The 57,671-nt window shown below is 44.0% G+C and carries 50 protein-coding genes and 3 tRNA genes (1 of these 53 running past the window's edge); 33 read left to right on the forward strand and 20 right to left on the reverse strand.

Annotation, left to right across the window (positions count from 1 at the left end; genetic code table 11):
• The first annotated feature begins 50 nt into the window (after positions 1-50).
• From HGG78_RS00005 to luxS, 12 genes are all read left to right on the forward strand, one after another.
• Positions 51-127 (forward strand) — tRNA-Arg (locus HGG78_RS00005).
• Positions 128-190: 63 nt separating this feature from the next.
• Positions 191-267 (forward strand) — tRNA-Arg (locus tag HGG78_RS00010).
• Between the two features lie 65 nt (positions 268-332).
• Positions 333-409: transfer RNA gene (locus tag HGG78_RS00015), tRNA-Arg, on the forward strand.
• A gap of 369 nt (positions 410-778) precedes the next feature.
• Positions 779-1,036 (forward strand): oxaloacetate decarboxylase subunit gamma, encoded by a 258-nt coding sequence (locus tag HGG78_RS00020; RefSeq protein WP_168523337.1) that lies wholly within the window; start codon positions 779-781, stop codon positions 1,034-1,036.
• A gap of 30 nt (positions 1,037-1,066) precedes the next feature.
• Positions 1,067-2,851 carry a sodium-extruding oxaloacetate decarboxylase subunit alpha gene (oadA, locus tag HGG78_RS00025; protein WP_053311354.1) on the forward strand — a complete coding sequence of 595 codons (1,785 nt, stop codon included), beginning with the start codon at positions 1,067-1,069 and terminating at the stop codon, positions 2,849-2,851.
• A gap of 9 nt (positions 2,852-2,860) precedes the next feature.
• Complete coding sequence (locus HGG78_RS00030; protein ID WP_053311353.1) at positions 2,861-3,991, forward strand: sodium ion-translocating decarboxylase subunit beta; 1,131 nt, start codon at positions 2,861-2,863, stop codon at positions 3,989-3,991.
• A 116-nt stretch (positions 3,992-4,107) separates the two neighbouring features.
• The gene (locus HGG78_RS00035; protein WP_172531747.1) at positions 4,108-5,058 is read left to right on the forward strand and encodes an NADP-dependent oxidoreductase; all 951 of its coding nucleotides are present in this window, start codon (positions 4,108-4,110) and stop codon (positions 5,056-5,058) included.
• On the forward strand, positions 5,052-5,513 hold the full coding sequence (locus HGG78_RS00040) for a YqaA family protein (protein ID WP_053311351.1): 462 nt from the start codon (positions 5,052-5,054) through the stop codon (positions 5,511-5,513). Before HGG78_RS00035 ends, HGG78_RS00040 begins: the two co-directional genes overlap by 7 nt.
• 9 nt (positions 5,514-5,522) lie before the next feature.
• The gene (locus HGG78_RS00045; protein ID WP_172531748.1) at positions 5,523-8,378 is read left to right on the forward strand and encodes a M16 family metallopeptidase; all 2,856 of its coding nucleotides are present in this window, start codon (positions 5,523-5,525) and stop codon (positions 8,376-8,378) included.
• Between the two features lie 106 nt (positions 8,379-8,484).
• Positions 8,485-10,050: a glutamate--cysteine ligase gene (gene gshA / locus HGG78_RS00050; protein WP_172531749.1), complete on the forward strand. Its 1,566-nt coding sequence runs from the start codon at positions 8,485-8,487 to the stop codon at positions 10,048-10,050.
• A gap of 1 nt (position 10,051) precedes the next feature.
• On the forward strand, positions 10,052-10,657 hold the full coding sequence (locus HGG78_RS00055) for a transglycosylase SLT domain-containing protein (protein WP_172531750.1): 606 nt from the start codon (positions 10,052-10,054) through the stop codon (positions 10,655-10,657).
• A 17-nt stretch (positions 10,658-10,674) separates the two neighbouring features.
• Positions 10,675-11,193 (forward strand): S-ribosylhomocysteine lyase, encoded by a 519-nt coding sequence (gene luxS, locus HGG78_RS00060; protein ID WP_053311347.1) that lies wholly within the window; start codon positions 10,675-10,677, stop codon positions 11,191-11,193.
• Between the two features lie 77 nt (positions 11,194-11,270).
• On the opposite strand, the gene HGG78_RS00065 is transcribed toward luxS, so the two are convergent.
• Positions 11,271-12,542, reverse strand: coding sequence for an HlyC/CorC family transporter (locus tag HGG78_RS00065; RefSeq protein WP_172531751.1), 1,272 nt, complete (start codon positions 12,540-12,542; stop codon positions 11,271-11,273).
• 91 nt (positions 12,543-12,633) lie between these two features.
• Positions 12,634-13,428, reverse strand: a complete 795-nt coding sequence (locus HGG78_RS00070; RefSeq protein WP_172531752.1) for a cytochrome C assembly family protein — start codon at positions 13,426-13,428, stop codon at positions 12,634-12,636.
• 300 nt (positions 13,429-13,728) lie between these two features.
• On the opposite strand from HGG78_RS00070, the gene ffh reads away from it, so the two are divergent.
• The 5 genes from ffh (at position 13,729) to rplS (ending at position 17,323) form a co-directional block, all read left to right on the forward strand.
• Positions 13,729-15,111 carry a signal recognition particle protein gene (gene ffh, locus HGG78_RS00075; RefSeq protein WP_053311344.1) on the forward strand — a complete coding sequence of 461 codons (1,383 nt, stop codon included), beginning with the start codon at positions 13,729-13,731 and terminating at the stop codon, positions 15,109-15,111.
• Positions 15,112-15,324: 213 nt separating this feature from the next.
• Positions 15,325-15,573, forward strand: a complete 249-nt coding sequence (rpsP, locus tag HGG78_RS00080) for a 30S ribosomal protein S16 (protein WP_053311343.1) — start codon at positions 15,325-15,327, stop codon at positions 15,571-15,573.
• 29 nt (positions 15,574-15,602) lie between these two features.
• The gene (rimM, locus tag HGG78_RS00085) at positions 15,603-16,157 is read left to right on the forward strand and encodes a ribosome maturation factor RimM (protein WP_053311342.1); all 555 of its coding nucleotides are present in this window, start codon (positions 15,603-15,605) and stop codon (positions 16,155-16,157) included.
• A gap of 27 nt (positions 16,158-16,184) precedes the next feature.
• A complete protein-coding gene (gene trmD, locus HGG78_RS00090) occupies positions 16,185-16,928 on the forward strand; it encodes a tRNA (guanosine(37)-N1)-methyltransferase TrmD (protein WP_053311341.1) in 744 nt (247 codons plus the stop codon).
• A 41-nt stretch (positions 16,929-16,969) separates the two neighbouring features.
• Entirely contained in the window at positions 16,970-17,323 is a 354-nt protein-coding gene (gene rplS / locus HGG78_RS00095) for a 50S ribosomal protein L19 (protein WP_053311340.1), read from the forward strand.
• Between the two features lie 98 nt (positions 17,324-17,421).
• Here rplS and yacG read toward each other — a convergent pair whose 3' ends face one another.
• The 8 genes from yacG to nadC all read right to left on the reverse strand — a co-directional run bounded on the left by yacG (position 17,422) and on the right by nadC (position 24,500).
• Positions 17,422-17,619: a DNA gyrase inhibitor YacG gene (gene yacG / locus HGG78_RS00100; protein ID WP_053311339.1), complete on the reverse strand. Its 198-nt coding sequence runs from the start codon at positions 17,617-17,619 to the stop codon at positions 17,422-17,424.
• A 91-nt stretch (positions 17,620-17,710) separates the two neighbouring features.
• Positions 17,711-18,451: a cell division protein ZapD gene (gene zapD / locus HGG78_RS00105; RefSeq protein ID WP_172531753.1), complete on the reverse strand. Its 741-nt coding sequence runs from the start codon at positions 18,449-18,451 to the stop codon at positions 17,711-17,713.
• 32 nt (positions 18,452-18,483) lie between these two features.
• Positions 18,484-19,092, reverse strand: coding sequence for a dephospho-CoA kinase (gene coaE / locus HGG78_RS00110; protein WP_171979594.1), 609 nt, complete (start codon positions 19,090-19,092; stop codon positions 18,484-18,486).
• On the reverse strand, positions 19,092-19,964 hold the full coding sequence (locus HGG78_RS00115; protein WP_053311336.1) for a prepilin peptidase: 873 nt from the start codon (positions 19,962-19,964) through the stop codon (positions 19,092-19,094). Before HGG78_RS00115 ends, coaE begins: the two co-directional genes overlap by 1 nt.
• Positions 19,965-20,003: 39 nt before the next feature.
• Positions 20,004-21,227 (reverse strand): type II secretion system F family protein, encoded by a 1,224-nt coding sequence (locus HGG78_RS00120; protein WP_172531754.1) that lies wholly within the window; start codon positions 21,225-21,227, stop codon positions 20,004-20,006.
• Positions 21,228-21,259: 32 nt separating this feature from the next.
• Positions 21,260-22,948 (reverse strand): type IV-A pilus assembly ATPase PilB, encoded by a 1,689-nt coding sequence (gene pilB, locus HGG78_RS00125; protein WP_172531755.1) that lies wholly within the window; start codon positions 22,946-22,948, stop codon positions 21,260-21,262.
• Positions 22,949-22,956: 8 nt separating this feature from the next.
• Positions 22,957-23,376, reverse strand: a complete 420-nt coding sequence (locus HGG78_RS00130) for a type IV pilin protein (RefSeq protein WP_172531756.1) — start codon at positions 23,374-23,376, stop codon at positions 22,957-22,959.
• Positions 23,377-23,612: 236 nt separating this feature from the next.
• Entirely contained in the window at positions 23,613-24,500 is an 888-nt protein-coding gene (gene nadC, locus HGG78_RS00135; protein WP_172531757.1) for a carboxylating nicotinate-nucleotide diphosphorylase, read from the reverse strand.
• Positions 24,501-24,631: 131 nt separating this feature from the next.
• Between nadC and ampD the strand changes: the two genes are divergently transcribed.
• Entirely contained in the window at positions 24,632-25,225 is a 594-nt protein-coding gene (ampD, locus tag HGG78_RS00140; protein WP_172531758.1) for a 1,6-anhydro-N-acetylmuramyl-L-alanine amidase AmpD, read from the forward strand.
• Here the strand turns inward: ampD and fldB are convergent.
• Positions 25,222-25,740, reverse strand: a complete 519-nt coding sequence (gene fldB / locus HGG78_RS00145) for a flavodoxin FldB (RefSeq protein ID WP_172531759.1) — start codon at positions 25,738-25,740, stop codon at positions 25,222-25,224. The two genes, ampD and fldB, sit on opposite strands and share 4 nt — an antisense overlap.
• Positions 25,741-25,891: 151 nt before the next feature.
• Between fldB and xerD the strand changes: the two genes are divergently transcribed.
• The 7 genes from xerD (at position 25,892) to lpdA (ending at position 36,836) form a co-directional block, all read left to right on the forward strand.
• Positions 25,892-26,800 carry a site-specific tyrosine recombinase XerD gene (xerD, locus tag HGG78_RS00150; RefSeq protein ID WP_172531760.1) on the forward strand — a complete coding sequence of 303 codons (909 nt, stop codon included), beginning with the start codon at positions 25,892-25,894 and terminating at the stop codon, positions 26,798-26,800.
• A gap of 16 nt (positions 26,801-26,816) precedes the next feature.
• Complete coding sequence (gene dsbC / locus HGG78_RS00155) at positions 26,817-27,593, forward strand: bifunctional protein-disulfide isomerase/oxidoreductase DsbC (RefSeq protein ID WP_171979588.1); 777 nt, start codon at positions 26,817-26,819, stop codon at positions 27,591-27,593.
• Between the two features lie 43 nt (positions 27,594-27,636).
• Positions 27,637-29,376, forward strand: coding sequence for a single-stranded-DNA-specific exonuclease RecJ (gene recJ, locus HGG78_RS00160; protein ID WP_172531761.1), 1,740 nt, complete (start codon positions 27,637-27,639; stop codon positions 29,374-29,376).
• Between the two features lie 383 nt (positions 29,377-29,759).
• A complete protein-coding gene (gene pdhR / locus HGG78_RS00165; RefSeq protein ID WP_053311326.1) occupies positions 29,760-30,527 on the forward strand; it encodes a pyruvate dehydrogenase complex transcriptional repressor PdhR in 768 nt (255 codons plus the stop codon).
• A 53-nt stretch (positions 30,528-30,580) separates the two neighbouring features.
• Positions 30,581-33,256, forward strand: coding sequence for a pyruvate dehydrogenase (acetyl-transferring), homodimeric type (gene aceE, locus HGG78_RS00170; protein WP_172531762.1), 2,676 nt, complete (start codon positions 30,581-30,583; stop codon positions 33,254-33,256).
• Positions 33,257-33,275: 19 nt separating this feature from the next.
• On the forward strand, positions 33,276-35,144 hold the full coding sequence (aceF, locus tag HGG78_RS00175) for a pyruvate dehydrogenase complex dihydrolipoyllysine-residue acetyltransferase (protein WP_172531763.1): 1,869 nt from the start codon (positions 33,276-33,278) through the stop codon (positions 35,142-35,144).
• A 264-nt stretch (positions 35,145-35,408) separates the two neighbouring features.
• Entirely contained in the window at positions 35,409-36,836 is a 1,428-nt protein-coding gene (lpdA, locus tag HGG78_RS00180; protein ID WP_168523296.1) for a dihydrolipoyl dehydrogenase, read from the forward strand.
• A gap of 69 nt (positions 36,837-36,905) precedes the next feature.
• On the opposite strand, the gene HGG78_RS00185 is transcribed toward lpdA, so the two are convergent.
• Positions 36,906-37,523 (reverse strand): LuxR/HapR/OpaR family quorum-sensing transcriptional regulator, encoded by a 618-nt coding sequence (locus HGG78_RS00185; RefSeq protein ID WP_172531764.1) that lies wholly within the window; start codon positions 37,521-37,523, stop codon positions 36,906-36,908.
• Between the two features lie 333 nt (positions 37,524-37,856).
• Here HGG78_RS00185 and hpt point away from each other — a divergent pair, with 333 nt between their 5' ends.
• Entirely contained in the window at positions 37,857-38,387 is a 531-nt protein-coding gene (gene hpt / locus HGG78_RS00190; protein ID WP_053311321.1) for a hypoxanthine phosphoribosyltransferase, read from the forward strand.
• Between the two features lie 213 nt (positions 38,388-38,600).
• On the opposite strand, the gene can is transcribed toward hpt, so the two are convergent.
• Positions 38,601-39,269 carry a carbonate dehydratase gene (gene can / locus HGG78_RS00195; RefSeq protein WP_053311320.1) on the reverse strand — a complete coding sequence of 223 codons (669 nt, stop codon included), beginning with the start codon at positions 39,267-39,269 and terminating at the stop codon, positions 38,601-38,603.
• Positions 39,270-39,534: 265 nt separating this feature from the next.
• Here can and HGG78_RS00200 point away from each other — a divergent pair, with 265 nt between their 5' ends.
• The 3 genes from HGG78_RS00200 (at position 39,535) to HGG78_RS00210 (ending at position 43,015) form a co-directional block, all read left to right on the forward strand.
• Entirely contained in the window at positions 39,535-41,187 is a 1,653-nt protein-coding gene (locus HGG78_RS00200; protein WP_172531765.1) for a SulP family inorganic anion transporter, read from the forward strand.
• Positions 41,188-41,321: 134 nt separating this feature from the next.
• Positions 41,322-42,242, forward strand: a complete 921-nt coding sequence (locus HGG78_RS00205) for an ABC transporter ATP-binding protein (RefSeq protein ID WP_053311318.1) — start codon at positions 41,322-41,324, stop codon at positions 42,240-42,242.
• 2 nt (positions 42,243-42,244) lie between these two features.
• On the forward strand, positions 42,245-43,015 hold the full coding sequence (locus HGG78_RS00210) for an ABC transporter permease (RefSeq protein WP_053311317.1): 771 nt from the start codon (positions 42,245-42,247) through the stop codon (positions 43,013-43,015).
• A 75-nt stretch (positions 43,016-43,090) separates the two neighbouring features.
• On the opposite strand, the gene panC is transcribed toward HGG78_RS00210, so the two are convergent.
• The 7 genes from panC to sfsA all read right to left on the reverse strand — a co-directional run bounded on the left by panC (position 43,091) and on the right by sfsA (position 49,015).
• Positions 43,091-43,972: a pantoate--beta-alanine ligase gene (gene panC / locus HGG78_RS00215; protein ID WP_172531766.1), complete on the reverse strand. Its 882-nt coding sequence runs from the start codon at positions 43,970-43,972 to the stop codon at positions 43,091-43,093.
• An 11-nt stretch (positions 43,973-43,983) separates the two neighbouring features.
• Entirely contained in the window at positions 43,984-44,778 is a 795-nt protein-coding gene (panB, locus tag HGG78_RS00220; protein WP_172531767.1) for a 3-methyl-2-oxobutanoate hydroxymethyltransferase, read from the reverse strand.
• A complete protein-coding gene (folK, locus tag HGG78_RS00225; RefSeq protein WP_172531768.1) occupies positions 44,775-45,284 on the reverse strand; it encodes a 2-amino-4-hydroxy-6-hydroxymethyldihydropteridine diphosphokinase in 510 nt (169 codons plus the stop codon). The genes panB and folK overlap by 4 nt, the downstream gene beginning before the upstream one ends.
• Positions 45,281-46,642: a polynucleotide adenylyltransferase PcnB gene (pcnB, locus tag HGG78_RS00230; RefSeq protein WP_171375412.1), complete on the reverse strand. Its 1,362-nt coding sequence runs from the start codon at positions 46,640-46,642 to the stop codon at positions 45,281-45,283. Before pcnB ends, folK begins: the two co-directional genes overlap by 4 nt.
• A 107-nt stretch (positions 46,643-46,749) precedes the next feature.
• Positions 46,750-47,619 (reverse strand): tRNA glutamyl-Q(34) synthetase GluQRS, encoded by an 870-nt coding sequence (gene gluQRS, locus HGG78_RS00235; protein ID WP_172531769.1) that lies wholly within the window; start codon positions 47,617-47,619, stop codon positions 46,750-46,752.
• Positions 47,620-47,691: 72 nt separating this feature from the next.
• Positions 47,692-48,135: an RNA polymerase-binding protein DksA gene (gene dksA, locus HGG78_RS00240; protein ID WP_053311311.1), complete on the reverse strand. Its 444-nt coding sequence runs from the start codon at positions 48,133-48,135 to the stop codon at positions 47,692-47,694.
• 136 nt (positions 48,136-48,271) lie between these two features.
• Positions 48,272-49,015, reverse strand: a complete 744-nt coding sequence (gene sfsA, locus HGG78_RS00245) for a DNA/RNA nuclease SfsA (RefSeq protein ID WP_168523285.1) — start codon at positions 49,013-49,015, stop codon at positions 48,272-48,274.
• Between the two features lie 55 nt (positions 49,016-49,070).
• On the opposite strand from sfsA, the gene hrpB reads away from it, so the two are divergent.
• The 4 genes from hrpB to acnB all read left to right on the forward strand — a co-directional run.
• On the forward strand, positions 49,071-51,539 hold the full coding sequence (gene hrpB / locus HGG78_RS00250; RefSeq protein WP_172531770.1) for an ATP-dependent helicase HrpB: 2,469 nt from the start codon (positions 49,071-49,073) through the stop codon (positions 51,537-51,539).
• Entirely contained in the window at positions 51,536-53,905 is a 2,370-nt protein-coding gene (gene mrcB / locus HGG78_RS00255; protein ID WP_172531771.1) for a penicillin-binding protein 1B, read from the forward strand. Before hrpB ends, mrcB begins: the two co-directional genes overlap by 4 nt.
• A gap of 88 nt (positions 53,906-53,993) precedes the next feature.
• Positions 53,994-56,252, forward strand: a complete 2,259-nt coding sequence (locus HGG78_RS00260) for a patatin-like phospholipase family protein (protein ID WP_422108872.1) — start codon at positions 53,994-53,996, stop codon at positions 56,250-56,252.
• 235 nt (positions 56,253-56,487) lie between these two features.
• On the forward strand, positions 56,488-57,671 hold the start of the coding sequence (gene acnB, locus HGG78_RS00265; protein WP_172531773.1) for a bifunctional aconitate hydratase 2/2-methylisocitrate dehydratase. 1,405 nt of this gene lie beyond the right edge of the window; only the first 1,184 of its 2,589 coding nucleotides appear in the window; it begins with the start codon at positions 56,488-56,490; its stop codon lies beyond the right edge, outside the window.

Here is a 57,671-nt window from a genome sequence, read left to right on the forward strand (position 1 = left end):
TGATCCTAACATTGAAGGTTATTTATAATTGTTCAGTGTTGAAACCTTGCGCGTCCTTAGCTCAGCTGGATAGAGTACCTGGCTACGAACCAGGCGGTCGGAGGTTCGAATCCTCCAGGACGCGCCACTTTAAGGGTCAATGATCCTAACATTGAAGGTTATTTATAATTATTCAGTGTTGAAACCTTGTGCGTCCTTAGCTCAGCTGGATAGAGTACCTGGCTACGAACCAGGCGGTCGGAGGTTCGAATCCTCCAGGACGCGCCACTTATTAAGGGTCAATGATCCTAACATTGAAGGTTATTTATAATTGTTCAGTGTTGAAACCTTGCGCGTCCTTAGCTCAGCTGGATAGAGTACCTGGCTACGAACCAGGCGGTCGGAGGTTCGAATCCTCCAGGACGCGCCATCAATTGAAAGCCTCGCATCATGCGGGGCTTTTTTGTTTAAAAAATGTTGCTATTTTGTTAATTTGGTTTTTACAACTGATTGTTTTTCCTGATTAATTGGCAATGTTTTAACTTCCTCCCAGTATTAGCCCCCTTTTTTGATTAACGTAGCCATATTGGTTAGTTAAATGCTTGCCAAAATGCGAATAATTTAGAGTTTTGTTGTTTGTGTGACGCTTTATTCACCGTTTTTGTGTGTTATCTACAAGAGTTCCTTAAACAAAATTGACAATTATTAACCAATCGAGATAATCCTAGTCCGCTTGTCAGGATCGTATTTGCTGAAATCCTCGACAATTGTTGTCAGGATGACACAGAAAGGAAGCAACATGACTAATATTGGAAGCCTGTTAGTTGACGCAGCAACCCTTATGGTGACGGGGATGGCTGTTGTCTTTATTTTCCTAACAATTCTCGTTTATCTCGTTCGGTTAATGTCCAAACTGGTACCAGAAGAAGTACCACAGCCGGTCGCAGCACCTACTCAGAACCGAAAGGTTCAATCAAACCCTTCAGCTGTTAGCCCTCAGGTAGTAGCGGTGATTTCTGCTGCGGTACATCAGTATCGTTCAGCTTCAGCCAAATAGTTTTTAAAGTATTAAAAGGAGTTAATGAGCATGTCTAAACCACTAGCGATTACCGATGTGGTCCTTCGTGATGCGCATCAGTCACTATTTGCCACTCGTATGCGTATCGAAGATATGCTGCCTATCGCGGCAGAGCTGGATAAAATTGGTTACTGGTCTTTAGAGACTTGGGGGGGCGCAACATTTGATGCTTGTATTCGTTATCTTGGGGAGGACCCATGGGAGCGTTTACGAGCACTGAAAAAAGCGATGCCAAATACACCCATGCAAATGCTATTGCGCGGACAAAACCTGCTAGGTTACCGCCACTATGCAGATGATGTTGTCGAGAAATTTGTTGAACGTGCCCATGCCAATGGTATGGACGTATTTCGTATTTTTGATGCGATGAATGATGTTCGTAACTTCGAGAAAGCGGTTAAGGCAACCATCGATGTTGGTGCTCATGCGCAAGGAACCTTATCCTACACGACGAGCCCTGTTCACAATGCTGATACTTGGGTTGATCTCGCTAAGCGTTTGGAAGACCTTGGTTGCCATTCTTTGTGTATCAAAGATATGTCTGGTTTGCTTAAGCCTTATGAAGCAGAAGAACTCATTACTCGAATTAAAGCCTCTTGTCATGTGCCATTAGCGTTGCACAGCCATGCGACAACTGGCCTGTCTGCGGCTACGGCTGTCAAAGCTGTTGAAGCGGGCATTGATATTCTCGACACCGCTATCTCTTCAATGAGCCAAACCTATGGTCATACCCCAACAGAAACCGTGATAGCGATGCTAGAGGGTACTGAGCGTGATACCGGCCTTAGCTTGACTCAACTTGAACCGATCGCAACTTATTTCCGCGAAGTACGTAAAAAATACGCAAAGTGGGAAGGTCAATTAAAGGGTGTCGACTCACGTATCCTTATCGCTCAGGTTCCTGGTGGTATGCTAACCAACATGGAAGGTCAACTTAAAGAGCAAGGAGCTGCTGATCGCCTTGATGAGGTGTTGGAAGAAATTCCACGCGTACGTAAAGATTTAGGATTTATCCCATTGGTTACACCGACTTCTCAAATTGTCGGTACTCAAGCGGTTATCAACGTGCTCACTGGCGAGCGTTATAAAAGTATCACTAAAGAAACAGCAGGTGTGCTAAAGGGTGAATATGGCGCAACGCCAGCAGAAGTAAATAAAGCGCTGCAAGAAAAAGTGCTTGGTAACCTTGCACCTATCACTTGTCGTCCTGCTGACTTACTTGATGCTGAAATGGATCTATTAACCACAGAACTTCTAGAAAAAGCGAAAGTGGAAGGTATCTCTTTAGCTGAAGATACAGTGGATGATGTGCTGACTTATGCCCTGTTTCCTCAAGTGGGCCTGAAGTTCCTGAAAAATCGTCATAACCCAGATGCTTTTGAACCTGCGCCAACATTAGAGTCTGCTCAACCAGCACCGGTTGCGGCTGTTACTGCTTGTGGTGGTATTGAATCCTACAGCGTGAAAGTGGATGGACAAGTCTACGATGTTGAAGTCGGTCCTCAAGGCCAGTTAACTTCAGTGACGCCTTCTCAAAACCAGCAGCCGCAAACAGCACCAGCTGCTGCACCTTCTAGTGATGCAGAAGCCGTACCTTCTCCATTAGCGGGTAATATTTTCAAGGTTAATGTGCAGGCGGGCTCTGAAGTGCTTGAAGGAGATGTATTGGTTATTCTTGAAGCGATGAAGATGGAAACTGAAATTCGCGCTGCTCGTGGTGGTGTGGTGCAGGATCTTCATGTTAAAGAAGGCGATGCAGTCACTGTTGGCGCACCACTACTAAGCTTAGCGTAAGGGAGTACCATGGAAGGACTACTGATCTTATGGTCTGAAACGGGCATTGCTAACTTTCAGTTAGGCCAGTTGTGCATGATTGCCGTCGGTTGCTTGCTGTTGTTTTTGGCTATCCGTAAGGGATTTGAGCCTTTGTTACTGTTGCCGATTGGTTTTGGTGCAATATTAGCGAATATTCCTAATGCAGGTTTTACCGAGCCAGGTGGGCTGCTTTATTACGTTTATCACGTAGGTATTGAGACCGGGGTCTTCCCGTTACTCATATTTATGGGAGTAGGCGCAATGACAGACTTCGGAGCATTAATTGCTAACCCGAAAACCTTATGGTTAGGGGCGGCGGCTCAGTTTGGTATCTTTGCTACCTTGTTTGGGGCGATCATGCTGAACTACATTCCGGGGATGGAATTTAGCATGGCAGACGCCTCCTCCATTGCTATTATCGGTGGGGCAGATGGCCCAACGGCTATCTTCTTGGCCAGTCGATTGTCTCCCGATCTATTAGGTGCAATTGCGGTTGCTGCGTATAGCTACATGGCGTTAGTGCCGATTATTCAGCCACCAATAATGAAAGCTTTGACGACGCCAGAAGAGCGTAAAATTAAGATGGCTCAGCTTCGTCATGTTGGAAAGGCAGAGAAAATTCTCTTTCCGATGGCCGTACTAATGATGACAGTTCTCTTTTTGCCTTCTGCGACACCTTTGGTGGGGATGTTCTGTTTGGGTAACTTGATGCGTGAGGCGGGCGTGGTTGATCGCCTTTCTAAAACCGCGCAAAACGAGTTGATCAACATTGTAACGATCTTCCTAGGGCTTGGTGTTGGATCCAAATTGCAAGCGGATAAATTTCTTAACCTAGAGACATTAGGAATTTTGGCACTCGGTGCGGCGGCATTCAGTATTGGTACTGCAGGCGGTGTATTGATGGCTAAACTATTGAATCGATACTCTAAAGAGGATATTAACCCATTAATTGGTGCTGCTGGGGTATCGGCTGTGCCAATGGCCGCTCGAGTCGTCAATAAAGTTGGTCTTGAAGCTAATCCTCAAAACTTCCTACTAATGCATGCAATGGGACCAAACGTAGCAGGAGTGCTTGGTTCGGCAGTCGCTGCGGGCGTTTTGCTTGCTCTTGTGGGGTAATTATTGAAAGTGTGGATGGTTATTTTGCGAGCTAAAAAGTAACCAGAAACAATAAAATGGTATATATTCAAAGGGATGCTGAGGCATCCCTTTTTTTATCAATAGGGAAGTTTGAAATGAAAAATAAACAGATCGCAATTACTGAGTTTGGTGGACCTGATGTTCTCGCTATTCAGACCAATGACCTGCCTCACCCCAAAGCCGGAGAAGTTCTGGTTAAAGTTGCCTTTTCAGGTGTCAATCCTATTGATGTTAAAACTCGGGCGGGCCTCGGTTGGGCTGCCGCACAAAATAAAGATAATCTGCCTTGGGTTCCTGGGTATGATATTGCTGGTTGCATAATCCAAGTAGGTGAGCAAAGCCAACGCTTTCAAGTTGGGGATAATGTTGCAGGCTTTGTTGGTTTTCCACTCTGTGGTGGTGGTTATAGCCAATATATTTGTGTAGCGGAAACAGAGCTGAGTTTAGTGCCTGACGCTGTTACTTTAGAGGCCGCAGCGGTGTTGCCGTTAGCTGGGCAGACTGCGGCGCAAGCCTTAAATAAAGCTCAAGTTAAAGAAGGCGATAGGGTGCTTATCTTAGCCGGTGCTGGTGGGGTTGGTCACCTCGCGGTACAGATTGCATTAGCTGCAAAAGCGGAAGTTTATACTACTTGCAGCGAGTCTAATCTTGATTATTTGGCGACATTAGGTGCCCATGCCATCAATTATAATTTTGCACCAGTTTCTCAGCGTTTAGAGGAAGTGGATGTATTGATTGATTTAGTCGGCGGTGATGCCGCTTTGGATGCACTGAAGTGCTTAAAAGATGAAGCACGTGTGGTTACGGTGCCGACTTTAAGCGCCGAGTTGATTTGTGAAAAAGCCAAATTATTGGGTTTTGAAGCAACTGGAATGCTCGTTGACCCTAATCCAGAGCAGCTAGACACTATGCTATATATGGTTAGTGTCGGCCTACTCAAAACTGAAATTCAACATATTTATCCACTAGATGAGGCGGTGGCGGCTCATCAACAAATCGAGACTGGTCATACACGAGGCAAGGTGCTACTTGATATGCAATGCTAGAGTTTTTTAACTCATGGTTTGAACAGATTGCTCTATGGTTTTCTGACTCAGCGCTTTGGGTCATGTTCATTGGTGGCTTTTTAAGTGCCACGTTATTGCCCGGTGGTTCTGAGGCTGGCCTTATTGCGACGCTAAGCCTCAATCAATTTTCTCCTTTTGTGGTTATTTCTGTGGCGACATTGGGAAATACCTTAGGCGGTTTAACCAATTATTGGCTTGGATTTTGGCTACCCAATCGAACTGATAGCGAGAAACATGGTCATAAAGCTTTAGCTTGGCTGAATAAGCACGGTTATTGGGCTTTATTACTCAGTTGGTTACCTATTATTGGTGACCCTATTTGTCTTGCTGCCGGTTGGTTACGAATGCGATTTTTCCCCACACTGATGATGATTTTGATTGGTAAGGCTCTTCGTTATACCCTGCTGACCGCAATTTATTATGGTTTTTTCTAAGGAGATGTTATGAGAAAAATTTGGCTGGGTGCCTTTTCTCTTATCGCCGTTTATGGCTGTACTTCCACGACTGCACCCGTATCTTTTTTTTCATCAATACCTGAAGGGGTTACTTTGGTTGAGCAAGTCGATGCGCAACCTGGAAAGGTGATGATCCCTTACTCAAAATATCGTCTCGATAATGGCTTAACAGTGGTGCTCTCACCAGATCATTCCGATCCTTTAGTGCATGTCGATGTGACTTATCACGTGGGTTCTGCCCGTGAAGAAGTCGGTAAGTCGGGTTTTGCGCACTTCTTTGAGCACATGATGTTCCAAGGATCAGAGCATGTCGGTGACCAAGAACATTTCAGAATTATCACCGAAGCTGGAGGAACCTTAAACGGCTCAACCAACCGTGACCGAACGAATTACTATGAAACTGTGCCTGCCAATCAACTTGAGAAAATGTTGTGGTTAGAGTCCGATCGAATGGGTTTTTTGCTTGATGCAGTTTCGCAGCGTAAGTTTGAAATTCAGCGCGATACGGTAAAAAATGAACGCGCGCAGAATTATGACAACCGTCCTTATGGGTTGATGTGGGAAAAAATCGGTGAGGCAATGTACCCTGAAGGTCATCCATATTCATGGCAGACCATAGGTTATGTCGAGGATCTTGATCGAGTCGATGTTAATGATCTTAAAGCCTTTTTCCTTCGTTGGTATGGGCCAAATAACGCGGTGTTAACCATCGGTGGCGATATCGATGTTGACCAAACATTAGCGTGGATAAATAAATACTTTGGTTCAATTCCAAAGGGGCCAGATGTAGAAAATGCGCCTAAACAACCGGTAACTTTGTCGCAAGATCGTTTCATTACTTTAGAAGATCGCATTCAGCAACCGATGGTTGTTGTTGGTTGGCCGACCGAGTATCGCGGCTCTTCCAGCCAGCCTTCATTAGATGCATTGGCGAAAGTATTGGGCAGTGGTACCAATAGTGTTCTTTACCAAGATCTAGTGAAGAGCCAAAAAGCGGTGGATGCCGGAGCATTCCAAGAGTGCGCCGAATTGGCGTGTACATTTTATGTTTATGCGATGGCTCCATCGGGTGATAAAGCTCAACTCGCTCCTTTATATCAAGAGTTGATGCAAAGCCTCGACAAATTTAATCAACAGGGTGTCGAGCAAAGCCGTTTAGATCAAATAACCGGTATGGCGGAAGCCAATGCGGTGTTTGCACTGCAAAGTGTCGCTGGTAAAGTGACGCAATTGGCTTCCAATGAAACTTTCTATGGGCAGCCCGACCGCATTGAAGAGCAACTTGCCCAGCTCCACGCAGTATCACCACAATCTGTGCAAGCGGCTTATCAGAATTTCCTAGCCAGTAAAGCCAAAGTAACCTTGAGTGTTGTGCCTAAAAATCGCATTGATTTAGCGGTTCAAAAAGCGAATTTTACGACACCGAATAGAACCTTGCCTGAGCATCTGAAAATCAGTGATGACCAACTTGATTATCGTCAGGTTGAGGATGACTTTGATCGTTCAATCATGCCGCAAGTGGCGCAAGGCGTGAAAGCACAAATGCCACCGTTGTATGAGCTCTATTTTGACAATGGCACCGAGTTACTTGGAACGGAGACTAGTGAAACACCAACGGTGTTGATTGCTATCAACTTACCGGCAGGTGAGCGACATGTTGCTCGTGGCAAAGAGGGATTAGCTAATTTAACCGCAGCACTATTAGAAGAAGGGTCAACTAAGCGGTCGGTGGAAACCATTCAAGCTCAGTTAGATCAACTTGGTTCAACCATCAGTGTTAATGCGAATGAATACTCAACGAGTATCGTGATTTCGAGCTTGAAGAAAAACGTACCAGCGACATTGGATGTGGTTGAAGAAGTATTATTCCATCCGGCTTTTAAAGAGAGTGATTTTGAACGTCTAAAGAAACAGATGCTTGAAGGTTTGGTTTATCAACATCAAAAACCAAGTTGGTTGGCGTCACAAGCCACTCGCCAAGTGCTATTTGGTCAATCGATTTTTGCGCGCTCAAGTGAAGGTACGCAGCAGTCTTTATCTGACCTGACATTGGCGGATGTTAAACGCTTTTACGCAAAGCATTACACACCACATGGTGCGCAGATTGTTGTTGTGGGTGATATCACCAAGCAAGAAGTGGCTAATGAACTTGTCTTTTTTAAACAATGGCGTGGTGAGGCGTCACCATTACTTCGACCTCAGATCGTCACTCCACTTGAAACACAAAAAATCTATTTAGTGGATAAGCCCGATTCTCCGCAAAGCGTGGTTCATTTTGTTCGTAAAGGTTTACCTTTTGATGCAACGGATGAGTTATTTCTTAGTCAACTTGCTAACTTTAATTTAGCGGGTAACTTCAATAGCAGAATTAACCAGAACCTACGTGAAGATAAAGGCTATACCTATGGTGCTAGCGGCTATTTTGCCAGTAACCGTGAGGTGGGTTTAATCGTATTTAATGCTCAGGTGAGAGCGAATGCAACCATTGCGTCGATTATTGAAATGCAAAAAGAGATGCAAAAATTCAGTCAAAGTGGATTAACTGATCAAGAAATGAAATTTATGCGCCTTGCGGTCGGTCAACAAGATGCACTAACTTATGAAACACCAGCCCAAAAAGCACAACTGTTGAGCAGTATACTGACCTACAGTTTAGATGATGACTATTTACAACAGCGTAACGAGTTGGTCGAAAGCGTTAAAAAATCAACGCTCAATCAATTAGCAGCGAAATGGTTCTCACCGACGGATTATCAAATAATTGTGGTTGGCGATGCGAAAATGCTAAAGCCTCAATTAGAAAAGTTAGATATTCCCGTGGAAGAGCTTGAAATCATCCGTTAGAGTACACATAAATAGGAGGCAGATTTTTATTTGCCTCCATTCTAATCTCTCCATGAGTTAGAGCCACTTCCATTCGGATCATTACACATATAAGCGAATCATTATTTTGACTAATTTTGCCGCACGACTTGAACAAGTCACCAAGAACCCTGAAGTGTTTAAGCAGTTTGGCCGAGGCGTTGAACGTGAAACGTTGCGCTACACTCCGGAGGGATCCATCGCTCTGACTCCTCATCCTGAATCTCTCGGTTCTGCATTAACTAACCGTTGGATTACCACAGATTTTGCAGAGTCGTTGCTTGAATTTATTACCCCTGTTTCGAATGATGTTTCGACATTACTGGCTCAACTTTCGGATCTTCACCACTTTACTCAAACTAAGTTAGGTGATGAAAAGCTATGGCCATTGTCGATGCCTTGCTATGTCGGTAGTGAAGAGGATATTCAACTGGCACAATACGGTTCATCTAACTCAGGCAAGATGAAAACCTTGTATCGTGAAGGCTTAAAACGTCGCTACGGTAGCTTGATGCAGATTATTTCAGGGGTACATTTTAATTTCTCTTTTCCAGAGTCATTTTGGGATGCATTGTACGGACAACAAGCTGAATCAGAACGTGAAGCGACGAAATCAGACGCTTATTTTGGTGTTATCCGCAATTACTATCGTTTTGGTTGGTTGATCCCGTATTTCTTCGGTGCTTCACCGGCACTGTGTTCATCATTCATTCGCGATCGTGAAACCAAACTACCCTTTGAAAATATAGGTAAAACCCTATATCTCCCTTATTCGACCTCACTACGTTTGAGTGACCTTGGCTATACCAACAGTGCACAAAGTGGTTTGAAAATTGGTTTTAATAGCCTTGAGCAATATCTAGAAGGTCTTAACCAAGCGATTCGAACACCTTCTAGCGAGTTTGCGAAACTGGGCGTGAAAGTCGGTTCTGAATATCGTCAATTAAACAGCAATGTATTGCAGATTGAAAACGAACTGTATGCGCCTATTCGTCCGAAGCGAGTGGCGAAGAGTGGCGAGAAACCATCGGAAGCGTTAGCGCGAGGTGGTGTTGAATATATTGAAGTTCGCTCGTTAGATGTAAATCCATTCAGCCCAATAGGTATTACGGAAGATCAAGTTCGTTTCTTAGATCTTTTCCTTACGTGGACGGCATTATCCGATTCAGATCCTATGGATAATTGTGAGCTTGCCTGCTGGAGAGACAATTGGAATAAAGTCATTTTAGAAGGGCGTAAACCAGGCTTGGAATTACAAATTGGTTGCCGTGGTGAAAAACTGACATTACAAGCATGGGCACATCGCGTGTTTGATGATCTCGTGAAGATCGCAGAGCTGATGGATTCGGCACAGAATGGAACGGCATACCAAGATGTATGTGCTAAGTTGAGAACGTGGATTGATGATCCGTCTTTGACATTTTCAGCGCAACTTCTTGAGCAAACAAAGCAGTTTGGTGGTCTTGGTAAGGTAGGTGCGGCATTGGGCAATGAGTATCGCCAAGCCAACTTAAACCATGACTATCGCATTTATTCTGAAGCGATAATGGAACAAGAAGTTAAAGGGTCGCGTGCAGCGCAGCAAAACGTTGAGCAAAGTGACACTCAAAGCTTTGATGACTTTCTTGAAAGTTACTTTTCATATCTAAAGTAATATGAAAAAAGGACTTGTTTGCGTCGTCGTCGGGAGTGCCACTTTGCTTGCAGGCTGTGCCAGTGCTCCACCTCAGCAGCAACATAATTTGTGCGATATCTTTCGTGAAAAACCGAAATGGTATGAAGATGCGCTCGATATGCAAGAGAAATGGGGAACCCCCATTAATGTTGCGATGGCGATTGTGAAGCAAGAGAGTAGCTTTCGCCATAATGCTCGACCACCTAAAGATTATCTATTAGGTTTTATTCCATGGGGAAGAGTCAGCAGTGCCTACGGCTATGCTCAGGCTCAAGATCCAGCATGGGAGGATTTTCAAAAAGCGACAAACAATGGTGGTTCTCGGACTAATTTTGATGATTCATTGATGTTTATTGGTTGGTACACGACTGAAACCCAGCGCACGCTAGGGATTTCCAAATGGGATCCATATAACCAATATTTGGCTTATCATGAAGGGCGTGGTGGCTATAAACGCAAGAGCTATCAAGCCAAGCCGTCACTGATAAAAGTTGCGCGAAAAGTTGAACAGCAAGCAAAAGATTACGGATGGCAGTTGAAACAATGCCGCCAGGAATTAGAAAACAATAGAAGCTGGTTTTTTTAATCAGCAAGGAGAAGGAAATGCCACTACTCGATAGTTTTACCGTTGATCATACACGAATGAATGCACCGGCTGTACGCGTGGCGAAAACCATGCAAACCCCTAAAGGGGATACGATCACCGTGTTTGATCTTCGTTTTACGGCACCGAATAAGGATATTCTTTCAGAGAAAGGTATTCATACTTTAGAGCACCTATACGCAGGTTTCATGCGTGCGCATTTGAATGGTCGCGATGTTGAGATTATCGATATTTCACCGATGGGCTGCCGTACTGGTTTTTACATGAGCTTGATTGGTACGCCAACAGAAGCACAGGTTGCGCAAGCGTGGTTGGCAGCGATGCAAGATGTACTTAAAGTCGAAAGCCAAGACAAAATACCAGAACTCAACGAATATCAATGTGGTACCGCATCAATGCACTCATTGATTGAAGCGAAAGAAATTGCTAACGCAATTATTGCTGCTGGTATTTCAGTGAATAAAAATGATGAGTTAGCATTGCCCGAATCAATGCTAAAAGAACTTAAAGTCGATTAATTTGCTTGGTTTTTTGAGCATGTAAAAAAGGGCTTAGTCGCAGACTAAGCCCTTTTTCTATTGACCAGTGATTTCTATTATTTTTTGGCTTTACGTGGGAATACTTTGACTTGTTTAATGCGGTTTTCTTCGACATCCAATATCTCCATGGCATGACCGGATACTCGGACGCTAAGATGGCTGCTAGGGATATCTTGTAGGTGTTCCAAGATTAAGCCATTGAGCGTTCTTGGACCATCGGTTGGCAGTTTCCACTTTAAGCCTTTGTTGATATCACGGATATTAGCACTGCCTTCTATTAAGAAACTGCCATCGCTTTGTGGTGTAATTTCATCGGCAAGGCTCGGTGCCATCGAGGTAGTAAATTCACCAACGATCTCTTCAAGAATATCTTCCAAAGTGATGAGGCCATTAATATCGCCATATTCATCAACAATCAAACCAATGCGCTCTTTATTACGTTGGAACTTAAGGAGCTGAACATTAAGTGGGGTTGATTCTGGAATAAAATAGACTTCATCGGCGGCGCGCAGAATCATCTCTTTCGTAAATTCGTTCTTTTCCATCATGATTCGGGACGCATCGCGCAGGCGTAGAATACCGACAACTTGGTCGATATTGTCACGGTACAATACGACACGTCCATGCGGTGAGTGAGTAAGCTGACGAATAATCGACTTCCAGTCATCGTTAATGTTAATACCGGTAATTTCATTACGAGGTACCATAATGTCATTGACGGTGACGTGCTCTAAATCAAGGATAGACAGCAGCATATCTTGGTGGCGACGAGGAATAAGCCCACCCGCTTCATTTACCACCGTGCGTAATTCTTCAGAGCTGAGGTGATCATCACCACCGTGTGTTGCTTTTACGCCTAGTAAGCGAATAAAGCCATTGGTGATAAAATTTATAAACATCACTAACGGTGAGAGTACTTTCATCAAAATCGTTAGTAGGATGCTGCTAGCATAAGAGACGCGTTCAGGATAAAGCGCAGCCAAAGTTTTGGGTGTGACTTCGGCAAAAACCAGCACAACTAATGTCAAAGCACCGGTGGCAATCGCGACACCTAAGTCGCCATACAATCGCATACCGATGATTGTGGCAATTGCTGATGCTAAAATATTAACCAGGTTGTTACCGATAAGGATTAAACCGATAAGGCGATCTGGACGATTAAGGAGCTTTTCTACACGCTTTGCTCCTTTATGGCCTGTATTGGCTAGGTGCTTTAAGCGGTAGCGGTTCAAGGACATCATGCCTGTTTCTGAACCTGAAAAATAACCCGAAATTACGATGAGACCCGCGAGTAGTGCAAACAAGATACCCGTTGAAATGTCGTCCAAAACGTATAGTTTCCTTATTAGAGTGTGTTTAATTAATGACCGAATAGGGTCTTGGTGTCAATTAACAATTTATACCATAAGTATAAATTCATTAGTTTAAAATTATCTCTCTTACAAAACGGCTGCCAAAATAAGCCAGTGTTAGTAGGGTTGCTCCTGCAACCGCAAACCAAGTGACTTTTCTGCCACGCCAGCCTTTATGGTAATGCCCCCAAAGTAAGACCGAATAAACAATCCAAGCGATGAAAGATAAAATACCTTTGTGAGCTTTACCTTGTGCGAACATGTCTTGCACAAAGCCAAATCCGGTAATTAAGGTCCCGGTTAGTAAGACATTACCGATTAAGATGATTTTAAACAGCTGCCGTTCGACCATTAACAGTGGTGGTAAGTTAGGGTTGATGGTCAGCATTTTCTTTTTCTTCAGTTTGTAATCAAGCCAAGCGAGTTGCACTGCATATAGTGCACCGATAGAAAGCGTTGAATAAGAAAATAGAGCCAGTGAAATATGCACCAACAATTTTGGGTTGTGTTCCAAATGTGTGATGAAAGTACTCGGTAAAAATGCAGCCGCACTTAAATTTATGGCAGCAAAGCTATAAACCACTGGCAGTAAAAACCATAAGCGAGTTTTGAGCATAGCAGCGCTCATCACTAAAGAGATGATAAAGCTAATCAATGATGCCACATTGAGCATACTTAAGTTTTGCCCACTGGTATCTAGTATTAAGTCACTTAATAACCATGCATGAAAAGCAAGCGCACATACGGCAGTAAGTAGCACGCTTTTTGTTCTAATACCGGTTTGATTTACCAAACCAGGAACAATGGTCGCGATGGATAAAAAATACAAAATAGCGGCAACTATTGCGATTAAGTTTTCCATACATCTCACAAAATGGTTTCTGAATTAATGAATTATACCTTGCATCACGATAATGGGCTATGACGGATCTTGATTGATTTGTTATATCGCTATCCCATTTTATATTACAGCCTTATGGATATTGCAGTGTGCAGGTTTTCGCCTCTATGGTTTTGCGCTCATTGAAAAGTCAATTTCCACCCCCCAATATTGAATATTAGGTATTCAAGTCACTCATCACGAGACTTCAATGGGTATGACTATTAGATTGGCTAAGGTATACTCACATTCATTAATCGCCGAATTAGCGAAGAGACAAAGATGTTTGAGAATTTAACGGATCGACTATCCAAATCGCTGAAAAACATCAGCGGTAAAGGCCGTCTAACAGAAGACAATATTAAAGAAACGTTGCGCGAAGTACGCATGGCGTTGCTTGAAGCTGACGTTGCACTACCAGTTGTGCGCGATTTCGTGGCGCGCGTTAAAGAAGGTGCGGTTGGTGTTGAAGTATCAAAGTCACTCACACCAGGCCAAGAATTCATAAAGATTGTTCAAGCTGAACTTGAAGCTGTGATGGGAGAATCGAATGAAGCTCTCAACCTAGCGGCTCAGCCACCAGCTGTTATTTTGATGGCGGGTTTACAAGGTGCAGGTAAAACAACCAGCGTTGCGAAGCTCTCTAAATTATTAAAAGAGCGAGACAAGAAGAAAGTACTGGTTGTATCTGCTGACGTTTATCGCCCTGCTGCGATTAAACAGTTAGAAACCTTAGCCTCTGAACTCGGTGTTGATTTCTTCCCTTCATCTGCTGATCAAAAGCCAATTGATATTGCTAATGCCGCTATTGATCATGCTAAGAAACAGTTTTTTGATGTACTGATCGTCGATACCGCAGGTCGCTTGGCGATTGATGAACAGATGATGGGGGAGATCAAAGAGCTTCATGCTGCTATTACCCCAGTAGAAACACTGTTTGTCGTTGACGCCATGACAGGTCAAGATGCTGCCAATACCGCGAAAGCGTTTGGTGATGCTCTACCATTAACCGGTGTGATTCTTACTAAAGTCGATGGTGACGCCCGTGGTGGTGCAGCGCTTTCTGTTCGTCATATTACTGGTAAACCGATTAAATTCTTGGGTGTCGGTGAGAAAACCGATGCACTTGAACCTTTCCACCCTGACCGTATTGCATCACGCATTTTGGGGATGGGGGATGTCCTTTCTCTGATTGAAGATTTGCAGCGCAATGTCGATCATGAAAAAGCAGAGAAGCTTGCGAAGAAATTCAAAGAGAAAAAAGGTTTTGATTTAGAAGACTTTCGTGAACAGCTTGGTCAAATGCAAAACATGGGCGGCATGATGGGCATGCTCGATAAACTTCCTGGCATGGCTAATCTTCCTGCTAATGTAAAAGATAACGTCGATGACAAAGCTTTCAAACAGATGGAAGCAATCATTAACTCAATGACGATGAAAGAGCGCCAACATCCAGACATGATCAAAGGTTCGCGCAAGAAACGGATTGCAGCGGGTTCTGGTACGCAGGTACAAGATGTCAATCGCTTGCTAAAACAGTTCACTCAAATGCAGAAAATGATGAAGAAAATGCAAAAGGGTGGCATGAAAGGCATGATGCGCAACATGCAAGGTATGATGGGCGGAATGGGTGGTATGGGCGGAGGCGGCTTCTTCGGTCGCTAATCTAACTAACTGCTACGCTTAAAATTTCTAAAGCGTGATATGAATCACTGCAAAACCTAAACGCTTCTGCTGGTGAAAAAATAGCTAAACCCCTTGCAAAGCCTCGGAATAAGAGTAAAATTCCGAGGCTTTATTTTGGCACGAGACCCCAGACTGTTTTTCGTGAATAGTTATTGGGGTTAATTTTATTATTGAGAAAGCAAAGAGGACGACATGGTAACCATTCGTTTGGCACGTCACGGCGCTAAAAAGCGTCCATTTTATCAAATCGTAGTTGCGGATAGCCGTAACGCTGCAACTGGCCGTTTCATCGAGAAAGTAGGTTTCTTTAACCCTACTGCTACTGGTCAAGAAGAAGGTCTACGTGTAGATCTAGAGCGCGTTAACCACTGGGTTAGCCAAGGCGCATCTGTATCTGATCGCGTAGCTAAGCTAGTAAAAGACGCTCAAAAAGCGGCTTAATTCTTACTTTTATAGAAGAAAATTAGCTTATGTCGATGAAAGGTAAAGAAACAATGAGCAAAGAAAACGAAAAGATTGTTATGGGCAAGTTTGGTGCTACCTATGGCATTCGTGGCTGGCTCAAAGTTTTTTCCTACACAGACGAAGCTGAAAGCATTTTTGATTACAGCCCGTGGTTTATTAACCAAAAAGGGCAGTGGGTCGAGTACAAAGTAGAAAGCTGGAAGCGCCATAACAAGAGTATGGTGGTAAAGCTTGAAGGTTTAGATGTTCGCGAAAACGCACATCTACTCACCAACTTTGAAATTGCTGTTGATCCCGCATCATTACCTGAATTGTCAGAAGATGAGTTCTACTGGCGTGAATTGTTTGGTATGCAAGTTATTACCACTAAGGGCTATAACCTTGGTGAGGTCACTGACCTATTAGAAACTGGCTCCAACGATGTTTTGGTTGTGAAAGCGAATCTAAAAGATGCTTTTGGCCAAAAGGAACGGTTGATACCGTACCTTGAAGAGCAAGTGATCAAGAAAGTTGATCGCGAAGCTCAACGGATCGAAGTTGACTGGGATCCGGCATTCTAACTCTAAAATTTCAGAGCGAGAGAACACATGTGGGTTGGCGTAATTAGCCTATTTCCTGAAATGTTCCGTTCTGTTACTGATTTTGGAGTAACAGGTCAAGCGGTTAAAAAAGGTTTACTGTCTATTGAGACTTGGAATCCTCGTGATTTCACTCATGACAAGCATCGCACTGTCGATGATAGACCTTACGGTGGTGGTCCTGGAATGCTCATGATGGTTCAGCCTTTGCGCGATGCCATTCATGCAGCAAAACAAGCCGCACCGGGAAAGACGAAAGTCATTTATCTTTCTCCTCAAGGTCGAAAGCTCGACCAACAAGGAGTAGAGGAACTGGCAACTAATCAGAACTTAGTTCTTATTTGTGGCCGTTACGAAGGGATAGATGAGCGTGTCATCCAATCTGAAGTTGACGAAGAATGGTCAATTGGGGATTTTGTTATGACAGGTGGTGAACTGCCAGCCATGACGTTGATTGATTCCGTTTCTCGGTTTGTTCCGGGGGTACTAGGAGATTTCGCGTCCGCAGAAGAAGACTCTTTTGCGAATGGTCTGTTAGATTGTCCACACTACACGCGTCCTGAAGTATTAGATGGAATAGAAGTACCAGCGGTACTGAAATCCGGTAATCATAAGGATATTCGTCGCTGGCGACTTAAGCAGTCGTTGGGCCGAACTTGGCATAGAAGGCCAGAGCTCCTGGAAAACCTAGCTCTGACTGACGAACAGGAACAATTACTGGTTGAGTACATTAAAGAAGCTCAGACTCAGTAACCTATTTAATTTAGTATCAGTTTATTCTAGGAATTTTTAAAATGAGTAACATCATCAAGGCTCTTGAAGAAGAGCAAATGAAGCAAGACCTACCTAAATTCGCACCAGGTGACACTGTTGTGGTTCAAGTTAAGGTAAAAGAAGGTGACCGTGAGCGTCTACAGGCTTTCGAAGGCGTTGTAATCGCAATCCGTAACCGTGGTCTACACTCTGCATTCACTGTTCGTAAGATCTCTAACGGTGAAGGTGTTGAGCGTACGTTCCAAACTCACTCTCCAGTGGTTGATAGCATTGAAGTTAAACGCCGCGGTGCAGTACGTCGTGCCAAACTGTACTACCTACGTGAGCGTTCTGGTAAGTCAGCTCGTATCAAAGAGAAACTTACTAAGAAGTAATGCTATTACTAGCGTTCTCATAGAGAAAACGGAGCCATTTGGCTCCGTTTTTTTATCGGTTTAATTAGTTCAGTACACGTTAAATTTAGATGAAGTGGTCAATATTGATCTTCTGACCAACCATCGCTGTCTGACATGTCAGGGGCGCCGGCAATCGATTTCTCTTCATCAGCCCATTCGCCAAAGTCGATCATCTGACACTGTTTTGAGCAAAAAGGTCGATAGGGGCTCTGTTCCCCCCATTCCACATCAGTTTTACATTGTGGGCATTTAACGATAGTGATTTTCTTGGTCATAACATACTGCGCTTAACGAATTGATGAGCGTAAGTGTATTATTTAACGGCATCGAAAGTAAGGGCAAAGAGAGAATTGGTTAGTAAATGGTTTAGCAACAAACGGCGAGATCAAATTCAACATCACGGCTACTTGCTTGCCCAGATTGAAAGTCAATAAACTTAATCGCAAATCGATTTTTATGGCCGGATATCATTGGGTAGACACCATAATCAAGAGGGATCGATAAGCGTAAGATATTAGCGTCTTCAGCATCACTTTGGTAAAAGCCAGAGCTTGCTAAGCGAGTTTTAAAATGCCCTGTTTCACGCGTTAGCCTGAGCCAAAGTTGCAGCGCCTTAGATAACGGTCGCAATGTCTCCATCCATTGGTGCGCGTCCTGTGTTTTCTTTTCCAATGGAATATGTAGCCAGTAGTGTAGAGCTGGTAAGTCAAAACAGCATGAACCACCGGGTAAGTTGAAGCGCTGACGGATGGTGCTTAGGAAACGATCTTCTTTTAAAGATTGGCCAAAACGTTCTGCAGCCATCAAATTTCGATGAACGTCATCAACATCTTCTAGCAGTGATAGCAGCATGGCTTGATCAACGCCATCGACATTCAACCAACTTCGATAAACTAGGCGCTGTTTTTCGATATCTTTAGCGAGTTCACTCTTTAGTTGGATCTGCTCAAATATTTCCAGAAGATCAAACAAAGAACGAAAGAACAATTGGTGTTGAATACCATCACGAAATTGAGCCGAATGCGTGAGCTGATTAAGCAGTGCTTCGACTCTTAAATAGATACGAGTTTTTTCGTTGAGTGGATGTTCAAACTTATGCGTGGTCATCTAGCTAGCCTTACGTTCGGTCTTAGTTATTCTCACCGATTTTGCCCACAGATGGCTAGATACTTTTGATGCAATTCTGTGATTTGCGGCAAAAGTTTCTGGTTTTCTGCGCTATTTTTAACCACATCGTCAGCTTGTGCGAGTCTTTGCTCACGGCTCGCTTGTGCAGCTAAGATGGCTCGGACTTGTTGTTCTGAGACATTATCTCTTGCCATTGTGCGGGAGATTTGCGTTTCAGTATCGACATCAACCACTAAAATTCGGTTTGCGAGCGATTGCAGGTTGTTTTCTATTAATAAAGGCACCACCAACAATGCGTAAGGTGAGGTTGTGCTCGATAGCTGTTCAAGCATTTTTTCGCGGATCATTGGGTGGAGTAAATTGTTGAGCCAGGCTTTTTGCGTTTCATCTGCGAAAATTTTAGATCTTAGAGTCGCGCGATCCAACTGACCATTAGCTTGCAAAATCTCATGACCAAAATGCTCTTCAATCGCTTTTAAACCCTTAGAGCCAACTTCAACCACTTGTCTTGCTATGACGTCTGCATCAACAATATCAATCCCAAAATGCTGGTGGAATACATTGGCGACGGTCGTTTTACCACTCGCGATACCACCAGTTAAACCTACTACAAATGTCATTAATTTAACCCCACTACTGAGCCTATATACCACCCCATGATATCGCTACCCCAAATGAGGGTTAGCCAGCCTGCAATTGCAAGGTAAGGGCCAAAAGGGAAAGCTTTGTCGATGCCTTTCTTTTGTAAACGAAGCTGAATGATGCCGAAGACTAAACCAACCAGTGATGACATTAAAATGATCATCGGTAAATATTGCCAGCCAAGCCAAGCGCCTAAAGCGGCAAGTAATTTAAAGTCACCGTAGCCCATTCCCTCTTTACCAGTAGCTAGTTTAAACAACCAGTAAACCGACCATAGGCTTAGGTAGCCAGCCATTGCTCCAATCACTGCATCGTTAAGGCTAACTGGGCTAACCTGTAATAAGGATAAGGCCAACCCAGCCCAAAGCAACGGTAAGGTTAGTTGATCGGGTAGTAGCATGGTATCTAGGTCGATAAAAGTGGCGGCAATTAATATGAAGGTGAAAAACAGTAATGCTACGGAAAAATAGCTAAAACCAAAATGGGTAGCAATCAGTAAGCTTAGACTTGCCGTTAGCAGTTCAATGGCTGGGTAACGCACACTGATAGGGCTTTTACAGTGCGAGCATTTGCCTCTCAGAAATAGCCAGCTGAACAATGGAATATTGTCGATGACGCGGATCGGAGTGTTGCAATGTGGGCACGTTGAGCGAGGAATACTAAGCGTCAGTTGTCCTTCTGGCGGTGCAATATGGTATTCAGGAAATGAGTCTGCACATTCTTGTTGCCATTCTCGCTCCATCATTTTAGGAAGACGATAAATAACGACGTTGAGAAAGCTACCGACAATCAAGCCAAATAAGCAGGCAAATAGTGGGAATAGCCAAGGGTAATAGTCAAAAACTTCCATGCAAGGACTCGAGTAATAAAATAATTCGCGGGGATTATACTATCCCAATACACTCATTAAGTTAAAGATTGGTAAATACATTGCCACAACTAGCCCACCGACGACAGTACCGAGGAAAATAATTATCAGTGGTTCGAGGATTTTACCAAGATTATCAACGGTGTTATCGACTTCAAATTCATAAATAGTCGCCACTTTGTTGAGCATGTCATCGAGTTTACCTGACTCTTCGCCAATCATTACCATTTGCAGCACCATTTCAGGGAAGGCATTGGTATTGCGCATAGCGATGTACATTGGCATACCTGCCGCTGTATCTCGATAAACACCTTGAATCGCTGTCTCGAAATGGATATTACCAGCGGTTTTCGCGGTCGATTTTAAACTGACCAGAATGGGAATTCCGGCGCTAAAACTGGTTGCCAATGTTCGACAGAATTTAGCGATGGAAGCTTTGCCGATAACAGCACCAAGAATGGGTAGTCTCAAACTTAATTGACTGGTTTTAAGACGAATTAAAAACGATTTTTTGCGCATAGCTTTAACGATACTGATAATAAGTAACACGCTAGCGAAACCCCAAAGGCTGTAGTTTTGCACCCAATGTGAGAGCTGCAAAACTTGCTGAGTAAACCAAGGCAGCTCTGCACCGAAGCCTTTAAACATGACTTCAAATTCAGGGATCACAAGCGTGAGCATTAAATAAGCAACGGCCAAAGCGACAAAGACGACCATTGTCGGGTAAATGAGCGCTTTGATAACTTTGGCATGTAATTGCTCACTTTTTTCTCTGTAGGTGGCTAAACGCTCAAAGACCTCGGCCAAGTTGCCGGATTGTTCACCGCTATAAACTAAATCAATATACAGTTGGTCAAAATAGGTGCTTGCTGTACTCATTGATTTTGAAATAGGAGTGCCGGCCTCAACCCCTTTTGTAACTTGCGCTAGAATCGATTTCATCTCCGCCTTACGATGATTGTGTCCAACCAATTTTAATGCCTGAACGATAGGAACCCCGGTGCTGATCATGGTTGCTAATTGGCGAGTTAACAGGGTAATGTCTTTAGCTTTAACACGATGAGTGAGGTGAGCGATGAGAGAAAGACGGCCTTTTTTCACTCTCCTAAGTTCAATATGCTGATCTTGTAGTTTGCCGCGCACTTCTAACTCATCCAAAGCCAGTATTTGCCCGTAGACTTTTTTACCTGAGCTATTTATCCCTTTCCAACGGTAATGCTTAAGCTTTGTTGTTGATGTTTTCATTATTTGGGCTCAATCAGTGAGTTATCGTTGAGTTAGAAATAAAGAACACGTTGTAACTCTTTAACGCTGGTTACTCCAAGTTTCAGTTTTTCGATGCCTGATTCTTGGAGGGTTTGCATACCATTGGCTTTAGCGAGTTGTTCTATTTGTAATATGCTGGCCTTGTGCATGATAGCCTGTGTTAATTGAGGGGTGAATTCCATCATTTCGTAGATGCCCACTCTTCCTGCATAGCCATTGGTACACTCATTACAACCATGAGGGTTGGCCTCATAAATAACGTCTTGATCAGAAAGATTAAATTTCCGCAGCAAGCTGGGCGTTGTATTAGTTGCTCTTTTGCAATGTGGGCAAAGTTGTCTTGCTAGCCTCTGAGCAACAATAAGACTCAATGAGGACGCTAGGTTAAACGCCTCAATTCCCATGCTACTTAAGCGGATCACGGTTTCAGCGGCGGAGTTAGTGTGTAAGGTTGAAAGGACTAAGTGGCCAGTTTGCGCTGCTTTGACCGCAATTTCAGCCGTTTCTGTATCTCGAATTTCACCGACCATTACAATGTCGGGGTCTTGGCGTAAAAATGAACGTAATGCTTGTGCAAACCCAAAACCAATCTTTGGCTGTACCTGAACCTGGTTAATGCCTGATAGGTTGATCTCGACAGGATCTTCCGCGGTAGAGATATTGACATCGGTAGTATTGAGCAGGCGTAACCCAGCATAAAGTGAAACGGTTTTTCCGCTGCCAGTAGGGCCTGTCATTAAGATCATTCCTTGCGGCCTTTTTAGTGCCTGTAAGTAGAGTTGTTTTTGCTTATCGTTGTAACCTAGTTTGCCTATATCGAGGTGGGAGGCACTGCTATCGAGTAAGCGTAATACGATTTTTTCACCCCATAAGGTAGGTAGTGTTGAAACACGCATATCAATGGCTGTGTCTTGGTTTAAACGCAATTTTATCCGTCCATCTTGTGGAAGGCGCCGCTCGGCAATATCAAGTTTAGAGAGGATTTTTATCCGCGCAGCAAGGCGGCGACCTAAATGACTGGCTGGCTGTTGGGTTTCGACTAACATACCGTCACAACGTAAGCGCACTCGGTAGAGCGTTTCGTAGGGTTCAAAGTGAATATCGGATGCGCCTTTACGTATCGCATCTAATAAAATTTGATTGATGAAACGGCTAACGGGGGAATTATCTTGGCTAAGATCTTCTACCGACTGAATTTCATCGTCAGCGAGTTGAACTAAATTTGCCAGTTGATCTTGGTTGATCTCTCTTTCCGTGCTTAATGATTCTTGCATTGCTCGCCCATACAGGCGACGAATTGCGGCTTGTAAAGTTTTATAGTCAGCCAACACCAATTCAATTTTCAAACCCGTTGCGAAGCGAAAATCATCTTCTACTTGCAAATGGGTTGGGTCGGAAACTGCAATGGTCAGGGTTTGGCCTTTTCTTAAAATTGGTAGTGCTTGGTAGCGGGTGATGAGTTCTCGTAAGCCCAATTGTTGACACAATGTATAGTAGTCATAACCAGTTAGGTCAGTGTCGGGCAAACCGAAAATAGAGCTTAAATGTTCGGTTAAATCGTAATGATGAAATAAACCTAAAGTGAGAAGAGCCTCTAGCACACTATCACCAGAAGCTTCAATATGTTCGATAACCGTTTGCTCTTGCGCAAGGCTAATAAGATTTGCTTGCCGAAGAATTGCAGGGAGATTGGTGAGCATATTTTTTACTAGAACGTGCCTGCCACACAGCTCTTTAATGTTTGTGCTGTATCGTGTTGGCAGCTCCAACCTGATGAGCCTTTGGTAAAGCGAACAATTTTATTTTGCATCGTCGATTGGCTACCAAACTTAAACTGAATTGCAGAAGATACGCCGGAGGGAAATTCAAGTGTACCAAGAGTATTCATGGCACTTGATGCGCCAATATTGGTCAAATTTGAAGGAAAAACTCCGGTTTCTTGAGCGTCTATATCAATATTGGTTAGTAATGCGCTTAGAGTACTTAAAGCGACTGTGGCTTCAGATTTTTTGACATGATTTTTATACGCAGGCACCGCTATCGTAGACAGCACACCAATAATGGCCACTACAATCATCAATTCAATTAAGGTAAATCCGTTTTGTTTTCTGTTGCTATTGGTGTTCATTGCCTTCTCCAGTTGAATACATTCCAATGACTGAGCATAAGAATCTTGTTGAGTAGAAGGAATGCGTAAAATAGGGCTGCGCGAGTGATTTAGAGTTTTTATTTATCGTATTGCATACAGAACATGAAAAAATACGACTCAGTTAAAAACGAAGCTTTTTTGATATGAGTGTCATTAAAAAGGAAGCTGATTTAGCTTCCTTAGTCAAAAAATGTAGTGAGTCGATGTGGATTGATCTATTTGAAACGCATGGATAAATCCATCGCCTTTAAGTGCTTGGTTAAAGCGCCCACTGAAATGTAATCAACACCGGTTTGTGCGTATTCACGAATGGTCTCAAGCGTTACATTGCCAGAGTTTTCAAGTGCCGCACGACCAGCATTAATTTTCACCGCTTCACGCATCATATCGGTGCTGAAGTTATCTAGCATGATAATATCGGCGCCGGCTTCAATCGCTTCGACCAACTCTTCCAAGTTCTCTGTTTCAACTTCTACTGGTTTTCCAGGGTTTAGCTTTTTCGCCATGCTGATCGCCTGTGTAATGCCACCGCATGCAATAATGTGGTTTTCTTTGATGAGATAGGCATCGAACACCCCAATACGATGGTTAAAACCACCACCACACGCGACGGCATATTTCAGTGCGCTGCGTAAACCAGGAATGGTTTTACGGGTATCAAGCAAGCGGCAATCAGTACCTGCAAGCTGTTTGGCGTATTGCGCAGTTGTTGTGGCGCAGCCAGACAAGGTTTGAATAAAGTTCATCGCATTACGTTCACCGGTTAATAGCGCGCGAGCTGGGCCGGAAAGGGTACATAATGTTTGATTAGGCTCTACGCTGTCACCGTCTTGTACATGCCAGTCAATGGTGACTTCACCACCGAGCTGTTTAAAGACTTCATCTGCCCATGCTTGTCCACAAAATACACCCTGTTCACGAGTGATAATGGTGGCAACGTTGTGAGCGTCTGCTGGAATTAGACTTGCGGTGATATCAGATGTGGCATCAAGAGTACCACCAAGATCTTCTTTAAGTGTCTCGGCCACGGCACGAGTAATTTCAAGAGGAAGCTGTTGTTTTAGATAATCAAGGCGTTGTTGGCTATTGTGTGTATTTTTCATCGCAAATCTAATATTGTGTTGAACAGAAGTGGGAATGATACGCTGACTCAACAGCAAATTCAGCCATTAATCGCTAATTTCTAATAGCGATACGGAAAATCATCACTATACCCAATAGAGAGCCTTTGAATATGGCGTATAACTTAACTATCCCAAGTAGCGAAGTCACGCAAAACACAGCGATTGTTGACGGTTGGTACCAACATGCCCGCCGTGTTGCCTCGCCTTTTTTTGATGAGCGTAGTGATGAGGACGATATTTCATTGCTGGTGCTACATAACATCAGTTTACCGCCCGGAAAGTTTGGGGGCCCCTATATTGAGCAGTTTTTTACTGGTCGATTGGATCCCAATGCCCACCCTTTTTTTAAGACGATTCATACCATGGGTGTTTCGGCACATTGTCTGATTTGTCGAAATGGGCAGGTGATACAATTTGTGCCATTTAATGCCAGAGCTTGGCATGCTGGGCAGTCAAGCTTTGCTGGCAGAGCAAAATGCAATGACTACTCGATAGGTATTGAATTGGAAGGGAGCGATTTCGTTGCCTACACTCAGGCACAATATCAAGCGCTTACGGATTTAAGCAAGGCGTTAATGATGCATTATCCGAAGATCACCACTGAGCGTATTACCGGGCACCAGTATATTGCACCGCTGCGCAAAACCGACCCCGGTTTAGTCTTTGACTGGCGTCGATTTAGGGCGCAGCTGAAGCAAGATTAAATCTTGTCGTGGAACTCCACTAAAATTTGCTCAACCCAGGTTTGAATGCGTTCGTCACTGAACTCGTATTGCGAATCTTCATCCAACGCTAAACCGACAAAATGGGATCCATCTTCAGTCAGTGCTTTCGATGCTTCAAATTGGTAGCCTTGGTTTGGCCAATAGCCAATAAATTGGGCACCAACTTGTTTTAGCTCATCATGTAGCATCCCCATCGCATCGAGGTACCATTCGCCATAACCTTCTTGATCGCCTAAGCCGAACAATGCGACGTACTTGTCGTTTAGTGACACGCCATCGATTTGATCCCATATTGCGCTCCAATCTTCTTGGATTTCGCCAAAGTCCCAGGTTGAAATACCGAGTATTAAAAGATCATAGTCGCTCATTAAAGAAAGTGGTGTTTCTTTCACATTGTGAATGTCGACTAAATCTTCACCGATGATGGCGCGGATCTTTTCTGCTGCCATTTCGGTATAACAAGTGGTTGAGCCGTAAAACAGACCGATCTTCATAATTTTTTGTTCGTTTAAAGTCAGAATGGTGAATTCTAACCATAAATTGACGCGCTTTGCAGCGATTATCCTGCTAACCCTGTTTTTTTATGGTATTAAACTCGTGGCTCACTTAACCTGAGCAAGGTTATTTTTACTACTGAGGTTTGATGTGGCTGAGCATTTTTCTCCTGACCAAGGAATTGTCGAACAATTTTTGGATGCGATGTGGATGGAACGCGGTTTATCAGAAAATACGCTCTCTTCGTATCGTAATGATCTGACGAAACTATTGCAGTGGATGCAGCACGATAACTATCGCCTCGATTTTATTAGTTTGTCTGGGTTACAACAGTATCAAGCGTGGCTTACTGACCAAGACTACAAGCAAACTTCACGGGCGCGTATGCTTTCGGCGATTCGTCGTTTGTTTCAATATCTGCACCGGGAGAAAATTCGCGCCGATGATCCGAGTGCTTTGTTGGTCAGCCCTAAGCTGCCGCAACGTTTACCAAAAGATCTGTCAGAGCAGCAGGTGGATGCGCTGCTTAATGCGCCAGATACCAACAATCCGCTCGAATTGCGCGACAGAGCCATGCTTGAACTACTGTATGCCACCGGACTGCGTGTCACTGAATTAGTGTCACTCACCATGGAAAACATCAGTTTACGCCAAGGTGTCGTGCGAGTGATCGGTAAAGGCGGAAAAGAGCGTTTGGTGCCAATGGGAGAAAATGCGGTGGATTGGATTGAAACTTTTCTCCACCAAGGGCGGTCTGCATTATTAGGTGAGCAGACATCCGATATCGTTTTTCCGAGCAAACGCGCACGGCAGATGACTCGCCAAACATTTTGGCATCGGATTAAACACTATGCAGTGATCGCGGAAATTGACGTTGAAAAACTCTCGCCGCACGTATTAAGGCACGCTTTTGCCACTCATTTGCTCAATTACGGAGCAGATCTACGGGTTGTGCAAATGCTGCTTGGACATAGTGACTTATCAACCACGCAAATTTATACTCACGTCGCCACAGAGCGACTCAAACAATTGCATAGCGAGCACCATCCAAGGGCTTGAATAAAGGTGAACTTACATGAGCGTATTACGCCAATTGACTCTACTTACATTGCCATTTTTCGTTGCAGCGTGTAACGCTGAAGAAACCACAACAGCCCCACAAACGGCACAAATCAAGCAAGTTCAATCTATTGATAAAGGCGTTTTTGAACAACGTTTTTCAAAACTAGGTTTGCAAGTGGTTGATGTTAAAGCCTCTGATGTCGAAGGTTTAGTTGAAGTGCAAACTTCGGGCGGCATTTTATTTGCTTCGCCTGATGGCCGTCATTTTATTGCAGGAACATTGTATCAATTAGATGAAAATGGTGGTTATGTCGATGTATTGGCAAAGCGTCAAGCACCACTGAACGCGGCTAAAATTGAAACTTTCAAAGACAGCATGATCGAGTACAAAGCGGCAGATGAAAAATACATTGTGACAGTATTTACTGACATTACTTGTGGCTACTGCACACGTCTGCATAGCCAAATGGCAGGCTATAACGAGCTTGGTATTACTGTGCGCTACATGGCTTTCCCTCGCCAAGGCGCGACTGGTCAAGTTGCCGAACAAATGGCCGTCATTTGGAGTGCCGATGATAAAGCGGCTGCGATGAATGAAGCGAAAACGAATCGTGGCGCGCCTCAAGCCGGTGAAAATATCGAGCAGGCGAAGCAGACGATAGCGCAGCATTATCAGCTTGGACGTGAATTGGGTATCAGCGGTACACCAGCGATATTCTTACCGAATGGTGAAATGGTCGGAGGCTATTTGCCGCCAGCTCAACTATTGCAACGCCTTCAACAGCTTTAATAACTTAGGAGTCAGGCTTGAGTTTACTCAAGCCTGCTGATTTATGATTGAGATAAAACGCAGACCTGAACCAGACCTTTCACAACTTCCCGATACTCTCCCTTCCTTGCTGAAACGCATTTACATCAGTCGCGGTATTACCAGTGTCGAGCAACTGGATAAAGCTGCCAAAGCCTTACATTCTTACCAGAAATTAGGGGGAATTGAAGAAGCGGTCGAATTACTGTTTAACGCGATTCAGCAACAACAGCGCATTATTGTCGTTGGGGATTTCGACGCTGATGGGGCAACCAGTTCGGCGCTTTCGGTTTTAGCACTGCGCATGCTTGGTAGTCATAATGTGGATTACCTAGTACCTAACCGTTTTGAAGATGGATATGGCTTAAGCCCTGAAGTGGTTGATCAAGCGATTGAGTTGGGCGCGCAGGTGATCATGACCGTGGATAATGGTGTTTCATCAATCGAAGGTGTGCGCTATGCCAAACAACAAGGGTTAACCGTATTAGTGACGGATCATCACTTGCCTGGGCATGTCTTGCCGGAAGTCGATGCAATGGTTAACCCCAACTTACAAAGCTGTGCGTTTCCATCGAAAGCTTTGGCAGGGGTTGGTGTTGCGTTTTATTTGATGATGGCATTGTGTGTTCACATGCGTAAATCAGGCTGGTTTAGTGAGCAAGGAATGACTGAGCCGAAATTGATGGAGTTGATCGATCTCGTCGCGCTTGGCACCGTTGCTGACGTGGTACCGCTTGATGAAAATAACCGTATTCTCGTGCATCAAGGTTTACAGCGTATTCGTGCTGGGCACGCAAGGCCGGGGATCCAAGCTTTGATCGAAGTAGCCAAGCGTGATGCGCGACGTTTAGTGGCTTCTGACTTTGGTTTTGCATTAGGCCCAAGGATCAACGCTGCTGGTCGTTTGGATGATATGTCTTTCGGTGTCGAGTTATTGATGAGCAATAACATTCACGCGGCACGTCGGATGGCAAATGAGCTGGATGGCTTAAATCAAACGCGCAAAGAAATCGAAGAGGGTATGAAACAAGAAGCGTTGGCTTTTTGTGAACGCTTACAGCTTGGCGAAAATACACAATTACCTCATGGGTTAGTGCTGTTTCAGCGAGATTGGCACCAAGGTGTGATTGGTATTTTGGCTTCGCGTATCAAAGATAAATATCACCGACCTGTGATTGCGTTTGCAGATGGTGGCGATGGTAATATCAAGGGGTCATGTCGCTCTGTAGTCGGTTTACACATGCGCGATGCTTTGGATCGGATTGATACGCAACACCCCGGTTTAATTGCCAAATTTGGTGGTCACGCCATGGCGGCAGGTTTAACCATTGCCGAAAAAGATTTTGAACGCTTTGCGAGTTTGTTTGATCAGGTGGTGCGAGAAGAGTTAGATGAGGCGGCATTAAAAGGTGTGATTTTGTCTGACGGTGAATTAAAACCTGAAGAATTCTCTATGCATACCGCTGAAATGCTGCGTGCTGGTGGGCCGTGGGGACAAGCGTTTCCTGAACCGCTCTTTGATGGCGAATTTAAACTCTTGCATCAAAAGTTGGTCGGAGAAAAGCATTTAAAATTAATGCTTGAACCGTTATTCAAAGGTCATCCGACCAATATTATGATCGATGGTATTGCGTTCAATGTTGATTTAAGACGTTGGCCAGATGCATCTGTGAAAACCGTTCGGCTTGCTTATAAGCTCGATATCAATGAATTTCGTGGTAATCAATCGCTGCAATTGATGATTGATCATCTAGAAGCGAAGTAATGTCGACTACTGATGCCGCGTCACTGTGGCATCAGTAGTGATTGATTATATTCAGTTTTTTTATTCTCTTTATTCTGCCTTTCCCAAGCTTTTTGCTTTTGAGCAACGATCTGTAGTGAATCAACGACCCTCAACCTAATTTATTTATCGTGTGATTGGGTATAGTAGCCCGTTCATTCCTCATCTGTATTGATTATGTAATTGGTCTGACCATTATCTTTTCTGTTTTAACTTATTAATGTTATCAGTGTGTTTAAACGTGACCTGTTCTATGATTTAGGTCAAGTTTTGGCTGGACATCCGCGTTTTAATTATGTTAATTTCTGCACCAACTTGAAATTGGTATTACCAATTGACTGCAAAGAGTAGAAGAATAATAAATTATGGCTTATCAAAGGATTCGTCAGCCAAAACTCTCCGATGTTATCGAACAGGAGTTGGAAAGGTTGATAGTGGAAGGAACACTCTCTCCGGGGCAACAATTGCCACCAGAGCGAGAACTGGCAAAACAGTTCGAAGTGTCGCGTCCCTCTATCCGAGAAGCTATTCAACGTTTAGAAGCCAAGCGCCTATTAACTCGGCGTCAAGGTGGTGGAACGTTTGTTAGCGAGAATATCTGGAAAAGTTTTTCTGATCCTCTGCTAAATTTATTGTCTAGCCACTCTGAAACTCAGCTTGATTTACTTGAATCGCGACACGCGATGGAGGGTATTTCTGCCTATTTTGCAGCCTTGCGTGGTACTGAGGAAGATTTTGCTCGAATTCAATCCTGCCTAGCTAGAATTGGTGAGCAACAAGCAAAGAAAGAGATTGAAGCAGAAGCGTCCGCGGTGGTTGAGTTTTTAGTCGCTCTCACTGAAGCTGCACACAATGTGGTGCTTTTGCATATTGTCCGTAGCCTTGCACCATTGCTTGAGCAAAATGTTCTACAGAATTTAAAGCTATTACACCGCCGCCATGAAGTGGTGGAGAAAGTAAGTAAACACCGAGCTAATATCGTGGATGCGATTGTTTCTGGTCAGCCGGAAAAGGCGCGTGAAATGTCACATTCTCACTTAGCTTATATCGAAGAAACATTGTTGGATTTGACCAAAGAAGAGTCTCGCCGTGAGCGTTCTTTACGTCGAATTCAACAAGGTAATGAGTCGTAAATTAGCGACTAATTGCTTGTTTATAGATCCAACCAACAGAAGGATAGATCTCCATGTCTGACATGAAGCATGACGTAGATGCACTGGAAACTCAGGAATGGCTAGCAGCCCTTGAGTCAGTTGTACGTGAAGAAGGTGTAGAGCGTGCTCAGTTTTTACTAGAGCAAGTTTTAGACAAAGCACGTCTAGACGGTGTTGATATGCCAACTGGTATTACTACCAACTACATCAACACGATTCCTGCAGCACAAGAGCCAGCTTACCCAGGTGACACAACGCTTGAGCGTCGTATTCGCTCAATCATCCGTTGGAACGCGATCATGATCGTTCTACGTGCATCGAAAAAAGACCTTGAGCTTGGCGGCCACATGGCGTCATTCCAGTCTTCTGCTGCGTTCTACGAAACATGTTTTAACCACTTCTTCCGTGCCCCTAACGAAAAAGATGGTGGCGACTTGGTTTATTACCAAGGTCACATCTCTCCTGGGATCTACGCACGTGCTTTTGTTGAAGGCCGTTTAACTGCTGAACAGCTAGACAACTTCCGTCAAGAAGTGGATGGCAAGGGTATCCCTTCATATCCTCACCCTAAATTGATGCCTGAGTTCTGGCAATTCCCGACTGTATCTATGGGACTAGGTCCGATCTCTGCTATTTATCAAGCTCGCTTCCTTAAATACCTAGATGGCCGTGGTATGAAAGATACCAAAGAGCAACGTGTTTACGCGTTCCTAGGTGATGGTGAAATGGACGAGCCAGAATCACGCGGTGCAATCTCGTTTGCCGCTCGTGAAAAACTCGATAATCTATGTTTCCTAATCAACTGTAACCTACAGCGTCTAGATGGCCCTGTTATGGGTAACGGCAGCATCATCCAAGAACTAGAAGGCCTATTTAAAGGCGCTGGTTGGAATGTGGTTAAAGTTATCTGGGGTAGTAATTGGGATTCACTACTGGCAAAAGACACATCTGGTAAGCTTCTTCAACTAATGAATGAAACTATCGATGGTGACTACCAAACATTCAAATCTAAAGACGGCGCGTACGTACGTGAGCACTTCTTTGGTAAATACCCAGAAACCGCAGCACTTGTTGCAGACATGACTGATGATGAGATCTTCGCGCTTAAGCGTGGTGGTCATGATTCATCTAAACTGTACGCAGCATTTAAAAATGCACAAGAAACCAATGGTCGTCCTACTGTTATCCTAGCGAAAACAGTAAAAGGTTACGGCATGGGTGAAGCGGCAGAAGGTAAGAATATCGCACACCAAGTTAAGAAGATGGACATGACTCACGTACTTCACCTACGTGACCGTCTAGGCCTACAAGATCTGCTAACTGACGAAGCGGTAAAAGAACTGCCATACCTAACGCTGGAAGAAGGCTCTAAAGAGCACGAATATCTACATGCTCGTCGTAAAGCACTAAAAGGTTACACGCCACAGCGTTTGCCTAAATTCACAGAAGAATTAGTGATTCCACCAGTTGATGAATTCAAGCCGCTACTTGAAGAGCAGAAGCGTGATATTTCAACAACAATGGCATTTGTTCGTGCATTGAACGTTCTGCTTAAAGATAAAAACATTGGTAAGAACATTGTGCCAATTATTGCCGATGAAGCGCGTACATTTGGTATGGAAGGTCTATTCCGTCAAATCGGTATTTACAATCCACACGGCCAGAACTACACCCCTCAAGATCGCGATATCGTTTCTTACTATAAAGAAGCAACATCAGGTCAGGTACTACAAGAAGGTATCAATGAGCTAGGTGCTATGTCTTCATGGGTTGCGGCTGCAACATCATACAGCACCAACAACCTGCCAATGATTCCGTTCTACATCTATTACTCCATGTTTGGTTTCCAACGTGTTGGCGATATGGCGTGGATGGCGGGCGATCAACAAGCTCGTGGTTTCTTACTGGGTGCAACAGCAGGTCGTACAACGCTTAACGGTGAAGGTCTACAGCACGAAGATGGCCACTCGCACATCATGGCGGGTACGGTTCCTAACTGTATTTCTTACGATCCAACCTTCGCTTATGAAGTGGCGGTAATCATGCAAGACGGTATCCGTCGTATGTATGGTGATCAAGAGAACGTGTTCTACTACCTAACTTTGATGAACGAAAACTACGCAATGCCAGCAATGCCAGAAGGCGCTGAAGAAGGCATTCGTAAGGGTATCTACAAATTAGAAAGCTACACTCCACAAGGAACGACTGGCTCTAAAGGTAAAGTTCAGTTAATGAGCTCAGGTACGATCATGAACGAAGTACGCAAAGCGGCTCAAATCTTAAGTGATGAGTACGGCGTGGCTTCAGATGTTTACTCGGTAACGTCATTCAACGAAGTAACTCGTGATGGCCAAGCTTGTGAGCGTTACAACATGCTTCACCCTGAAGCGCAGGCACAAGTTCCTTACATTCAAACGGTAATGGGTAGCGAACCTGCAATCGCAGCAACGGATTACATGAAAAACTACGCCGAGCAAGTGCGTGCGTTTATCCCTGCTGAGTCTTTCAAAGTGTTGGGTACGGATGGTTTTGGTCGTTCAGACAGCCGCGAAAACTTACGTCGTCATTTCGAAGTGAACGCAGGTTATGTTGTGGTTGCAGCGTTAACTGAACTAGCGAAACGTGGCGAAGTTGAGAAATCTGTCATTGCGCAAGCAATTAAGAAATTCAACATCGATACTGAAAAAACAAACCCGCTATACGCTTAATTGAAGGTAGGAAAGAATAATGGCAATCGAAATTAATGTACCTGACATTGGTGCGGATGAGGTTGAAGTTACTGAAATTCTTGTCAGCGTTGGCGACAAGGTTGAAGAAGAACAGTCTCTTATTACTGTAGAAGGCGATAAGGCTTCTATGGAGGTTCCTGCCTCTCAAGCAGGTATTGTTAAAGAAATCAAAATCGCTGAAGGTGATAAAGTCTCTACTGGTTCATTGATTATGATCTTTGAAGCAGAAGGTGCAGCAGCGCCAGCTGCAGTTGAAGTAGCTCCAGCAACTGCTCCTGTGGCAGCATCAGCAAGCGAGCTTAAAGAAGTACATGTTCCAGATATTGGCGGTGATGAAGTAGAAGTCACTGAAATCATGGTCGCTATCGGCGATGCAATCGAAGAAGAGCAATCTCTATTGACGGTTGAAGGCGACAAAGCTTCTATGGAAGTTCCAGCGCCATTCGCAGGTACGCTGAAAGAGATCAAAGTAGCAGCAGGCGATAAAGTAACGACTGGCTCTCTAATCATGGTATTTGAAGTTGCAGGTTCAGGCGTAGCCGCGGCTCCTGCTGCTGTAGCGGCACCAATGGCGGCAGCTCCGACCGCTTCTGCAGCGAAAGAAGTCAACGTTCCAGATATCGGTGGTGATGAAGTAGAAGTGACTGAAATCATGGTAGCCGTTGGCGATACCGTGGAAGAAGAGCAATCTCTAATCACGGTTGAAGGCGACAAAGCTTCAATGGAAGTGCCAGCACCGTTTGCCGGTGTAGTGAAAGAAATCAAGATTGCAACAGGCGATAAAGTATCGACTGGCTCGTTAATCATGGTCTTTGAAGTAGCAGGTGCAGCACCAGTTGCAGCTCCTGCTCAAGCAGCGGCACCAGTAGCACCAAAAGCTGAAGTGACTAAACCAGCGACAGTAGCAACCGCTGAGTTTGAAGAGAACAATGAGTATTCTCATGCTTCTCCAGTTGTTCGTCGTCTTGCACGTGAATTTGGCGTTAATCTATCTAAGGTGAAAGGTTCTGGTCGTAAGAGCCGTATCCTAAAAGAAGATGTGCAAAATTATGTGAAAGAAGCACTTAAGCGTCTTGAATCTGGTTCGGCAGCAGCGGCTTCTGGTAAAGGTGATGGCGCAGCACTTGGCCTCCTACCTTGGCCAAAAGTTGATTTCAGCAAGTTTGGTGAAACTGAAGTTCAGCCACTTTCTCGTATCAAGAAGATCTCGGGTGCTAACTTGCACCGTAACTGGGTGATGATCCCACACGTTACCCAATGGGATAACGCTGATATCACCGAGCTTGAGAACTTCCGTAAAGAGCAAAATGCGATTGAAGCGAAGAAAGATACAGGCATGAAGATCACGCCACTCGTGTTCATCATGAAAGCTGTAGCGAAAGCTCTAGAAGCGTTCCCAGCATTTAACTCTTCACTTTCTGACGATGGCGAAAGCTTGATTCTGAAGAAATACGTAAACGTGGGTATTGCGGTTGATACGCCAAATGGTCTCGTTGTTCCTGTCTTCAAAGATGTGAACAAAAAAGGCATTTACGAGCTATCAGCTGAGCTTGCTGAAGTATCGAAGAAAGCACGTGCTGGTAAACTGACAGCGGCAGATATGCAGGGTGGTTGTTTCACTATCTCTAGCCTAGGTGGCATTGGTGGTACTGCATTTACGCCAATCGTCAATGCGCCAGAAGTGGGTATTCTTGGTGTGTCTAAATCAGAGATCAAGCCTGTGTGGAACGGCAAAGAGTTCGAACCACGCCTACAACTTCCACTCTCTCTATCATACGACCACCGTGTGATCGATGGTGCGGAAGGTGCACGCTTCATCACTTTCCTAAATGGTGCATTATCAGACATTCGCCGTCTGGTTTTGTAAGCCAAGTTTAGTTAATGATAGGGCGGCGATTAAGCCGCCCTCGTTAACACGAATAACAAGATGATTGGATTACGAACACTTTTTCCTAATCGAATTGTCGTCTAGCTCACAGGCTAAATGGATTTACTTTTCACACCATTAACATCTCTGTAAACTGTTGCGGTCTGAAAAATATCTCGTTTTAAGTAATTCGTTTTTAATAACAAAACAAATAGATAGAACACCCACTCAGCCTGTTAGGGATAATGACTACAAGAGGTCAAAATGAGCAAAGAAATCAAAGCCCAAGTGGTAGTGCTTGGTGCCGGTCCTGCTGGTTACTCCGCTGCATTCCGCTGTGCAGACTTAGGTCTTGAAACAGTACTTATTGAACGTTACAGCACCCTTGGTGGTGTGTGTTTGAACGTGGGTTGTATCCCATCTAAAGCACTACTTCACGTAGCGAAAGTTATTGAAGAAGCGAAAGCGCTTGCTGAGCATGGTATCGTATTTGGTGAACCACAAACTGACATCGACAAAATTCGTCTTTGGAAAGAAAAAGTGATCAACCAACTGACAGGCGGTCTTGGCGGTATGGCTAAGATGCGTAAAGTCACCGTTGTTAACGGTTTTGGTAAATTTACTGGCCCTAATGCTATCGAAGTTGAAGGTGAAGACGGCAAAACCGTAGTTAATTTCGATAACGCTATCGTTGCAGCGGGTTCTCGCCCAATTAAACTACCATTCATTCCTCATGAAGACCCACGCATTTGGGATTCAACTGATGCACTTGAACTGAAAGAAGTTCCTGGAAAGCTGTTGATCATGGGTGGCGGTATTATCGGTTTGGAAATGGCGACGGTTTACCACTCGCTTGGTTCTAAAATTGATGTGGTTGAAATGTTTGACCAACTTATCCCAGCGGCGGATAAAGACATGGTCAAAGTTTACACCAAACGTATCAAAGACAAATTTAACCTGATGCTTGAAACGAAAGTGACGGCTGTTGAAGCGAAAGAAGATGGTATCTACGTTTCAATGGAAGGCAAAAAAGCACCAGCGGAAGCTGAGCGTTATGATGCAGTCCTTGTTGCTATCGGCCGTGTACCAAATGGTAAGCTGATGGATGCTGAAAAAGCAGGTATTGAAGTGGATGAGCGTGGCTTTATCAATGTGGATAAGCAAATGCGCACGAATGTTCCTCATATCTTCGCTATCGGTGATATTGTTGGTCAACCAATGTTGGCTCACAAAGGTGTGCATGAAGGTCACGTAGCGGCAGAAGTTATTTCAGGTAAGAAACACTACTTTGACCCTAAAGTAATCCCTTCAATTGCGTATACTGAGCCAGAAGTCGCTTGGGTTGGTAAAACTGAAAAAGAAGCGAAAGCAGAAGGCATTAGCTACGAAGTAGCGACATTCCCTTGGGCAGCTTCTGGTCGTGCAATCGCTTCTGATTGTGCAGACGGTATGACCAAGCTTATTTTTGATAAAGAGACTCATCGTGTTATTGGTGGTGCTATCGTTGGTACTAACGGTGGTGAACTACTGGGTGAAATTGGTCTTGCTATCGAGATGGGTTGTGATGCCGAAGATATCGCATTGACGATTCATGCTCACCCAACGCTACACGAGTCTGTTGGTCTTGCGGCTGAAGTGTTTGAAGGTACGATTACTGACCTTCCAAACGCGAAAGCGAAAAAGAAAAAGTAATGACCTAATCGTCAGATAAAGAAAAACCGCTGAAGCCAGCGGTTTTTTTATGCTCTTATCGATCAGATATTAGTGCTCTTTTTTGTAGATGCACAGCATATTTAGGTAGCTTTTCACTAGCATGCGCATGCTTTCTTCATTCGGTAGGCGATTTGCCTGAATAAAGAGCGAGTAGCAGATACCGTGGAAAAGTGTCGCCAGATCTTCAGGATCATGTTCGTTGCATACTTCACCACGTTCGATAGCCTTAATAAACATATTCTTGACTAGTAATTGATTGGTGCGGTTTGTAGAAACAAACAGTGGCCAAACTTCTTCACGTGTCGAAGCACTCCACTCAAACCACACTTTTAACCAGTGGCAGTCATTAACCACAAGGCTAACCATGGCGGTAGTAATGTTGGTTAAGTTCTCTTTTGCGTACAGATCAAGGTCGATATTATCAGCGAGAAAGTTAGAAAATTGGCATACAACGTGCGTTAATACGTCATCCACTAAATCTTCGCGAGTTGGGAAGTAATTGAACACCGTTGCAACAGAAACCTGTGCAATTTCAGCGATATCGGCATGACCACCACGGCCAATGCCTCGTTTTGCAAACACTTCAAGAGCGATTTCCATCAATTGAAGTTTACGCTTTTGTGGTGATAAGCGCGTTCTGGGGCGTTTCTCTATAGATGCGTCCATAATTTTTTAATCCTTACCATTTGACGTTTTGTATTGAGCTTTCCGCTCTAATGATTATTTTATTAATTGCTTTTAAAGCTTCATGAGTGTACTGCTGCATATGATGTAGGTCAAATAATATGAGCCTGTTTTTTGTTCAATTGTGTTAAATGCAATCATATTCAAGTGGTTTTATTGTTTGAATTGAAATTAACGGTCAATCGGTACAAAGCAAGCCTCATTTAACTATCCCGTGCAGCGGTGGTACTATATGTACCAAGCTAGTTACGCGACGCCATCATTACGTAAAACAGTGATCGTAAAGCGTGTCGCATCACCTAAAAAGAGAACAGTATGAAGCATACAGTTGAAGTGATGATTTCTGAGGAAATTGTTCAGGAACGAATTCGTGAATTAGGCAAACAGATCACCGAACATTATCAGGGCAGTGAAGATTTGGTCATGGTTGGCTTGCTACGCGGTTCATTTGTATTTATGGCAGACCTTGCTCGTAACATTGATTTGGTTCACCAAGTTGATTTTATGACGGCATCTAGCTATGGCAATACGATGGAAAGCTCACGTGATGTTCGTATCTTAAAAGATCTGGATGATGACATTAAAGGCAAAGATGTGTTGTTGGTTGAAGATATTATCGATACGGGTAATACCTTGAACAAAGTAAAAGAGATCCTTTCGTTACGTGAACCTAAGTCCATCCACATTTGTACTTTGCTTGATAAGCCTTCACGCCGTGAAGTACCTGTGGATGTAAAATGGATTGGTTTCGAAATCCCTGATGAGTTTGTGGTTGGGGTCGGTATCGATTACGCACAAAAATATCGTCATTTGCCGTTTATTGGCAAAGTTGTGCCACAAGAGTAAGTTAACGAAGATATGATACCAATTGTAGTAAATAACTGTTCATCCTGGCTGGTTAAAATGCTCGATAACTGCGTTAGAATTTTTTATTGTAGACTAACTACTTATCGAAAAATTCTGCCTTGTTCTCAAGCCTTTTTCCTGCGCTATTTCTGATCACTTATTTACTGTGATTGGTATGATAAAGAGCCCACTATTGAGTGGGCTCTTGGTATTTTAGCGACATAATAGCTCGTGATTGGGGTTCAGGATTTTTTCCATCGCCTTTTGATAAGTGTCATTCACCCGTTCGCGTGAATTACAACGAACACCTAGATATTCTAAGCGTCCATCTTCAATACCGTACACTACGCCATGCAGTTCTACATCTTGACCGCGCTCCCACGCGTTTTGTAGGACCGTGGAGTTGCCCAAGTTATACACTTGTTCAGCAACATTGATTTCACAAAGCTTGTCGGCTTTATTTTGTTCGGGTATAGCATCTAAATAGGTGCGATGTTTCAGGTATAAGTCACGAACATGCAGTAACCAGTTGTTGATCAACCCTAGTTGTGGATTATCAATCGCTGCATTCACACCCCCACAGTCATAGTGTCCGCAGATAATGATGTGTTTTACTTTCAATACATCAACCGCATATTGCACCACAGAAAGACAATTCAAGTCGGTATGAATTACCTGGTTTGCGACGTTGCGATGCACAAACAGTTCACCCGAATAAAGCCCGGTTAAACGTTCCGCAGGTACGCGACTGTCAGAGCAACCAATCCAGAGAAAATCAGGGTCTTGCCCTTGAGCTAGCTTTGCAAAGTACTCAGGACGTTCTGCTTTAATCGATTCAGACCAACGCGAGTTATTTTCAAAAAGCTGTTTAAGTTCTGGCATCTCACTTCCCTTAAAATAGACCAAATTGCATCAATAGTAATGCTCAAGAATAAATCTGACTATACACAATGTTACAATTTCATTCTCTTATAAAATGAAGAAAAAGGCACTCATCTGACGAGTTCTCGTATGAAAAATCATGAACTTAGCTAGTTCCCATTTTTTTAGTCAAGATTGGCTAAAATTGTCGTTAATTAACGGTTAATAATTGTGATTAACATTTGCTACAGTGATGTGATTTTGTTTTTTTACAAGGAGCGCATAAGTGTTTGGGAGTCGTTTTGCCAATATTGATTTGAAAGGTGATTTGTTTGGTGGAGTGACAACGGCCATTATATCACTGCCTTTGGCGTTAGCTTTTGGTGTTGCTTCGGGCGCCGGTGCGGAAGCTGGGCTTTGGGGCGCGATCATGGTCGGGTTATTTGCTGCTTTATTTGGCGGCTCATCAACCTTGATATCAGAGCCTACCGGACCGATGACGGTCATTATGACTGCAGTCTTAACCAGCATGGTCGCTAGCTACCCAGAAACTGGACTGGCTATGACCTTTACTGTTGTGATGATGGCGGGGGCATTTCAGATATTGCTTGGAACCCTCAAGCTTGGAAAATACATCACATTAATGCCATACAGTGTGATATCTGGCTTCATGTCGGGCATTGGTGTCATCCTCATCATTTTGCAACTTTCACCACTGCTTGGTCAGGCAGCCCCTTCGGGTGGGGTGATGGGAACATTGTCTGCATTGCCAGATATCATCAGCAACATGAAGTTTAATGAACTGTTTTTGGGTTTGCTCACTCTTGGTATTCTATTCTTCTTGCCTAATAAATATCGGAAATACGTTCCCGCACAACTGGTTGCTTTAGTGGTAGTGACGTTAATTTCTGTATTGCTATTTAACCCTGAAGATATTCGACGTATTGGCGTGATACCGGCTGGTTTGCCTTCACTGGTGATCCCTACTTTTAATGCTGAAATCTTCACAACCATGGTGATTGATGCGTTAGTGCTAGGCACACTAGGTTGTATTGATACCTTACTGACCGCGGTGATTGGTGACTCTTTAACACGCAAAGAGCATGACTCAGATAAGGAGTTAAGAGGGCAAGGGCTTGCCAATATGATTTCAGGATTATTTGGTGCGTTACCGGGCGCAGGGGCAACGATGGGGACGGTGACTAACATTCAAGTTGGAGCGCGTTCACCTTTATCAGGAGTTGCTCGTGCTTTGGTGTTGGCGTTAGTTGTGTTAGTGGCTGGTGGTTTAACCGAACCTATCCCGATGGCGGTTTTAGCGGGTATTGCTGTCTATGTCGGGTTCAACATTCTCGATTGGAGTTTCATTCAACGCGCGCATAAAGTCAGCGTGCAAGGCATGGCTATTATGTATGGCGTAATGCTGCTGACGGTGTTTGTTGATTTGATTGTGGCGGTTGGCTTAGGTGTATTTATCTCTAATATCTTAATCATTGAACGTTTGAGCCGCGAGCAAGCGCGTCAGGTTAAAGCGATCAGTGATGCTGATGAGAACGATGTGCCCTTGACTGACAGCGAGCGCTCTTTGCTTGAGAAAGCCAATGGCAAAGTGCTGTTCTTTTATCTCTCCGGTCCAATGATCTTTAGTGTTTCTAAAGCGATATCTCGCCAGCATAACCACATTAGTGACTATGAAGCGATGATCCTTGACCTTACCGATGTGCCAATGATTGATGTGACGGTTGGCTTAGCGTTAGAGAATGCGATCAGAGATGCGTTAGATGCGAAATGTGCGGTTTATCTGTTGTGTCCGAATATACAAACCAAACAACAGCTAGAGAAGTTCCACATCTTAGATTTAGTACCGAGTGAGCAGACTTACTCTTTCCGTTATGAAGCGTTAAATGCGGCTGTAAGTCATGTAACCCAATCTAACTAGTTTGGGGTGATAACCTTAAGAGCGCAGATCACTTGGTCTGCGCTTTTTATTTCATTAATTTCTAATGTTGGGTTGAAAAATGGTGGGTTAGGTGGCACATCTAACAAGTTAAAGTCACAAAGAGTGATCATTGAATGTACGCATTAGAAATAGAACAACTACGTAAAACCTACGCAGGTGGTTTCGAGGCCCTAAAAGGGGTGAGTTTGCAGGTAAGAAAGGGCGATTTTTACGCACTGCTTGGACCTAATGGGGCTGGAAAATCGACAACTATCGGTATTATTTCATCCTTGGTCAATAAGACTTCCGGTAACGTAAAGGTTTTTGGCTACGATATTGATAAAGATCTGGAACTTGCGAAGCAAAATATTGGCTTGGTTCCTCAAGAATTCAATTTCAACCAATTTGAGAGCGTTGAGCAGATTGTAATGCAGCAGGCTGGTTATTACGGTGTTGCTAAATCGCTAGCGAAAGAAAGAGCGGAAAAGTATTTATCTAAGCTCGATCTGTGGGAAAAACGTAAAGAACGTGCACGAAATCTTTCTGGTGGTATGAAACGCCGCTTAATGATTGCTCGCGCTTTGATGCATGAACCCAAACTGCTCATTTTAGATGAACCGACGGCTGGTGTGGATATTGAGCTCCGTCGTTCAATGTGGGAATTTCTTAAAGAGATCAATGCACAAGGCATTACCATTATTTTGACCACGCACTATTTAGAAGAGGCTGAAATGCTGTGCCGTAACATCGGCATTATCAACCGTGGTGAGTTAATCGAAAATACCTCAATGAAAGATCTGCTCGCGAAACTGCAGTTTGAGACCTTTATTTTGGATTTGGCTGACGATTCACCGTTGCCTCAGTTAGCTGGCGTTGTTTCACAAACCATGGTTAACGGTTCACTAGAAATCGAGTTAGAGAAAACCAGAGGGTTGAATTCAGTGTTCGAGCAACTAACGCAGCAAGGCGTGACAGTATTGTCAATGCGCAATAAAGCTAACCGCTTGGAAGAGCTGTTTGTCAGTATTGTGCAACAACAGAGTCGAGGTCAGTAATTATGTATCGTTTGTATTGGACGGCTTTTTGTAGCTTGTTGACCAAGGAAATAAACCGCTTTACGCGAATTTGGGTGCAGACCTTAGTGCCACCAGCTATTACCATGACGCTTTATTTCATCATTTTTGGTAACTTGATTGGTTCGCGAATTGGTCAAATGAATGGTTTTAGCTACATGGAATATATTGTGCCGGGCTTAATCATGATGTCGGTGATCACCAACTCTTATTCCAATGTTGCTTCTTCTTTCTTTAGCGCGAAATTTCAAAAAAATATTGAAGAGTTACTGGTTGCTCCCGTTCCCAATTACGTGATTATTGCAGGGTTCGTTATGGGGGGCGTAGTGCGAGGTTTATTAGTCGGAGCCATCGTGACTTTTGTTTCGTTGTTTTTTGTTGATCTACAAGTGGATCATTGGGGCATTATTGTTGCGACGGTATTTCTCACGTCAGTAGTGTTTGCTTTAGGCGGCATGATTAACGCGGTGTTTGCTAAGACATTTGACGATATTTCGATTATTCCGACTTTTATACTCACGCCATTAACTTATTTAGGTGGAGTCTTTTATTCGATCAGCCTGCTGCCGGATTTTTGGCAAGGAGTATCGAAAATCAACCCAATTGTTTATATGGTTAATGCGTTTCGCTATGGTTTTCTTGGGGTTTCTGATGTGGGTATCGTGACTTCCTTTAGCGTACTGGGGGTTTTTGTGGTCGCGTTGTATGCGGTTGCTCACTATCTTGTATCACGTGGTATTGGTCTGAGAAGCTAGTACTACTCGTAGCCAATAATTGCTAATAAAAAGGTCGACACAGTGTCGACCTTTTTTAATTCAGCAGGTTGGAGATTATTCTTCTTCAGGATCGGCTTTGCTTTCTACATTGAAATCTACGATTTGGTTATCAATCAAACGGGCTTGGCCTAAAAAAGCTGAAACTAAAATCACTGCTTGAGTTGTCTCGGCTGAGATAACTTGCAGAGTTTTAGCGTCGCGAATGAAGATCTCATCCGGTTGTAAGCCAGCAGCGCGCAGTTGATCACTCGCATCTTCAATGATCGATGCATAGTCATCACGTCCACCACGCATTGCACTACTGATCCAACGCATAGTGCGTGCTAGCACTGGAGCTCGTTGGCGTTGATCGAGTGTAAGCAGGCCATTGCGTGAGCTCATGGCTAACCCGTCCATTTCGCGCACGGTTGGAACACCAATAATTTCAATATCCATGCATAGGTCATTAACCATCTGACGAATAACGGCCAATTGCTGGAAATCTTTTTCCCCAAAACAAGCGACATTAGGCTGAACAATATTGAATAGTTTAGCGACAATGGTTGCTACACCACGAAAATGTCCTGGTCTTGAAGCGCCTTCGAGCATATGCGATAGCCCTGGTACTTCAATAAAGGTTTGTTTGTCTAAACCTTGTGGATACATAACTTCTGGGGTTGGAGTAAAGACAAAATCAACGCCTTCCGCGTTAAGTTTACTTAAGTCTTCATCTAATGTTCTTGGGTAGTTGTTTAAGTCATCTGCACGATCAAATTGCATTGGATTGACAAAAATACTGACCACGACCACATTTCCCTCTTCACGAGCTTTACGCACTAGGGTCAAGTGGCCTTCATGTAAGTTGCCCATGGTTGGCACAAAAGCGACTCGGCGACCATCACGCTTATACTGTTTGATCTGCTCGCGAAGAGCTGAAATGTCAGCAAAAGTTTGCATGAATATCTCCTTTAGGCAATGGTATGAGCATCATCAGGGAAGGCTGCACTTTCTACATCTTGGATGTATTGTGCAACGGCTTTACGCATATCACCTGTTTCAGCAAGGAAGTTTTTCGAGAATTTTGGCATGTAGTTCGCCGAAATTCCAAACATATCGTGCATTACTAAAATTTGACCATCTGTTACATTACCTGTACCAATACCAATTACTGGTACCTCTAGGACTTCGGTAATGCGCGCGGCAAGGCTAGCAGGAACACATTCTAATAATACAATTTGAGCGCCGGCATCTTGTAGTGCTAATGCATCTTTTACCATGCGATCGGCTTTTTCTTGATCTCGGCCTTGTACTTTATAACCGCCAAAAATATTGACTGATTGAGGGGTTAAACCCAAGTGAGCACAAACTGGAACCGCACGCTCTGTCAGCATTTTTACGGTATCCACTAACCAGTCGCCACCTTCAATTTTCACCATGTTTGCACCAGCTTGCATGATTTTGGCTGCATTTTCGCATGCTTGCTCTGGTGTGGCGTAACTCATGAAAGGCATGTCGGCCATCAGTAAGCTGTTTGGGCTGCCTGCACGCACACTGCGAGTGTGGTAGGCGATCTCATCGACCGTGACGGGCAGAGTATCAGTTTTACCTTGCAGTACCATTCCTAACGAGTCACCGACGAGTAAAACGGGCATTTCTTGGCTTTCAAAAAGTTGTGCAAAACTGGCGTCATAAGCGGTCACTGACGCAAATTTACGACCTTGTTGTTTCCATTGAATTAGGTCGTTGATCGTAATTTTTTTCATTTGATGTCCTTACTAGGCGTTGGCGATTGCCAAATACTGAGCCCATTACGATCGACTTGGTTTAAAAGTTCGTTGAGCTCAGCCCCATCAGGGAGTTGTAAATTTGGTGCGATTTCAGCGAGCGGGTAAAGTACGAATTCTCGTACTTTCATTCCATAATGAGGAATGGTTAGACGCTCGGAATCGATCACCTCATTGCCGTAAAGAAGAATATCTAAGTCGAGAGTTCTTGGCCCCCAACGTTCATCTTTACGGACGCGCCCCTGTTCCAACTCGATACGTTGTGTGCAATCAAGTAGTTCAAGTGGCGTTAATTCAGTTTGGACTTTAACTACAGCATTGATGTAATTGGGTTGATTTTGCGGCCCCATAGGCGTGCTGCTGTAAAGTTCAGATGTTGCAATAAATTCAGACTTCGGTAGACATTTTAGGGCATCAATTGCTTGTTTTGCTTGTGTGACGGGATCGCCTAAATTGCTACCAACCGCAATGTAAACCTCGATCATGATTCAGGTTTACTCTTCTTCGTATTGCGTGGGCTTTTGCGGCGACGGAAGCTAGGTTTACTGGTACTGCCACCTAAATCGTTTGCCATCGCTTGGCGCATATCACGACCCGCGCTTTCAAAAGTTGCCCACCAATCAGCTAGTTTCTTCGTTTCTCCGCCTTCAATTTCCCCACGCATTTGTAGGAAATCAAACCCTGCTCGGAACTTATTGAGTTCCATTAAGCGGAAAGCACGCTTGCCATTGCGACGAGGTAGTCGTAGCTGAAGCTGCCAAATCTCGCGGATAGTTGCCGTATGACGGCGAGGTATGGCCAGTGTTTTGACCACTTGATCAAGAATCAAATTGCTCGCTTCCATTACCGCATCGTAATAAGCAAAATTACGTTGTTCCATTAACTCTTCGGCCAGCTGCACGGTTGGATACCAGAAGATAGCCGCGAACATAAAGGCTGGATTAATGCGTTTACCTTCTTCAATGCGTAGGTCGGTAGAGTCCAAGACGAGATCAAGCATTTGCTCTGTCTGTGAGTCGTATTCCGGCGTGAAATACTGAGCAATGACTGGAAACAACTGTTGGAACAAGTTGTACTCACGCATTAAGTGATAAGTCTCTAAACCATGACCCGTTTGCAGCATTTTGAGTGATTCTTCGTACAGACGTGCTGCCGGAATATCTCTCAGTAAGGGGGCAAGGTGTTCGATTGGATCGGCGGTATCTTCTTCAATATCAAAGTCGAGCTTGGCCGCAAAGCGTATAGCACGCAACATGCGAACTGGATCTTCGCGATAGCGAGTCTCAGGGTCACCAATTAAACGAATCAGCTTATCTTCTAAGTCATCAACGCCGCCAGCATAATCGTGAATGCTGTAATCTGCGATGCTGTAGTACATGGCGTTGATGGTGAAATCACGACGTTCGGCATCTTCATCAATCGTGCCGTAGACGTTATCACGCAAAAGCATACCTGCTTCCGATTGTGCGGAAACATTTTGCGTCGGCTCTTGGTGATGGCCGCGAAAGGTTGCTACTTCGATAATATCTCGACCAAACATAATATGCGCTAAACGGAAGCGACGACCTATTAATCGGCAGTTACGAAACAGATGGCGAATTTGTTCTGGCGTTGCATTGGTGGCGATATCAAAATCTTTTGGTGTTTCACCAAGCAGTAAATCACGTACTCCGCCACCGACTAGGTACGCGTCAAAACCTGCGCCATGAAGTCGGTATAGCACCTTTAGCGCATTATCGCTGATTTGCTTGCGCGAAATATTGTGCTCTTGACGAGTGATAATATTCAGAGCTAAGTCTTGGTAAACGCGGTTTTCGCGTGGTGTATAGTCGTTTTTATTCATGTGCATCTGGCAATGATTGGTTTTGGCCAACCTTGCTTTTTTAAGTAAAAGTGCCCGATAGGGACGATTTTGCGGCTAATAATAGCGTAAGGATAGCCTTTTGAGAATCACGGTGTGATCTCGATCTCCCGAGGGAGTTGTTCAATATGCCAATTTTGGCAGCCCCATTGGATGATTTCTTCGATTGAGGCGTCGCTAATCTCTTGTTTTATACTGAACCCTAAGAATCGCATTGCATTTAGTAATGTGGGTTTAGGATTCTGAATATCAATCGCCATGGCATGATTTTGTTTCGATAATTTATTACCGCTTCCGTCCATGGCTAATGGAAGATGTAGATAGCTTACCGGAGTTTTATGTAAGCAATGATACAGGCTGATTTGTCGTCCCGTTGGCTCAATTAAATCCGCGCCGCGTACCACTTCAGTTACTCCTTGATCGATATCATCAAGGACAACGGCTAGATTATAAGCGAATAAACCATCTCGTCGCTTAATAATGAAGTCTTCTTCTGCCAATGCCTTAGGAATGTGAATTTCGCCATGTTTTTGATCGAAAAATGATTCTATCGGCATGTCGACGCGCAATCTTACCGAGCAATCGCCAGCGAATGAAAGCTTTTTATGACGACAGGAGCCTAAATAGAAGCCACCAGCTTGTTTAATTTGCTTACGTGTACATTGACAGTAATAGGCTTGTCCAGTCGTTAACCAGAGATCAATTTGGCTTTGATATAACGCATGGCGTTGGCTTTGGTAGACGACTTCACCATCCCAGAGCAGTCCATAGGCTTCAATGGCTTGCAATATTAATGAGGCTGCACCGGGCATTTCTCTTGGCGGATCAAGATCTTCAATACGAACCAGCCATTGGCCGTGTTGGGATTTTGCTTGAAAATAGCTACCTAGCGCTGCGATCAGCGAGCCAAAATGCAGTGGACCAGAAGGTGAAGGGGCAAATCGTCCAATATAGTTCATCGCGATTCATCCAAGTGGGAAGGGAATAAAACAAAAAGGGAGCTTAAGCTCCCTTTATTAACATTGCTAGGATTAACCTTGCATCTGTTTTTCTTTAAGCTCAGCAAGCGTTTTACAGTCAATGCAAAGGTCTGCGGTTGGGCGAGCTTCTAGGCGACGTACGCCAATTTCAACGCCACAAGACTCACAGAAGCCGTAGTCATCTTCTTCAATCTTGTTCAGTGTTTTTTCAATTTTCTTGATCAAACGACGTTCGCGGTCACGGTTACGCAGTTCTAAACTGAACTCTTCTTCTTGAGATGCGCGATCAACAGGATCTGGAAAGTTTGCCGCTTCATCTTTCATGTGGTTAACCGTGCGTTCAACTTCGTCACGAAGTTGGCTACGCCAAGCGCCTAAAATTTTTGTAAAGTGAGCCATCTGCTCAGGTGACATATACTCTTCACCTGGTTTTTCCTGGTACGGCTCAACACCTGCAATGGCTAGGATGCCTATCGCTTTTTTCTTCTCTGGCATACAGCGTCTCCTACTAACACCTAGTCAACTGCGTGAGCAGCTAATTTGAGGCGGGTATCTATAGCAAAAAGAAGTATGGTAGGCAAACACTGAATCGTAAACTTGTTGTCAATGTGAAGACGCCATCAACTTTTTATCATGAATAGGCGAATTCTACAGCTTTAACCAGTTTGATTTCATTTTCAGAAAGCACAGCCTTGTAGCACAGTACTTCCACCCCTTCTTTTTGCGCCTGTTTAAGTAATTGTGAATAGTTCGCGTCTATATGGTGCGCTGGCGACACTTTTTCAATCCCTGAATGTAAAACAGTGAATAAAAGTACGGCTCTACTTCCATTTTTAGCCATTTCTGTTAGTTCGCGTAAATGCTTTTGCCCGCGCGTTGTGATCGCATCAGGAAAATAACCTTGTCCAGGGTTGTACTCAGCGGTCTCTGTCGTAGAGTGGGATTCATCTAATAAGGTGACACTCTTCACTTCTATATAGCATTTTGGTTTGGATTCTGATTTGAGCAAGATATCAATTCGACTATTTTCTTGGCCGTATTTCACTTCTGTTTGTAAGTGATCGTAGCCTACCAGCTCTTTAATCACGCCATTTTCAATCGCTTCAACGGCTAATTGATTAGCGCGAGCAGTATTAACGCAAATGCGATTTCCTTGTGTGGTTTCGCTGATTTCCCAGCTGTGGGGGTATTTGCGTTTTGGGTTATCGGAAGTGGAAAACCACACACGATTACCTGTGTCAGCACAACCGGTCATGGCACCGGTATTGGCGCAATGAATCGTACGTGTTGTACCGTCGTCCATTGTGATATCAGCCAGAAAGCGTTTATAGCGCTGAATCAAGACCGCGGATTGAAGTGGAGGATTGAACTGCATTTATCTACTGTTTTTATGTACAATGTTGCCGCCATTTAAACACAAGGACTGCACATTGTCACAATTGCCCATTCAAGCTGTGATGCCCAAGCTACTGGCTGGGATACAACACTCCCCTCAGTTAATTGTTAAAGCGACACCGGGGGCGGGTAAATCGACGTATTTTCCTCTGCAATTACTTAAGTCGGGTATCTTAACTGGCAAGATCATTATGCTCGAACCTCGACGTTTAGCAGCCCGCAACATTGCAAGCTACATTGCTCTGCAGTTAGGTGAGCGTGTCGGGCAAACTGTTGGCTATCGAGTACGTGGTGATAGCAAAGTCAGTGCTTGTACTCAGCTCGAAGTTGTGACTGAAGGTATTATGACGCGGATGATTCAAGCCGATCCGGAACTTTCAGGTGTGCAGTTGCTGATTTTCGATGAATTTCATGAACGTAGTATTCATGCTGATACCGCTTTAGCATTGAGTTTGGAGGTGCAGTCGGCCTTACGCGATGACTTAAAGTTGGTGGTGATGTCTGCAACGTTAGATCAGCACACCTTACAGTCATTATTGCCGCTGGCCGAATACGTTGAATCAGATGGTCGCTCATACCCGGTTGATATTCGTTACGCACCGTTAAAAGCGAATCAGTACCTGATTCCAACCTTGGGTAAACATATTGATTCATTGATGCGTTCTGAAAGTGGTTCATTGCTGGCTTTTTTGCCGGGTGTTTCCGCTATTAAGCAGTTAGAACAACAATTGTCTAACCTTGCTGATGATATTGACGTTTGCCCTTTGTATGGGCAGTTGAGTAGTGAAATGCAGCAACAGGCGATTACATCCGCTAAAGCAGGGCGACGTAAAGTAGTATTGGCGACTAATATTGCCGAGACTTCTTTGACGATTGAAGGTATTCGTATTGTGGTCGATTCAGGGCTGGAGCGTGTCGCCAAGTTTGACTTAAAAACTGGCATTACTCGTTTAGAACAAGTGAAAATCGCCCAATCATCGGCCGACCAGCGTGCCGGTCGTGCTGGTCGTTTAGAGCCTGGAATCGCTTTACGTCTGTATAGTGAAGCTCAGTATAAACAGCAGCCTCAAGTTTCATCCGCTGAAATTTTACACACAGATTTAGCGCCACTGGCGATGGAGTTAGCCCAGTGGGGTGTGGCTTCTGTCAATGAATTGCCGTGGTTGGATGTGCCACCACAACCAGCTATGCAACAAGCATGGCAACTGCTTAATGCGCTTGACTTAATGGACAGTAAGCAGCAGCTTTCTGCATTAGGTCAAGAGGCTCAATATCTAGGTGTTGAACCTCGACTCGCCAGTATGTTACTAAAAGCGAAAGCGCATAGCGACGCGATGCTCAATAGTGCATTGGCCGTCGCTGCGTTGCTTGAAGAGCCGGAGCGTCATGTCTTAGATGTCCAACATAGCTTATTTCGCTGGCAGCAAGGTAAGCACAATAAAGCTCAAGCCATGCACAAACGTGCCATGAGTTTGGCCAACAAATTAGGGACTACATTCGCTCTTACCTCAGTCGATGAATCACTGGTTGCCATAGTGCTAAGCCTTGCGTTTCCTGATCGTATTGCAGCGCTACGCGATAGTCGCCAAGCTGGGCAATTTTTATTGGCGAATGGTCATGGTGCTCAAGTGTGTGAAGAAGAGCGATTAGCTCATGCTCACTATTTGGTTGCGGTGGACTTAATGCGCACTCGCGTTGGTGCGAGTCAGATCTTTAGCGCTGCAGAGTTGGATATGCATGCTTTGCAATCTCACTTTCCTGAGTTATTTCATAGCGATGAATTTGTGGATTGGGATGAAAAATCGGGTCGCTTAAGCGCTGAAAAGCAGTTGCGTTGCGGTAAGTTAATTATTGAACGCCAAGTGTTAGCAGAGCCGGATCAAGATAAAATCACGCAAGCTTTACTTAATTATGTTCGTCGTAAGGGGTTATCGGTATTACAGTGGAGCGATGGTGCGCAAGCATTACTCACCCGTCTTAGGTGTGCCGTACAATGGTTACCCGAAGAAGACTGGCCTGCCTGTGATGATGACAGCTTACTTGAGCAGTTGGAGGTTTGGTTAGCCCCGTACCTCAATGGTATTAAATCGGCTAAAGGACTGCGCCAAATCTCGGTTGAGGATGCTTTAGATGCTTACTTAGGATGGCCATTGAATAACTATTTGGCGCAATGGTTACCGACTCACCATACTTTGCCTACCGGTAATCGAGCGCCAATTCGTTATCAGCAACATGGCGAGCCAATGCTCTCCGCGAGGATGCAAGAAGTATTTGGTGAGCACGATTCACCTTGCATCGCGAAAGGGCGTAAAAAATTGGTAATGGAGTTACTTTCTCCAGCTCAACGCCCGTTACAAGTAACTCAAGATCTGGCGGCTTTCTGGGCGGGTGCGTACAAAGAAGTACAAAAAGAGATGAAAGGGCGTTATCCCAAACATGTATGGCCAGATGATCCCGCCACTCATATCGCCACGACAAAAACCAAACGACAGTTAACGAAATGACAACCAATAATAAAAAGCCAGCAGTGAAGAAAACGACAAAGAAAGCAAGCACTCCACGTCGTGCACCACAACGTAAAACCAAAGCTAAAAAAACGCCGTCTCAACACAAAAGCTGGCTAAAAATAGTGTGGGGAATCAGTTGGAAGCTAGGTGTGGCATTAGCCGCGGTACTGCTATTTGTTGGTATTTACCTTGATACGTTAGTCAAACAGCGTTTTGAAGGGCAATTATTTGATCTTCCAACGGTGGTGTATGCCCGTATTTTAAACCTTGAACCTGGTGATAGCACCACTATCCAAGAACTGCGCAATGAATTGGATGTGCTTAATTATCGCAAGGTAAGTCAACCGCGTTATGCGGGAGAGTATTCTTCTTCTTCCGCTAAAATCGAAATTATTCGCCGTCCTTTTGAGTTTGCCGATGGTCCGGAGGCTGACCGTCATGCCATGTTGTATTTTGATGAGAATGGATTATCGCGAATCCAATCCTTAGAGCATAAAGGGGATTTAGGCTATTTGCGTATTGAACCTAAAATGTTGGGGATGTTAGAAAAAGGCAACGATGAACAGCGCCTTTTTTTACGTCGAGAGCAATTTCCAGAAGTGATGGTTGATGCTTTATTGGCCACTGAAGATCGCTATTTTTATCAACATGACGGTGTTTCTCCTTTTGCCATTATTCGAGCTCTGGTCGCTAATATTAAAGCGGGACGAACGGTGCAAGGTGGTAGTACCTTGACCCAGCAATTGGCCAAGAATATTTTTCTGTCTAGCGACAGAACGCTATGGCGTAAATTAAGAGAAGCGTATATCGCGCTTATTCTTGATCACCGTTACAGCAAAGATCGCATTTTAGAAGCCTATTTGAATGAAGTGTATTTAGGCCAAAGTGGTGGTGAAGCGATTCATGGCTTTGGTTTAGCCTCGCGTCTTTATTTCGGTCAGCCTTTACAGGAATTGCGTATTGATCAGCTCGCTTTATTGGTTGGCATGGTCAAAGGCCCCTCTTATTACAACCCAGCCCGTTACCCAGAGCGAGCCAAAGAGCGCCGAGATTTAGTTCTCAAGCTGATGATGCAGCAAGATATTTTGACAGCTAACCAGTTTGAACAAGCAGCCAGTCGGCCTTTAGATGTGCAGAAAACTCCGCATATTGCGAGTCGCCAACCTGCCTATTTTCAGCAGTTGAGTATCGAGTTGAAAGATAAGGTTGGTGATGCTTTTAAATCCGATGTTGGCTTGAGAGTCTTTACTTCGTTAGACCCTGTTTCACAAGCAAAACTGGAACAAGCGGTTGATATTCAAATTCCAACTTTGGCTAAGACCGCAGGTAAAGACTTGGAAGCCGCGGCGATTGCAGTTGATCGAAATAGCGGTGAAATTCGTGCCATGGTCGGTGGTAAACGTACAGGTTATGACGGTTTTAACCGAGCGTTAAACGCCAGTCGTCCGATTGGCTCGTTAGTCAAACCTGCGGTTTATCTCACGGCTTTGCAACAGCCAGAACAATACAGCTTAGCAACGACGTTAATGGATAAGCCTATTACGCTTAAAGGCAGTCAAGGTAATGTGTGGTCACCGCGTAATTATGATCGTCAGTTTCGTGGTGAAGTTCCATTATATGTAGCATTAGCTAAATCACTGAATGTCCCAACTGTTCAGCTTGGTATGCAGTTGGGCATTGATAATGTGTCAAAAACATTGCAGCGTTTAGGCATCGATAAAAATGAAATTCGCCCTGTACCTTCGATGTTCTTAGGCGCATTCTCGTTAACACCTTATCAAGTTGCACAAATGTACCAAACGCTAACCAATTCTGGCAAAAAAGCTTCCTTATCAGCATTGCGTTCGGTGTTAGATTTGGATGGTAATGTACTTTATCAATCAATGCCGAAAGTGTCTCAAGCTGTCGACCAACAAGCGGCGTGGCTGACGACCTATGCGATGAAGCGTGGCGTGCTTGAAGGTACTGGACGTTATCTAAATAACCAGTTTGCTTGGGCGGCCTTAGCAGGTAAAACGGGAACAACCAATGATAACCGTGACAGCTGGTTTGTTGGTATAGATGGGCGTGAAGTGACCACTGTTTGGCTTGGACGTGATGATAACCAGCCGATTAAGTTGACGGGGTCCAGTGGTGCTTTGCGTGTTTACGCCGAATATTTGAAGCACCGTATTCCCGAAAAATTAGAGCTGCCTTGGCCGCAAGGTATTACCACGGTCGGGTTTGCAAAAGATCAAAATGGTGAGTTGGTGCTTGACTGTAACAATGAATTTAAGTTGCCAATTTGGGATAAAAGTGGCTCAATCAAACAAGGTTGTGACAAGCCGCCGGGACAATGGTTTAAAAAACTCTTCCAGTGGTAATTATGGACGTTTATATTAAGCTGATTTTAAAGGTATTTAAGGAAGAATCGTGAACCGTTTTGTGACTGGCATATTGTGCTTGCTACTCGTGTTACCCTCGGTTTCTGCATTAGCAGGTGACTCAAAAGCCAAGGAAACGGCAGTTCCTTCTCGGCCCAAAATTGCTTTGGTCTTGGCGGGAGGTGGAGCCAAAGGTGCAGCGCATATTGGTGTTTTAAAAGCGTTGGAAGAGCTCCACATTCCCATCGATTATATTACCGGTACCAGTATGGGCGCTTATGTTGGTGGTTTGTACGCTAGTGGAATGAGCGCTGAAGAAATTGAAAGCCTTATCTATAGTGTGGATTGGAACAGTGGATACCGAGACCGAGTCAGTCGCAGTCAGCGCCGAGTGAGAGATAAAGAATATGAAGACCGTTATCAATTAAAAACCGATCTTGGGGTAGGAAAGGGCGGAGTACGCTCACCTAAAGGTGTGGTGCAAGGACAAAATATGTTGCGGATCTTACGAGAAACGTCAGGTAATTTGTCTGAGTTTCAATCGTTTGATGATCTTGTTATTCCTTATCGTGCGGTTGCAACCGATATCATTGAGCTACAACAAGTGGTGATCGATCGTGGTTATTTGGTCGATGCCATGATGGCGAGCATGTCTGTACCTGGTGCTCTGCCTCCTTATGAATTAGAAGGGCGTTGGTTAGTTGATGGTGGTGTGATTAATAACATGCCAGTTGATGTTGCTCGTCAATTAGGGGCTGATATTGTGATTGCCGTTGATATCAGCACCGATTATAAATCTCAGGAAGACTTCACCTCTTTTTTGACGGTCGCTAATCAACTCTCCAATTATTTGGTTCAGAGAAGTACCCATGCACAAGCGAGTTTATTAACAAGCGATGACGTGCTATTAAACCCTGAAGTTGGGGCGATGGAAACTACCGAGTTCGATAAAATGCCAGCAGCATTTGATAACGGTTATGAAGTCGTTATGGCTAACCAATCGATGTTGTCCAAGCTCGCGTTATCTACTGCTGACTACCAAAATTATATCAATCATAAGCAATCTCGACGTAAGCAACTTACTCATGGTGATGAGATTAAAGTTGATGAAATCGTTCTTAATAATCAAACCCACTATAGTGATTTTCTCCTCAAAAACCGTTTGAATTTAGCGGTGGGTGAAGTGCTGTCTACCGAAAAAATTGAGTCGAGTATTCAAGAGCTGTATGTGCTGGACCGCTTTGAACTGGTGACTTATCAATACCGAGAGCAGGAAGGGAAAAATCAACTGGTGATTAATGTAAAAGAAAAATCGTGGGGGCCGAATTACGTCAACTTTCGTTTTTTCTTAGAAGATGATTTTCATGCTGATAGTCAATATGCGTTAGGTGTATCAACCAATTTTACGGATCTTAATGCTCATGGTGCCGAACTGCGTTTGGACGTTGAAATAGGAACAGATAAACAGTTCAAAGCTGAACTATTTTCTCCGTGGTTTTCGGGGCAGAAAGCTTTCACTACTGGTTTTATCGAATTTAGTCATAATAATCGTATTGTTCCCTTGGGCGGTTTTGAAGATTCATCACTGGAAGCCACACAAGATTACTTGCCAATTGTTTACAACGAGTGGGTTGGGGAGCTCGCGGTTGGTTATCAATATACTCTTTGGCAAGAGTTTCGATTAGGCGCTAGATATACAAATGGTGAAGCAGAAGTGTCAAACCTTCAGTCGTTCGGAGGCATGGAGTATACCCGTACTGGTGTATTCGCGAAGTATCGACTTGATACGTTAGATAGTTTTAGCTTACCAAGAAAAGGGGTTTATTTAGATCTTGAATACCTAATTTCACATGACAATAGTGCTGATGTTGAGAGTGCAGGTATCGATGAAACTTCAGATACAACTTATGAAGTATCGGCGGAATTTATTGGTGCTTACAGTATCGAACGCCATACTTTGGTCGCTAATTTAGACTACGGTGTGGTGTACAGTAAAAATTCACTTCAGCCAATTGATCCTCAAGCCATTGGTGGTTTTTTAAACTTATCAGGAATTCCTCGTAATAGTTTAATTGGTCAAAATAAGGTATTTACTAGCTTAGTATACCGCTATCGTTGGTTTGATAATGACTTTGGGCTATTTACTTCCCCTTTTTATGTTGGGGGCTCAATAGAATATGGTGGTGTTTGGTCTGACCCTGATATTCGTTTGGATAGCGCGCCATTATATAGAGCTGGTTCGCTCTTTGTTGGCATCGATTCTCCAATTGGACCCATTATGTTTGGTTATGGTCGTACAGAAGATAATTTTGACTCGATATATTTGAGTATCGGAACCTATTTTTGATAGAACATGTTGGTTAAGTTACTAAAATATCGTAGAACTTTAGTCTTAAGTTGCTATGTTGGTCAAAATGATAAGATTTTAATTTAAAGTTAAATTTGCTATTCTGCGTCCCACAGTTTGGCCTCTCTGCCGCTGAGCATATTTAAGGTGTCTGGCAACGGAGAGCCAAGTTTCCAAGGATGTTTACTCATCATGTTTATAACCATGGAGTAAACCGCAATGAGAGGAAAAAGTCGTGCTTGAAGCCTATCGTAAACACGTCGCAGAGCGTGCCGCTGAAGGAGTTGTTCCTAGACCCCTAGATGCAGAACAAGTCGCGGGACTTGTTGAATTATTAAAAAATCCCCCTCAAGGTGAAGAAGAATTTATTCTTGATCTGCTTGAAAATCGTATTCCTCCTGGTGTTGATGAAGCCGCGTATGTTAAAGCGGGCTTTCTAACCGCTATTACCAAAGGTGAGGTTTCATCACCACTGGTCAGCCGTGAAAAAGCGGCTCAATTGCTAGGTACAATGCAAGGCGGTTATAACATTGAGCCACTGGTTTCTTTACTTGATGATGAAAAGCTCGCTCCTATTGCCGTTAAAGCGTTATCTCACACGCTACTGATGTTCGATGCGTTCTACGATGTTGAAGAAAAAGCTAAAGCAGGTAATGTCTATGCACAGCAAGTGCTACAGGCTTGGGCTGATGCTGATTGGTTTACCTCTAAAGAAAAAGTAGCGGAAAAAATCACCGTTAAAGTATTTAAAGTGACCGGTGAAACCAACACCGATGACTTATCTCCAGCGCCTGATGCTTGGTCACGTCCTGATATCCCAGTTCATGCGAAAGCAATGCTGAAAATGGAACGTGATGGTATCAACCCAGACCAACCAGGTAACGTTGGTCCAATTAGTCAAATTGAAGAACTGCAAAAAGAGGGCATTCCACTTGCTTACGTTGGTGATGTTGTCGGTACTGGTTCTTCACGTAAATCAGCCACTAACTCAGTGCTTTGGTTCATGGGGGAAGATATCCCTTATGTACCTAATAAGCGCACTGGTGGTATTTGCTTAGGCGGTAAGATCGCCCCAATTTTCTATAACACAATGGAAGATTCAGGCGCTCTACCCATTGAACTGAATGTACAAGAAATGCATATGGGTGATGTGATTGACATCTATCCGTATGAAGGTGTTGTACGCAAAGACGGTATTGAGATTTCAAGCTTCAAATTGAGCAGCGTACTGCTTGATGAAGTGCGCGCTGGTGGTCGTATTCCACTAATTATTGGCCGTGGATTAACAAGTCGTGCTCGCGCATCTCTTGGTCTAGCAGAGTCTGAGTTATTTGCTAAGCCTGTTGATCCTTTAGCATCAGAAAAAGGTTATACACTTGCGCAGAAAATGGTCGGTAAAGCGTGTGGTGTTGAAGGTGT

This window comes from Vibrio aestuarianus (genome assembly GCF_012395185.1).
Taxonomy (GTDB): Bacteria; Pseudomonadota; Gammaproteobacteria; order Enterobacterales; family Vibrionaceae; genus Vibrio; species Vibrio aestuarianus.

Bases quoted from the DNA above. Each gene is read 5' to 3' on its own strand.
- HGG78_RS00030 (WP_053311353.1), top strand. From the start codon at position 2,861: ATGGAAGGACTACTGATCTTATGGTCTGAAACGGGCATTGCTAACTTT.
- HGG78_RS00205 (WP_053311318.1), top strand. From the start codon at position 41,322: ATGTACGCATTAGAAATAGAACAACTACGTAAAACCTACGCAGGTGGT.
- rpsP (WP_053311343.1), top strand. From the start codon at position 15,325: ATGGTAACCATTCGTTTGGCACGTCACGGCGCTAAAAAGCGTCCATTT.
- pdhR (WP_053311326.1), top strand. From the start codon at position 29,760: ATGGCTTATCAAAGGATTCGTCAGCCAAAACTCTCCGATGTTATCGAA.
- HGG78_RS00185 (WP_172531764.1), bottom strand. From the start codon at position 37,523: ATGGACGCATCTATAGAGAAACGCCCCAGAACGCGCTTATCACCACAA.
- lpdA (WP_168523296.1), top strand. From the start codon at position 35,409: ATGAGCAAAGAAATCAAAGCCCAAGTGGTAGTGCTTGGTGCCGGTCCT.
- HGG78_RS00115 (WP_053311336.1), bottom strand. From the start codon at position 19,964: ATGGAAGTTTTTGACTATTACCCTTGGCTATTCCCACTATTTGCCTGC.
- dsbC (WP_171979588.1), top strand. From the start codon at position 26,817: ATGAGCGTATTACGCCAATTGACTCTACTTACATTGCCATTTTTCGTT.
- panC (WP_172531766.1), bottom strand. From the start codon at position 43,972: ATGCAAACTTTTGCTGACATTTCAGCTCTTCGCGAGCAGATCAAACAG.
- gluQRS (WP_172531769.1), bottom strand. From the start codon at position 47,619: ATGAACTATATTGGACGATTTGCCCCTTCACCTTCTGGTCCACTGCAT.
- oadA (WP_053311354.1), top strand. From the start codon at position 1,067: ATGTCTAAACCACTAGCGATTACCGATGTGGTCCTTCGTGATGCGCAT.
- dksA (WP_053311311.1), bottom strand. From the start codon at position 48,135: ATGCCAGAGAAGAAAAAAGCGATAGGCATCCTAGCCATTGCAGGTGTT.
- HGG78_RS00045 (WP_172531748.1), top strand. From the start codon at position 5,523: ATGAGAAAAATTTGGCTGGGTGCCTTTTCTCTTATCGCCGTTTATGGC.
- pilB (WP_172531755.1), bottom strand. From the start codon at position 22,948: ATGCTCACCAATCTCCCTGCAATTCTTCGGCAAGCAAATCTTATTAGC.
- hpt (WP_053311321.1), top strand. From the start codon at position 37,857: ATGAAGCATACAGTTGAAGTGATGATTTCTGAGGAAATTGTTCAGGAA.
- nadC (WP_172531757.1), bottom strand. From the start codon at position 24,500: ATGAAAAATACACACAATAGCCAACAACGCCTTGATTATCTAAAACAA.
- yacG (WP_053311339.1), bottom strand. From the start codon at position 17,619: ATGACCAAGAAAATCACTATCGTTAAATGCCCACAATGTAAAACTGAT.
- HGG78_RS00070 (WP_172531752.1), bottom strand. From the start codon at position 13,428: ATGGAAAACTTAATCGCAATAGTTGCCGCTATTTTGTATTTTTTATCC.
- rplS (WP_053311340.1), top strand. From the start codon at position 16,970: ATGAGTAACATCATCAAGGCTCTTGAAGAAGAGCAAATGAAGCAAGAC.
- HGG78_RS00130 (WP_172531756.1), bottom strand. From the start codon at position 23,376: ATGAACACCAATAGCAACAGAAAACAAAACGGATTTACCTTAATTGAA.
- luxS (WP_053311347.1), top strand. From the start codon at position 10,675: ATGCCACTACTCGATAGTTTTACCGTTGATCATACACGAATGAATGCA.
- HGG78_RS00040 (WP_053311351.1), top strand. From the start codon at position 5,052: ATGCTAGAGTTTTTTAACTCATGGTTTGAACAGATTGCTCTATGGTTT.
- ffh (WP_053311344.1), top strand. From the start codon at position 13,729: ATGTTTGAGAATTTAACGGATCGACTATCCAAATCGCTGAAAAACATC.
- can (WP_053311320.1), bottom strand. From the start codon at position 39,269: ATGCCAGAACTTAAACAGCTTTTTGAAAATAACTCGCGTTGGTCTGAA.
- ampD (WP_172531758.1), top strand. From the start codon at position 24,632: ATGGCGTATAACTTAACTATCCCAAGTAGCGAAGTCACGCAAAACACA.
- fldB (WP_172531759.1), bottom strand. From the start codon at position 25,740: ATGAAGATCGGTCTGTTTTACGGCTCAACCACTTGTTATACCGAAATG.
- pcnB (WP_171375412.1), bottom strand. From the start codon at position 46,642: ATGAATAAAAACGACTATACACCACGCGAAAACCGCGTTTACCAAGAC.
- aceE (WP_172531762.1), top strand. From the start codon at position 30,581: ATGTCTGACATGAAGCATGACGTAGATGCACTGGAAACTCAGGAATGG.
- HGG78_RS00035 (WP_172531747.1), top strand. From the start codon at position 4,108: ATGAAAAATAAACAGATCGCAATTACTGAGTTTGGTGGACCTGATGTT.
- HGG78_RS00210 (WP_053311317.1), top strand. From the start codon at position 42,245: ATGTATCGTTTGTATTGGACGGCTTTTTGTAGCTTGTTGACCAAGGAA.
- aceF (WP_172531763.1), top strand. From the start codon at position 33,276: ATGGCAATCGAAATTAATGTACCTGACATTGGTGCGGATGAGGTTGAA.
- rimM (WP_053311342.1), top strand. From the start codon at position 15,603: ATGTCGATGAAAGGTAAAGAAACAATGAGCAAAGAAAACGAAAAGATT.
- folK (WP_172531768.1), bottom strand. From the start codon at position 45,284: ATGATCGAGGTTTACATTGCGGTTGGTAGCAATTTAGGCGATCCCGTC.
- HGG78_RS00055 (WP_172531750.1), top strand. From the start codon at position 10,052: ATGAAAAAAGGACTTGTTTGCGTCGTCGTCGGGAGTGCCACTTTGCTT.
- coaE (WP_171979594.1), bottom strand. From the start codon at position 19,092: ATGACATTTGTAGTAGGTTTAACTGGTGGTATCGCGAGTGGTAAAACG.
- sfsA (WP_168523285.1), bottom strand. From the start codon at position 49,015: ATGCAGTTCAATCCTCCACTTCAATCCGCGGTCTTGATTCAGCGCTAT.
- panB (WP_172531767.1), bottom strand. From the start codon at position 44,778: ATGAAAAAAATTACGATCAACGACCTAATTCAATGGAAACAACAAGGT.
- recJ (WP_172531761.1), top strand. From the start codon at position 27,637: ATGATTGAGATAAAACGCAGACCTGAACCAGACCTTTCACAACTTCCC.
- mrcB (WP_172531771.1), top strand. From the start codon at position 51,536: ATGACAACCAATAATAAAAAGCCAGCAGTGAAGAAAACGACAAAGAAA.
- zapD (WP_172531753.1), bottom strand. From the start codon at position 18,451: ATGACCACGCATAAGTTTGAACATCCACTCAACGAAAAAACTCGTATC.
- HGG78_RS00120 (WP_172531754.1), bottom strand. From the start codon at position 21,227: ATGAAAACATCAACAACAAAGCTTAAGCATTACCGTTGGAAAGGGATA.
- HGG78_RS00020 (WP_168523337.1), top strand. From the start codon at position 779: ATGACTAATATTGGAAGCCTGTTAGTTGACGCAGCAACCCTTATGGTG.
- trmD (WP_053311341.1), top strand. From the start codon at position 16,185: ATGTGGGTTGGCGTAATTAGCCTATTTCCTGAAATGTTCCGTTCTGTT.